General features: G+C 68.7%; 41 protein-coding genes and 1 pseudogene (1 of these 42 only partly in view). 23 read left to right on the top strand and 19 right to left on the bottom strand.

Features of this window, described 5'->3' with window-relative positions; translation table 11 throughout:
- Positions 1-829 precede the first annotated feature (829 nt).
- The 5 genes from ACEU5R_RS08080 to ACEU5R_RS08060 are packed head-to-tail and all read right to left on the bottom strand — an operon-like array spanning position 830 to position 5,089.
- Positions 830-1,378 (bottom strand): TIGR00725 family protein, encoded by a 549-nt coding sequence (locus ACEU5R_RS08080; RefSeq protein WP_392409770.1) that lies wholly within the window; start codon positions 1,376-1,378, stop codon positions 830-832.
- A 48-nt stretch (positions 1,379-1,426) separates the two neighbouring features.
- A complete protein-coding gene (locus tag ACEU5R_RS08075; protein WP_392409769.1) occupies positions 1,427-2,227 on the bottom strand; it encodes an ABC transporter permease in 801 nt (266 codons plus the stop codon).
- Positions 2,228-2,234: 7 nt separating this feature from the next.
- A complete protein-coding gene (locus ACEU5R_RS08070) occupies positions 2,235-3,311 on the bottom strand; it encodes an extracellular solute-binding protein (RefSeq protein WP_392409768.1) in 1,077 nt (358 codons plus the stop codon).
- Positions 3,312-3,344: 33 nt separating this feature from the next.
- Positions 3,345-4,373, bottom strand: a complete 1,029-nt coding sequence (locus tag ACEU5R_RS08065; protein ID WP_103275660.1) for an ABC transporter ATP-binding protein — start codon at positions 4,371-4,373, stop codon at positions 3,345-3,347.
- Positions 4,370-5,089, bottom strand: coding sequence for an ABC transporter permease (locus tag ACEU5R_RS08060; protein WP_369869802.1), 720 nt, complete (start codon positions 5,087-5,089; stop codon positions 4,370-4,372). Before ACEU5R_RS08060 ends, ACEU5R_RS08065 begins: the two co-directional genes overlap by 4 nt.
- A gap of 221 nt (positions 5,090-5,310) precedes the next feature.
- Between ACEU5R_RS08060 and ACEU5R_RS08055 the strand changes: the two genes are divergently transcribed.
- The 4 genes from ACEU5R_RS08055 (at position 5,311) to ACEU5R_RS08040 (ending at position 10,654) form a co-directional block, all read left to right on the top strand.
- Complete coding sequence (locus tag ACEU5R_RS08055) at positions 5,311-6,234, top strand: LysR substrate-binding domain-containing protein (RefSeq protein WP_392409767.1); 924 nt, start codon at positions 5,311-5,313, stop codon at positions 6,232-6,234.
- A gap of 150 nt (positions 6,235-6,384) precedes the next feature.
- On the top strand, positions 6,385-6,888 hold the full coding sequence (locus tag ACEU5R_RS08050; protein WP_392409766.1) for an RNA polymerase sigma factor: 504 nt from the start codon (positions 6,385-6,387) through the stop codon (positions 6,886-6,888).
- Between the two features lie 77 nt (positions 6,889-6,965).
- A complete protein-coding gene (locus ACEU5R_RS08045) occupies positions 6,966-7,958 on the top strand; it encodes a FecR family protein (protein WP_392409765.1) in 993 nt (330 codons plus the stop codon).
- Between the two features lie 347 nt (positions 7,959-8,305).
- Positions 8,306-10,654: a TonB-dependent siderophore receptor gene (locus tag ACEU5R_RS08040; RefSeq protein WP_392409771.1), complete on the top strand. Its 2,349-nt coding sequence runs from the start codon at positions 8,306-8,308 to the stop codon at positions 10,652-10,654.
- A gap of 18 nt (positions 10,655-10,672) precedes the next feature.
- On the opposite strand, the gene ACEU5R_RS08035 is transcribed toward ACEU5R_RS08040, so the two are convergent.
- Genes ACEU5R_RS08035 through ACEU5R_RS08020 form a run of 4 tightly spaced genes read right to left on the bottom strand, consistent with a single transcriptional unit; the run spans position 10,673 to position 14,980 of the window.
- A complete protein-coding gene (locus ACEU5R_RS08035; protein WP_392409764.1) occupies positions 10,673-12,274 on the bottom strand; it encodes a GMC family oxidoreductase in 1,602 nt (533 codons plus the stop codon).
- Positions 12,275-12,278: 4 nt separating this feature from the next.
- Positions 12,279-13,076, bottom strand: coding sequence for a shikimate dehydrogenase family protein (locus ACEU5R_RS08030; RefSeq protein ID WP_392409763.1), 798 nt, complete (start codon positions 13,074-13,076; stop codon positions 12,279-12,281).
- A gap of 14 nt (positions 13,077-13,090) precedes the next feature.
- Positions 13,091-14,116, bottom strand: coding sequence for a transketolase family protein (locus ACEU5R_RS08025; protein ID WP_392409761.1), 1,026 nt, complete (start codon positions 14,114-14,116; stop codon positions 13,091-13,093).
- A gap of 6 nt (positions 14,117-14,122) precedes the next feature.
- Entirely contained in the window at positions 14,123-14,980 is an 858-nt protein-coding gene (locus tag ACEU5R_RS08020; protein ID WP_392409759.1) for a transketolase, read from the bottom strand.
- Between the two features lie 122 nt (positions 14,981-15,102).
- Between ACEU5R_RS08020 and ACEU5R_RS08015 the strand changes: the two genes are divergently transcribed.
- A complete protein-coding gene (locus ACEU5R_RS08015; protein WP_103275669.1) occupies positions 15,103-15,807 on the top strand; it encodes a GntR family transcriptional regulator in 705 nt (234 codons plus the stop codon).
- Positions 15,808-15,815: 8 nt separating this feature from the next.
- Entirely contained in the window at positions 15,816-16,883 is a 1,068-nt protein-coding gene (locus ACEU5R_RS08010; protein ID WP_392409758.1) for a glycerol dehydrogenase, read from the top strand.
- 149 nt (positions 16,884-17,032) lie between these two features.
- Here ACEU5R_RS08010 and ACEU5R_RS08005 read toward each other — a convergent pair whose 3' ends face one another.
- Positions 17,033-17,815, bottom strand: coding sequence for an SDR family oxidoreductase (locus tag ACEU5R_RS08005; RefSeq protein ID WP_392409757.1), 783 nt, complete (start codon positions 17,813-17,815; stop codon positions 17,033-17,035).
- Positions 17,816-18,140: 325 nt separating this feature from the next.
- Here ACEU5R_RS08005 and ACEU5R_RS08000 point away from each other — a divergent pair, with 325 nt between their 5' ends.
- From ACEU5R_RS08000 to ACEU5R_RS07975, 6 genes are all read left to right on the top strand, one after another.
- The gene (locus tag ACEU5R_RS08000; RefSeq protein WP_392409756.1) at positions 18,141-19,340 is read left to right on the top strand and encodes an ABC transporter substrate-binding protein; all 1,200 of its coding nucleotides are present in this window, start codon (positions 18,141-18,143) and stop codon (positions 19,338-19,340) included.
- A 117-nt stretch (positions 19,341-19,457) separates the two neighbouring features.
- The gene (locus ACEU5R_RS07995; protein WP_103275673.1) at positions 19,458-20,324 is read left to right on the top strand and encodes a branched-chain amino acid ABC transporter permease; all 867 of its coding nucleotides are present in this window, start codon (positions 19,458-19,460) and stop codon (positions 20,322-20,324) included.
- 23 nt (positions 20,325-20,347) lie between these two features.
- Positions 20,348-22,129 carry an ATP-binding cassette domain-containing protein gene (locus ACEU5R_RS07990; RefSeq protein ID WP_103275674.1) on the top strand — a complete coding sequence of 594 codons (1,782 nt, stop codon included), beginning with the start codon at positions 20,348-20,350 and terminating at the stop codon, positions 22,127-22,129.
- On the top strand, positions 22,122-22,826 hold the full coding sequence (locus ACEU5R_RS07985; RefSeq protein ID WP_103275675.1) for an ABC transporter ATP-binding protein: 705 nt from the start codon (positions 22,122-22,124) through the stop codon (positions 22,824-22,826). Before ACEU5R_RS07990 ends, ACEU5R_RS07985 begins: the two co-directional genes overlap by 8 nt.
- A gap of 26 nt (positions 22,827-22,852) precedes the next feature.
- A complete protein-coding gene (locus tag ACEU5R_RS07980; protein ID WP_392409755.1) occupies positions 22,853-23,848 on the top strand; it encodes an NAD(P)H-quinone oxidoreductase in 996 nt (331 codons plus the stop codon).
- Entirely contained in the window at positions 23,845-24,654 is an 810-nt protein-coding gene (locus ACEU5R_RS07975; protein WP_392409753.1) for an SDR family oxidoreductase, read from the top strand. Before ACEU5R_RS07980 ends, ACEU5R_RS07975 begins: the two co-directional genes overlap by 4 nt.
- Before the next feature lie 95 nt (positions 24,655-24,749).
- Here the strand turns inward: ACEU5R_RS07975 and ACEU5R_RS07970 are convergent, their stop codons facing one another.
- The 5 genes from ACEU5R_RS07970 to ACEU5R_RS07950 all read right to left on the bottom strand — a co-directional run bounded on the left by ACEU5R_RS07970 (position 24,750) and on the right by ACEU5R_RS07950 (position 30,992).
- Positions 24,750-26,189, bottom strand: coding sequence for an amidohydrolase family protein (locus ACEU5R_RS07970; RefSeq protein ID WP_392409752.1), 1,440 nt, complete (start codon positions 26,187-26,189; stop codon positions 24,750-24,752).
- Between the two features lie 148 nt (positions 26,190-26,337).
- Entirely contained in the window at positions 26,338-27,918 is a 1,581-nt protein-coding gene (locus tag ACEU5R_RS07965; protein WP_392409751.1) for an ABC transporter substrate-binding protein, read from the bottom strand.
- Positions 27,919-27,955: 37 nt separating this feature from the next.
- Positions 27,956-29,188, bottom strand: a complete 1,233-nt coding sequence (locus ACEU5R_RS07960) for a D-amino acid dehydrogenase (protein ID WP_392409750.1) — start codon at positions 29,186-29,188, stop codon at positions 27,956-27,958.
- Positions 29,189-29,278: 90 nt separating this feature from the next.
- A complete protein-coding gene (locus ACEU5R_RS07955; RefSeq protein WP_392409748.1) occupies positions 29,279-30,205 on the bottom strand; it encodes a DUF6963 family protein in 927 nt (308 codons plus the stop codon).
- Between the two features lie 124 nt (positions 30,206-30,329).
- Positions 30,330-30,992 carry a thiopurine S-methyltransferase gene (locus tag ACEU5R_RS07950; RefSeq protein WP_392409747.1) on the bottom strand — a complete coding sequence of 221 codons (663 nt, stop codon included), beginning with the start codon at positions 30,990-30,992 and terminating at the stop codon, positions 30,330-30,332.
- 165 nt (positions 30,993-31,157) lie between these two features.
- Here ACEU5R_RS07950 and ACEU5R_RS07945 point away from each other — a divergent pair, with 165 nt between their 5' ends.
- The 4 genes from ACEU5R_RS07945 (at position 31,158) to ACEU5R_RS07930 (ending at position 33,847) form a co-directional block, all read left to right on the top strand.
- On the top strand, positions 31,158-31,703 hold the full coding sequence (locus tag ACEU5R_RS07945; RefSeq protein WP_103275683.1) for an RNA polymerase sigma factor: 546 nt from the start codon (positions 31,158-31,160) through the stop codon (positions 31,701-31,703).
- Positions 31,700-32,401: an anti-sigma factor domain-containing protein gene (locus ACEU5R_RS07940; protein ID WP_103275684.1), complete on the top strand. Its 702-nt coding sequence runs from the start codon at positions 31,700-31,702 to the stop codon at positions 32,399-32,401. The genes ACEU5R_RS07945 and ACEU5R_RS07940 overlap by 4 nt, the downstream gene beginning before the upstream one ends.
- A 104-nt stretch (positions 32,402-32,505) precedes the next feature.
- Complete coding sequence (locus ACEU5R_RS07935; protein ID WP_392409746.1) at positions 32,506-33,054, top strand: fasciclin domain-containing protein; 549 nt, start codon at positions 32,506-32,508, stop codon at positions 33,052-33,054.
- 64 nt (positions 33,055-33,118) lie between these two features.
- The gene (locus ACEU5R_RS07930) at positions 33,119-33,847 is read left to right on the top strand and encodes a tetratricopeptide repeat protein (protein ID WP_392409744.1); all 729 of its coding nucleotides are present in this window, start codon (positions 33,119-33,121) and stop codon (positions 33,845-33,847) included.
- A gap of 60 nt (positions 33,848-33,907) precedes the next feature.
- Here ACEU5R_RS07930 and ACEU5R_RS07925 read toward each other — a convergent pair.
- Positions 33,908-34,657, bottom strand: a pseudogene (locus ACEU5R_RS07925) (YoaK family protein); the annotation flags it as partial.
- A 143-nt stretch (positions 34,658-34,800) separates the two neighbouring features.
- Here ACEU5R_RS07925 and ACEU5R_RS07920 point away from each other — a divergent pair.
- On the top strand, positions 34,801-35,292 hold the full coding sequence (locus ACEU5R_RS07920) for a GNAT family N-acetyltransferase (protein WP_103275688.1): 492 nt from the start codon (positions 34,801-34,803) through the stop codon (positions 35,290-35,292).
- Here ACEU5R_RS07920 and ACEU5R_RS07915 read toward each other — a convergent pair.
- Positions 35,289-36,335, bottom strand: coding sequence for an aldo/keto reductase (locus ACEU5R_RS07915; protein WP_392409742.1), 1,047 nt, complete (start codon positions 36,333-36,335; stop codon positions 35,289-35,291). The two genes, ACEU5R_RS07920 and ACEU5R_RS07915, sit on opposite strands and share 4 nt — an antisense overlap.
- Before the next feature lie 317 nt (positions 36,336-36,652).
- Between ACEU5R_RS07915 and ACEU5R_RS07910 the strand changes: the two genes are divergently transcribed.
- The 3 genes from ACEU5R_RS07910 (at position 36,653) to ACEU5R_RS07900 (ending at position 39,448) form a co-directional block, all read left to right on the top strand.
- Positions 36,653-37,588 (top strand): AraC family transcriptional regulator, encoded by a 936-nt coding sequence (locus ACEU5R_RS07910; RefSeq protein WP_103275690.1) that lies wholly within the window; start codon positions 36,653-36,655, stop codon positions 37,586-37,588.
- A gap of 71 nt (positions 37,589-37,659) precedes the next feature.
- Positions 37,660-38,601: a LysR substrate-binding domain-containing protein gene (locus ACEU5R_RS07905; protein ID WP_392409741.1), complete on the top strand. Its 942-nt coding sequence runs from the start codon at positions 37,660-37,662 to the stop codon at positions 38,599-38,601.
- A 169-nt stretch (positions 38,602-38,770) separates the two neighbouring features.
- The gene (locus tag ACEU5R_RS07900; RefSeq protein WP_392409739.1) at positions 38,771-39,448 is read left to right on the top strand and encodes an isochorismatase family protein; all 678 of its coding nucleotides are present in this window, start codon (positions 38,771-38,773) and stop codon (positions 39,446-39,448) included.
- Between the two features lie 27 nt (positions 39,449-39,475).
- Here ACEU5R_RS07900 and ACEU5R_RS07895 read toward each other — a convergent pair whose 3' ends face one another.
- A complete protein-coding gene (locus ACEU5R_RS07895; RefSeq protein WP_392409738.1) occupies positions 39,476-40,621 on the bottom strand; it encodes a sterol desaturase family protein in 1,146 nt (381 codons plus the stop codon).
- Between the two features lie 273 nt (positions 40,622-40,894).
- On the opposite strand from ACEU5R_RS07895, the gene ACEU5R_RS07890 reads away from it, so the two are divergent.
- From ACEU5R_RS07890 to ACEU5R_RS07880, 3 genes are all read left to right on the top strand, one after another.
- Positions 40,895-41,116: a YdcH family protein gene (locus ACEU5R_RS07890; RefSeq protein ID WP_103275702.1), complete on the top strand. Its 222-nt coding sequence runs from the start codon at positions 40,895-40,897 to the stop codon at positions 41,114-41,116.
- Positions 41,117-41,361: 245 nt separating this feature from the next.
- A complete protein-coding gene (locus tag ACEU5R_RS07885; protein WP_392409737.1) occupies positions 41,362-41,964 on the top strand; it encodes a LysE/ArgO family amino acid transporter in 603 nt (200 codons plus the stop codon).
- Between the two features lie 210 nt (positions 41,965-42,174).
- Positions 42,175-45,519 carry an autotransporter outer membrane beta-barrel domain-containing protein gene (locus ACEU5R_RS07880; RefSeq protein WP_392409736.1) on the top strand — a complete coding sequence of 1,115 codons (3,345 nt, stop codon included), beginning with the start codon at positions 42,175-42,177 and terminating at the stop codon, positions 45,517-45,519.
- Between the two features lie 97 nt (positions 45,520-45,616).
- Here the strand turns inward: ACEU5R_RS07880 and ACEU5R_RS07875 are convergent, their stop codons facing one another.
- Positions 45,617-45,895, bottom strand: partial view of an Lrp/AsnC family transcriptional regulator gene (locus ACEU5R_RS07875; protein WP_103275715.1) — the 3' portion only. It continues 147 nt past the right edge of the window; only the last 279 of its 426 coding nucleotides appear in the window; the start codon falls outside the window, past its right edge — the gene reads right to left on this strand; the stop codon is at positions 45,617-45,619.

Here is a 45,895-nt window from a genome sequence, read left to right as displayed (position 1 = left end):
TCCGTGAAGGTGTTCAGGGATGGATTGGGAAAAGACATGGTTTTGCTGCAAGCGTGGGGCATCGGCGGCGTATCGGCCGGCGGCAAGCTGGCCCGGGGTGCGCCGCCCTGCTTGCCCGCCCAGGTCGAACTGTCGAACAGGCCGGTTACGGATGCCAGGATGCTGTCACGTTTCATTCAGGAATCGACAAGGAATCTTTGTGATTTTGTAAAGTTCTATCCATCTTCCCGATCCCCAAATGGGCGTCGGGCCAATCCAGGCCATCTGCCATTCCTTGCGGGCCTCGCAGGCCCGGCCGCGCAGGACGAAGCCGCGCCTGCCTGACGGCCTCACGGCGTCGGCTTCGCGGCAACTTCGGCCCCCAGGCGTGGATGCGCTTCCCCGGACACAGAATAGTAATAATTCTTATTCTATAGCGAGCCTTCCCCGCCGGCTCTGCTACAGCGGGAAAGGATATCGCGAACACCTTTCAAATTGCATCCTGGACCGACGGAATGTAGGCCGAATACCACGTTCGGTCCGGGAACTTGACGCGCCTCAAACTGAAATAATTTCTCCATACAGAAGCGCTGGCGCCGGCAACAGAGGCGCCAGCGTCTGCGGTTCGCGCGGTCAGCCTGGCCCTGCTACTGGCCCCTTTTTTCAAACTGGAACATGACCTGCTTCCGGAAGGCCGCCCCATCACCGCATTGCAGCGACCCGCAATGGCTGGTCAAGGTAGCCGCCGTGCACAGGATGAAGCCGCCGCGAACGCGCAGCGGATGAATATCCGAAGCCCCCCTGACAGGGGCGTGGGGCATGACAACGGCTGGACGGCACCCGCGCCAGATCACGCCAGCAGATGCGCCGAGATCCGCACCAGCATCTCGTCCACGTCGCGCACCTGCACGGCGCCGGGCAGCGCCACATCGCCATGCATCACGAACACCGGCGTCCCCCACTTCAGGCCCAGCGCCATTTCCGACAAAGTGCCCATATTGCCGCCGATGGCAGCCAGGCACACGGCACTGCGCGCCACCAGGGCGTTGCGCATTTCGCCCATGCCCGTGGCGACGGCGACGCTGAGCCATTCGTTGGCGTTGCGATCGTCATCCTCGGGCAACAGGCCGATGACAATGCCGCCGCCGTCGCGCGCGCCGCGCGAAGCCGCCGCCATGACTCCGCCACGCCCGCCATTGACGATGCTCATTCCGGCCTGCGCGAGCGCGCGGGCCACCCTGTAGGCGGCTTCGCAGACGCGCGGATCGCCATCGCCGGGCCCGATGATGCCCACGGGACGCAGATGGCGCCGCGCGCCGCATTGACGTTCGGCCAACTGCGCCATCGAGGAAGCCCAGGGCGCTATTCGCAACGGCGTGTCCGCTCGGTTCTTTTCCATGTCTTCGAATCCCGCTGGGTAAGGTATGCCCGTGATTGCACAGGCGCTTCAACGGCGCCGCCGGGCAAGCGCGTCGCCCACGCCCATGACGGCGACGCACAGCGCCATCAGCAGCAGCGACAACGCCGCCGCCACGCCGAAATCCGACCCGCCGTCGCCGATCTGGGCATAGAGCATCAACGGCAGGATATTCAGCTGCGTGCCCGCCAGGGCCAGCGCCGTGCCATAGGTCCCCATGGCAATCGCCGCGACCAGGCAGGCATTGGCCAGCACCGACGGGGCCACCTGCGCCAGCACCGTGTCGCGGAAGGCGCGCCAGCGCGTCGCGCCCAGGGTACGCGCCGCCTGCATGGGCCGCAGATCCAGGTTGGCGAAGACTGGGTATAGCGACAAGGCCACGCGCGGCACCAGGTAATAGACATAGCCGAATCCCAGACCGGTCGCGCTGTAGATCCAGGCGCCGACACGGGCGGGGTCGGCGCCCGCGCCGGCCAGCAACTGCGTGACGAAGCCCGCCCGACCATAGCCAAGAATGAAACCGTAGGCGATGACCAGACCCGAAAACGCCAGCGGCATGCCCAGCAGCGTGATCATCCAGCGCCTGCGGCGCTCGGGCTGGCGCGCCAGTTCCACGGCCACCGCCGTCCCCACCAGCGCCGACACGCCCCCCGCGGTGAGACCCAGGGCGAGCGTATTGCGCAAGGCGCCAGGCAGCAGCGGATTGGCGTACAGCCGCGCCCAGGCGCCGCCGCCTTCGGCGAACGCCTCCAGCGCCAGCGCGGCCAAGGGCAGCGCGAAGAACAGGCCCATGAAGGCCCAGGCGGGCCAGGCGCCGAAACGACCGATCATGGCGCGCCTACCTGGCCTGGATGGCCTGGGCCCACAACTGGTCCAACTCGGCCTTGCGGGCCGCGGCCTTGACCACGTCCAAGGGGCGGATCTGCGGCGCGGCGGGCATGCGCGCGGCGGCCTCGGCCGGCAGGGAGACATCGCGCCGCGACGGCCGCACGAAGCCTTGCGCGAACAGGCGCTGGCCGACATCGCTCATGATGAAGTTGAGCCACAGCCTGCCCGCGTTCGGATTGGGGCCGTCCTTGACCAGGCTGATCGCATAGGGCGCCGCCACGCTGGCTTCCCTGGGGATCACGATTTCGCAGGCGTCTCCCATCCCGTCCGCGTGCCGGGCTTTCAGGCCATCGTTTTCGTAGCCGATCCAGACCGGGATCTCGCCCTTCAGGAACTTGGCGTAAGGCGTGGTGCCCTCCACCCGCTGCACATTGCCCGCCGCATGCAGGCGGCCGAGATAGTCGGTGCCCGCCTTGACATTGTCCTCGTCGCCGCCGTTGCCGTAGGCCGCCGCGAAAGTCAGCACCTGGCCCACGCCGGTGCTGCGCGGATCGAGATAGGTCACCGCGTTCCGGTATTCGGGCTTGAGCAGGTCGGCCCACCCCTCGGGAGCACGGGCGACGAGCTTGCGGTTGACCAGGAAAGCGATGTTCAGCGTGTGCACCGTGAACCAGCGGCCTTCGGCCTCGCGGAACACCTCGGGCAGCTGCTCGAAGCCCACGGGGCGGAAAGGCGCCACCAGGTCCTTGCGCGCCGCGTCGACCGCCGAGGCCGCGAAGTAATAGGCGGTGTCGGCCTGCGGGCGTCGCCGCATCTTTTCAAGCGCCACCACCGTGGCGGCGGACCCCAGGTCGTTGTAGGTCAGCTCGATGTCCGGATAGCGTTGCTTGAATTCGCGGAACAGCGCCTTCCAGTTGGCCCATTCCGGTCCGGTATCGAAAGAGACGCACATCCCTTCCTTGCGCGCCGCTTCGTACAGCGCCTTCTCGCCGGCATATAGCTCGGGACCGCCCACGGCGGCCGCGCGCCGCGCCAGCGCCGCCAGCGGCAAGGCGCCGGCGGCCTGGATGAATTGTCTGCGTTGCATCGTGAAGCTCCTTGAGCGGCAAGTGAAATGGGATCAATCGTCCAGCAGGCAAATACGCGCGGGATCGATGGCGATGGCGCCGGCGACCGGCAGGCTGCCTTGCGCGAGAAAGGGCGCGGACGCCCCGGGCACCTCGAAGTCGTAGCGCGTGACGGCGCCCAGATAACGCACGGCGCCGACCCTGCCCTCCAGGCGATTGGGCGCGCCAGGCGGCGGATCGGCCTCGACATGCTCGGGACGCACCAGCACATGCACCGCCCGGCCCGGCGCGCGCGCGCCCGTCGCCGTGGCCAGTCGGGCAAAGCCCACGTCGACGCGATCCGGCGCGGCGACCCGGCCGGGCAGCAACGTGGACAGCCCCACGAACTCGGCCACGGCCCGGCATGCCGGCCGCTCATACAACACGTGCGGCGCGGCGATCTGCAGCAGACGACCGTCCTTGAGCACCGCCACCCGGTCGGCCATGGCCAGCGCCTCTTCCTGGTCGTGGGTGACCAGCAGCGTGGTGGCGCCGAAACGCCGCTGCAAGGCGCGAATCTGGTCGCGCAGATAGGCGCGCACATTGGCGTCCAGGGCCGAGAGCGGCTCGTCCAGCAACAAGGCGCGGGGATCGATGGCCAGCGCGCGCGCCAGCGCGACACGCTGCTGCTGGCCCCCGGACAGCTGGGTGACGGCGCGTGCGGCATGCTCGGCCAGGCCGACCAGCTCCAGCAGCTCGCGGGCGCGGCGCTGGCGCTGCGCGGCATCGACCTTGCGCAGCGCCATGCCGTAGGCCACGTTGTCCGCCACCGACAGATGCGGAAACAAGGCATAGCTCTGGAACACCATGCCGATGCCGCGCCGGTGCACCGGCGTGCCCGCCAGATCCTGTCCATTCAGCAGGATGCTGCCCGCATGCCCGGTCTCCAGGCCGGCCACCAGCTTGAGCAGGGTGGATTTGCCCGAGCCGCTGGGGCCGATCACGGCCAGCAGCTCACCCGTGTCGACCTGCATCGAAATGCCATGCACGCCCTGCCGGGCGCCTGGATAAAGATAATCGACGGAGTCAAAGACCAAGCTCATTGGGATCCGCGCAAAAGAAAGGACGACAGCAAGGCGGCGACGCTGGCGAGGATAAGCAGCACCACGGTGGCGGCGCAGGCGAATCCCGTGGCGCCATAGAACGCCTGCAACAGCAGCACCGGATAGGTGCGATTGTGAAAACCCGCCAACAGGTTGGAGAGATTGAATTCACCGATGGACAGGGCCGCGACCATGACCAGGCCGGACAGCAGGCTTTGGCGCAGGCTCGGCAGGACGATGCCGGTGAAGCGCTGGTACTCGGTGGCTCCCAGCGTGGCGGCCGCCTGCTCCAGACGATCGAGGCCCAGATGACGCAGGTCGGTCAGCAGCGCGTTGGTGAGATAAGGCAGGGTCGCGATGGCATGGGCCGCGATCAGCAGCGGCGTGCTGCCCAGCCAGGGCATGGCGTCGGTGTTGAATACGATCAGGTAGCCGAAGCCCAACGTGATCGGCGGCACCGCCACTGGCATGGCGGCGACGACGCGGCCGGCGAACGCGCGGCCGGCGCGCTCGCCACGATGCAATGCGTAGGCCAGGGGCGTGGCCAGCACGGCATTGATCGCGCACGCGGCCAACGCGACCATCAGGCTGGTGGAGAAGGCGCGCCGGAACGCGGCATCGTGCCACAGCTCGGCATACCACTGGCCGGTCGCGCCATTCGGCAGCAGCGTGTTGGTCCAGTTCTGGCCAAAGCTGCCTATCACCAAAAGCACGATCGGCAGCAACAGATACGCGCCATACGCCAGGGAAACGCCACGGACCACAGCGACCTCCGCATCCAAGAAAACCTGCCGTAATACTTTCCAATATGGACCATATGCAGCCATGCCACGCGGTGCATTCTAGGTAAAAAAATAGCCTTTTCACATGTGATTTTTATGAATACATTTGAATTTTTGGAAAGTATCTCGATCAACCTGTTCAAGAGTGCATACCCGTGAAACATCAATGCCCTTCCCTGAAGGAATTGCTGGCCTTCGACGCGGTGGCGCGGCAAGGCAGCCTGACCCAGGCCGCCAACGTGCTGTGCCTGTCCGTCAGCGCCGTGAGCAAGCAGATCGCGGCGCTGGAGTCCTTTCTCGGCGTGGCCCTGCTGTGCAAGGACGGGCGCGGCATTCAACTCACCACGCAAGGCCGGGTCTACTGGCAGAAGATCGCCGGCAGCCTGCGCGCCATAGAAACGGCCACCTACGAAACCCGCGCCAGCCACGGCGACGCCGGCATGATCACGCTGGCCAGCGTGCCCACCTTCCTCACTCGCTGGCTGATTCCGCGCCTGCCCGAGTTCCGGCGCCGGCATCCCCAGGTGACGCTGAGCTTCAGCCGTCATCTGGCCCCCGCCGAGGATATGCCCGCCCAAGTGGACGCAGCCATCCGGTATGGATCGGGCAACTGGCAAGGCGTGGTGACCGAATACATCGCGGGACGCGAGTTCGTGCTCATCGCGTCGGACGGTCTGGCCGGCGGCCGCAAGGGGCTGCGCCGGCCCGAGGCGCTGCCCGATCGCACCCTGCTGCATCACGAGGAAGCCGCCAACGCCTGGCCGCAATGGGCCGCGCGGCATGGCGTGGCGCAGGCGCGCGTGGCGGCCGGTCCGCGCTTCGCGCAGTATTCGGCGATCATCCAGGCCGCGCGCAGCGGGCTGGGCATCGGCCTGGTGCCGCGCATCCTGGTGGAGGACGAACTGGCTGGCGGTGACCTGTACAGCCCCTGCGGCGCGCCGGTAGTGGTGGACCAGGGACACTATCTGTGCGTGCGGCCCGACCGGCTGGACCTGCCCGCGTTCGGCGTCTTTCGGGAATGGCTGCTGGAACAGGGCGCGCTGTCGCGGGAAGCCACGGGATCGTCGGCGCGAGCCTGATCACCACGCCCGGCGGAGCGGTCCCGGTCCTGCCGGGAAACAGGCTGGCGATTGACCGGCAGATCCGGCACTTTGCTTAAATAATAATGATTTGCAATAATCGTCGGCTTCTCGCCATCCCCACCGCTGGCCTCACGCCCCTCCCCCACCATGCGCCGGACCCGTCCCACCGAACACGGTTGGCTCGCCTACTATCGCGAGCTGCTGGGAACATGGCGGCGCAAGGCGCAAGGCCCGGGCGATGTCGAGGACTCGGCGCACGACGCCATCGCCAACATGCTGGAGGGCGACGTGTCCGCCATCCGCAATCCCCGCGCCTACCTGCACCGCAGCGTCCATCACGGGCTGATCAACCGTCACCACCGGCAGCAGCGCGAAGCCGCCGTGCCGCTGCACGATCTGGCCGAGGACGAGCATCCCGCCCACGAGGATCCCGAGGCCAACGTGCGCACCGCCCAGCTGTCGCGCGCGCTGATGGAAGCGTTGGCCGAGCTGCCGCAGCCCTGCGCGGCCGTGTTCGCCTGGCACCGCCTGGAAGGCCGCACGGTCGCGGAAATCGCGGCCCAGCTCGGCCTGTCGAACAGCAGTGTGGAAAAATACCTGACGCGCACCATGCGGCACCTGCATGCGCGGCTGCGCCCGTTCTCCCAATGACATGAAGGACCAAGCCGACCCGCCGTCCCGCCCGCGCGGAACCGCCGCGAATTCGCCCATGCTCCCGGATACGCACCATGGACCCCTCTGACGCCCGTCGCCCGCCGGCCGATCCGCTGGACGCGGCGGCCTACTGGTTCGCCCGCGACAGCGGCGGGCTGATGTCGGCCGCCGAGCGGAGCGAGTTCGACGCCTGGCGCCGCGCCGATCCCGCGCATGAACGCGCCTACCGCGAAATGCTGGACACCTGGGCGCTGACGCGGGCCGTGCCCGACCACAAGCTGCGCCCGCTGCTGCGGCCGGCGGCGCCTGAGCGCCGTTTCTCGCCGGGCCGCCGCCGGCTGGCCTGGGGCGTGGGCGCGACAGCCTGCGCGGCCGCCGCCGTGGGCCTGGCCTCGCCCGGCTGGTGGCCCGCGTCGACGCTGCCCGCGCAGCGCTACGCCACGGCGCGGGGCGAGCGGCGCCGCGTCGATCTGGAGGACGGCTCCGTCCTCACCTTGAATACCGGCACGCAGACCGAGGTGCGCTACACGCGCTCCGAACGGCGGGTCACGTTGCACCCAGGCGGCGAGATCATGCTGGACGTATCGCCCGACGCGTCCCATCCCTTCATCGTCGACACGGAGATCGGCCGCGTGCGCGTGACGGGCACGCGTTTCAACGTCCGCCACGACGGCGGCCAGATGGCGGTCGCGGTGGAATCCGGCTCGGTCGAGGTCATCGCCGGCCCGTGGTGGAACGGACAGCGCGTCAAGCTGCCGGCCGGCTACGGCGTGCGCATGGCCGGCGGCGGCGAGACGGTGCGCATCCAGCCGGTGGATGTGGCCACGCTGACCGCCTGGCGCCAGGGCAAGACGGTGTTCAACGACACGCCGCTGGCCGAGGTGGTCCGGGAAATCAACCGCTACCGCGCGCAGCCCATCCAGGTCGCGCCCGCGCTGGCCCGCGTGCGCATCTCCGGCGTGTTCGACGTGGACGACACCGGCGCCTTCCTCAAGGCCCTGCCGGCCCTGGTGCCGCTGAGGGTCCAGCCCCGCGCCGACGGCGGCGCCGACCTGCTGGCGCGCTGAGCGGCCGCGCCGCGCCGCCTGGCGCCGGCATCGTGGACGGAGGAACGACGGGCGTCTGTCATCCATACGGGCAGGCAGGCAGGCAGGCAGGCAGGCAGGCAGGCAGGCAGGCAAAGATACATCCTGTTTCTAATTTGGCATGAGAATTATTCCGGGTTTTTCGGTCCACCCGCTCATACCTAATAACGGCGGCAGTCGCCGCCGCAAGCCCCCGCCCTGACGGCCAGCCGGCCCGCATGGCCCCAGAACGAATACACATCGTGACCAGACCCGACGCCCGCCTTTCCGCCCGCGCCCCGCGCCGTGGCGCTCCCCTTCCCGCCGCGCTCAACGCGCTCGCCTTGTCCATGGCGCTGGCATTCGCCGCCGCGCCGCACGCCGTCCTGGCGCAGAGCGCCGCGCCCGTCAAGATCAGCATCGCCGCCCAGCCGCTGGACAAGGCGCTGCTGCAATTCGGCCAGCAGACCCGGCTGCAGGTCTATTTCCTGCCCGAAGCGGTGCGCGACCTGAAGGCGCCCGCCGTCTCGGGCTCGCTGACCGCGCAGCAGGCGCTGGACCGCCTGCTGGCCGGCTCCGGCCTGGCGGCCCGCATCGAAGGCAACACCGCCGTCATCGCGCCCGCGCCCGCCGAAACCGCGACGCTGTCCGCCGTGCCGGTGTACGGCGACGGCCGCGGCGAAGCCGTCGAGGGCCTGGTCGCGCGCCGCAGCCGCACCGGCACCAAGACCGACACGCCGCTCAACGAGATTCCTCAGACCATCAACGTGGTCACCGCGCAGCAGCTGGAGATGACCGGCGCGACCGACATCAACCAGGCGCTGCGCTACATCCCGGGCTTCTCCAGCTATGGCTCGGAAAACCGCTCGGACTGGTATTCGGTGCTGCGCGGTTTCACCCCCACGGCCTATGTGGACGGGCTGCAGGTGCCCAAGACCCTGAACCTGGCCAGCTGGCGCGTCGAGCCCTACACCATCGACAGCATCACGGTGCTGCGCGGGCCGACCTCGGTGCTGTACGGCCAGGGCGATCCCGGCGCCATCGTCGACGTGCAAAGCAAGCTGGCCAACGGCGACCGCATCCGCGAGATCGAGGTCCAGGTCGGCAACTACGCGCGCAAGCAGCTGGCGTTCGACATCGGCGACACCGCCAACAGCGACGGCACGCTGTCCTACCGCCTGATCGGCGTAGGCCGCGACGGCAATTCACAGACCGGCCCCAACAAGGACGGCCGCATCGCCTTCGCCCCGTCGCTGCGCTGGCAGCCCAGCGCGGCGACGTCGCTGACGCTGTCGGCCACCTACCTGGACGACCGCAGCGACATCGCCAGCAACTTCCTGCCGGCCCAGGGCATGGTGCTGCACAATCCCAACGGCCGCATCTCGCGCGATGTGTACACCGGCGAGCCGGACTTCAACTACTACCGCAAGAAGCAGTGGTCGCTGGGCTATGCCTTCGAGCACAAGCCCGACTCGACCTGGACGCTGCGCCAGAACGTGCGCCTGATGCACTCGCAGCTGAACAACCGTTCGGTCTGGGGCGGCGGGCTGGACGCCAGCGATCCCACCATGGCCTCGATCAGCCGCTATGCCGGCATCTTCCAGTTCAACTACAGCCGCTTCGACATCGACAATCAGGCCGAGGCCAAATTCCGCACAGGCGGGCTGCAGCATACGCTGCTGGCCGGCCTGGAATACAACCGCCAGTCCACCACCGACAGCGAAATGCTGGCGCAGGCGCCGTCTCTGAACCTGTACAACCCCGCCTACAGCGGAATCGACCATTCGCTGTTCTATGGTCCCAACGCGTTCCCCCGCACCGACACCTACACCACCATGAACATGGTCGGCCTGTACCTGCAGGACCAGATCAAGTTCGAGCGCTGGGTGCTCACGCTGGGCGGCCGCAAGGATTGGGCCCGCACCAGGCAGACCGACCGCGAGGCCGATACCCGCTCGTCGCAGCTGGACCAGGCCTTCAGCGGCCGCGTCGGCCTGACCTATCTGGGCGATTACGGCCTGTCGCCCTACATCAGCTACTCGGCCTCGTTCAATCCGGTGGGCAACACGCGCCTGGCCAGCGGCGACTGGGCCGCGCCCACCAAGGGCAAGCAGATCGAGGCCGGCCTGCGCTGGCAGCCCGACGGCGAGAACCTGACGCTGAACGCGGCGGTCTACCAGATCAAGCAGACCAATGTGTTGACGCCCAATCTGGACGACCCCACCGGCAGCACCTCGGTGCAGGCCGGCGAGGTGCGTTCGCAGGGTGTCGAGCTGAGCGCCGTGGGCAAGCTGACGCCCGAGCTGTCCATCGTCGGCGCCTATGTATTCCAGAACGTCAAGAACACCAAGGCCAACGACGAGACCCAGGGCAAGTGGCCGGTGGACATTCCGCGTCCGCGCCAGATGGCCTCGCTATGGGCCGACTGGACCTGGCGCACGGGCGCGCTGGAAGGCTTCGGCCTGGGCGCGGGCGTGCGCTACCAGAGCTCGGCGGCGGGCGCGTCGGACAACTCGCTGAAGGTGCCCAGCTACACCGTCTATGACGCCGGCCTGCACTACGAGATGCCGAACTGGCGCTTCGCGCTGAACGCCAGCAACCTGTTCGACCGCAAGTACGTGAGCGGCTGCCAGTCCTATTCCGTCTGCATGTACGGCAACGGACGCACTGTCATGGCCACGGCCAAGTACTACTGGTAAGCCGCCGGCGCGGGCGGTTCAGCCCGCCCGCGCCGCATCCTCCAGGATCAGCTCGGCGCCGCGCTCGGCCACCATCATCACGGCGGCCTGGGTGTTGCCGGACACCATCCTCGGCATGACCGAGGCGTCCACCACCCGCAGGCCGTCCAGCCCGTTCACGCGCAGCCGGGAATCCGTCACGGCATCCGCGTCCGCGCCCATGCGGCAGGTGCCGATCGGGTGATAGATGGTCTGACCGTTCTGGCGCGCGAAGTCCAGCCATTCGTCGTCGCTCTGCACGTCCTTGCCCGGACTCAGCTCGGCCGCCACGAAGGGCTGCAGGGCCGGCCGCGAGACGATGCGGCGCGCCGCCCGCATGCCGCCGACCAGGCTGTCGCGGTCGATCCGCGCCGCCAGGAAGTTGGGGCGGATGGCGGGCGCGGCCAGCGGATCGGCCGACACCGCATGAATCGAGCCCGTCGATTCGGGGCGCAACTGGGCCACGCCGATGGTCATGCCCGGAAAGCGGTCCAGGATGCGCTCGGCCGCGTTGGCATAGCTGGCGTGCACGAAGAAGAATTGCACGTCGGGCTGCGCAAGCTGCGGCGCGCTCTTGACGAAACCGTGCGCCAGCCCCGTGCCCAGCGTCAGGATGCCCTGGCGCGACAGCGCGTAGCGCGCCACCTGCCGCGCCAGCCGCCAGCCGCGCGACATCTCGTTCAGCGTCACCGTGTTCTTCACGCGCCAGTTCATGCGCGTGGCGTAGTGGTCGATGTAGTTCTCGCCCACCTGCGGCAGCGCGTGCGCCAGCGGAATGCCCAGCCGGGCCAGCAACGCGGGATCGCCCACGCCCGACAGCTCCAGCAGCTGCGGCGATTGCACCGCGCCCAGGCACAGCAGCGTCTCGCGGCGCGCGCGCACCATGTGCTCGCCGTCCCTGCCGCGATAGGCCAGGCCGACGCAGCGCCTGCCCTCGAACAGCAGCCGCGTGATGCGCGCGCCGCACTCGACCGTCAGGTTGGGCCGGCCCGAGGCCGGTTTCAGGTAGCCGTCCACCACGCTCCAGCGTCGCCCCCGGTGCTGCAGCACCTGGTAGTAGCCCACGCCTTCCTGACTGCCGGCGTTGTAATCGGGATTGAGCGGCTGGCCGTCCTGCTGCGCGGCCTTCAGGAAGGCCTCGGCCACCGGATAGCGTTCCGAGACTTCATGCAGGCGCATGGGGCCGTCGTGGCCGCGCCCCGCGCCGCCTTTTTCATAGGCTTCGATCTTGCGGAACAGGCGCTCGGCCTGGACCCAGTTCCAGCCCGCCGCGCCGGCCGCTTCCCAGCCGTCGTAATCTGCCGGCTGGCCGCGCACGTAGATCATGCCGTTGATCAGGGTGGAGCCGCCCACGCCCTTGCCGCGCGGCACGGCGATGCGGCGGCCATGCACGTTGTCCTCGGGCTCGGTGGAGAAGCGCCAGTTGTAGTCGGGATCGACCAGCAGCTTGGAAAATCCCGCGGGAATGCCGATCCAGGGACTGCGGGCCTCGTGGCCGGCCTCCAGCATCAGCACGCGGTACTTGCCGTCGGCGCTCAGGCGGTTGGCCAGGATGCAGCCGGCGGTGCCGCCGCCGGCGATGATGAAATCGTAATCGCTCATCGGCTCAGGCCCGCACGCCCATCATCTCGGCCATCAGCGCGATCTGGCAGGCCAGCATGGGCGCGCCATGGTGGATGCGGCAGCCGCGCGCCACCGCCGCTTGCAGCAGCGCCGTGTCGCGCGGCTGCATGATGACCTCGCACACCATTTGGTCCGGCGTCAGGCGGCCGGCGTCCAGCGGCAGCGGATCCGTGTCGCGCATGCCCAGCGAGGTGCCGTTGACGACCAGATCGTGGCCGGACGGATCCGCCGTGCCGATGTCGATGCGCGCATCGGGAAGCAGCGACAGGATGCGCGCCTTCAGGTCCTCGGCCTTGGCCGTCGTGCGGTTGGCGATGGTCAGCCGCGCCACGCCGGCCTGCGCCAGCGCGAAGCCGATGGCGTTGGCCGCGCCGCCGGCGCCGGCCAGGTAGGCGCTCTTGCCCTTCGGGTCCACGCCGGCCTCGATCAGGCCGCCGACGAAGCCCTCGCCGTCCAGCATGTGCGCCGTCAGCCTGCCGTCGGCGTCGCGTCGCACCACATTGGCCGCGCCGATCTTGCGCGCCACCGGCGTGGCCTCGTCGACCAGGTCCAGGATGGCTGTCTTGTGCGGCATGGTGACGATGAAGCCGCCCAGGTTCCGCAACTGCCGCAGCCCCTGCACCACCTGCGCCAGCTCCGCCGGGCGCGCGTGAAACGGCACGCACACGCCGTCGAAGCCCAGGCGCGCGAAGTGCTCGTTCATGCGCTGCGGCGTCTTCACGTGGTGGATGGGGTCGGCCAGGATGCCGAACAGCCGGGTATGGCCGCTGATTTCCTTCATGGTGTGCTCCGAGGCTATTTCTGTTCCAGCAGCTCGCGCGCCACGGCGGCGATGCCGTCGGCGTCCAGCCGGTAATGGGCGTACAACGCGGTGGGCGGCGCGATCAGGCTGTATTCGTCATGAATGCCGTGGCGGCGCAGGCGCACGCCCAGGCCGCCGTCGGCCAGCACCTCGGCCACGGCCGAGCCCAGCCCGCCCATCACATTGTGCTCTTCCACCGTCAGCATCCGGCCGGCGGCGCGGGCCGCGGCCAGCACCGCGTCGCGGTCCAGCGGCTTGATGGTGGGCATGTCGATCACGCCGACCGACAGGCCGGCCTCGCGCAACCGTTCGGCGGCCTGCAGCGCCGCGTGCACGGCGATGCCGCAGGCGATGATGTTCAGGTCGCCGCCCAGCGCGTGCGTGATGGCGCGGCCGAACTGGAACGGCGCGCCATCGGCGTAGACCTGCGGATCGCGGCCTCGGCCAATGCGGAAGTAGATGGGCTCGGGCCAGTCGACGCTGGCCTTGATGGCCGAGGCCAGTTGCGGGCCGTCGGCCGGCGACACCACGGTCAGCCCGGCGATGGCGCGCGTGGTGGAGATGTCTTCGGTGGCATGGTGCGAGGTGCCGTAGAAGCCCAGGCTGATGCCGGTGTGATGACCGATCAGGCGCACCGGCAGCCGGGTATAGGCCACGTCCATGCGGATCTGCTCGCAGCACAGCAGGCCCAGGAAGGACGCGAAGGTGGCGACGAAGGGCATCAGCCCCGTGGTGGCCATGCCGGCGGCGGCCGAGACCATGTTCTGTTCCGAGATGCCGAACTGCACATAGCGTTCGGGAAAGGCGGACGCGTAGCGGTTCAGGCCGTTCGAGTATTGCAGGTCGGCCGAGCCGGCCACGACGGGATGGCCGGCGCGCGTCAGATCGATGAGCGCGTCGGACAGATAGGACAGGCCGGGCGTGACCGCATTGAGCGCGCGGTACTGCCAGGATTCGGGGGAGCGCGGCGCGGATGGCGATCCGGAGTGCGGCCGGGTGTGCTGCTGGGATTGCGGCATGGCGGTTCAGATCTCGCGGGACAGGATTTCGGCGACGGCGGCATCGGCGTCGGACGGGGCCAGGTAGCCCAGGTGCCAGCCGGGTTCGGTTTCCATATAGGACACGCCCTTGCCCTTGACGGTGCGGGCGATCACGCAGGCCGGCCGTTCGCGCGTGCCGTCCGCGCGCAGCCGGCGCAACAGCGCGGTCAGCGCGGACAGGTCGTGGCCGTCGACCTCGTGCACGTCCCAGCCGAAGGCGCGCCACTTGTCGGCCAGCGATTCCACGCCGATCACGTCGTCGACCCGGCCGTCGAGCTGATAGCCGTTGCGATCGACGATGGCGATCAGGTTGGACAGCCGGTGATGCGCGGCGAACAGCGCCGCTTCCCAGACCTGCCCTTCCTGCATCTCGCCGTCGCCCAGCATGACGAAGACGCGGAAATCGCGCTGGCCCAGGCGCGCGCCGACCGCCATGCCGGCGCCGTTGGACAGCGCGTGGCCGATGGAGCCGGAGCTGAAGTCCACGCCGGGCACCTTGCTCATGTCGGGATGGTCGCCCAGCGGGCTGCCCAGGCGGGTGTAGTCATCCAGCCATGCGCGCGGAAAGAAATCCTGGTCGGCCAGCACCGGGAACAGGCCGACGGCGGCATGCCCCTTGCCCATGAGGAAGCGGTCGCGGTCCGGCCAGGCGGGCTCGCCCGGCCGCAGCCGCATCACGCCGTAGTACAGCGCGGCGAAGATCTCGGCGCAGGAAAAGACCGAGCTGTAGTGGCCGACCTTGGCGATCTCGATCAGGCGGATGGTTTCGAGCCGGATGTGGCGGGCCTTGTCCCGCAGCGTCCGAAGCTCGTCCTGGGTGGGGATTTCCAGGTCCGTGGGCATGGCGTCTCCTGCCGTTTTAGATATATCATATATAATATACCCATCGCGCTCGAATTGGCTATGCCGGGCTAGAATTCGTTCCGGATTCACCCGTTCCTTCCCATACGCACGCCGCAACCGCCATGCCCAGCCTTAAACCGGTCAAGAAAGAGAACCTGTCCGTCAGGGTCTACAACGAAATCCGCAATGCCCTGATCAACGGGCAGTACGAGCCTGGCGAACGCCTGATCATCGGCGAGCTGGCCCAGGAAATGGGCGTGTCCATCACGCCCGTGCGCGAGGCCATCTTCCGGCTCATCAGCGAGCAGGGCCTGGAGATGCAGGCCGCCACCGCGGTCTACGTGCCCTATGTGAACTCCGAGAAGCTGCGCGAGATCCAGCAGATCCGCTTCCACCTTGAAGGCATGGGCGCGGCGGAGGCCGCCAAGCACATCACCCGCAAGCAGCTCGACAACCTGATCGCGCTGCAACAGGAATTCCTGTCCTACACGGCCAGCGATCCCAAGCGGGCCAGCTACCTGAACCGCAAGTTCCATTTCGGCATCCTCGAGGCCAGCAACAAGCCCATCCTGCGCAATACGGTGGAATCGTTCTGGGTCATCACCGGCCCCATCCTGAAGGTCTTCCACGTCAAGACGGCCGGCATCGACTACACGCAGGATGAGCACCGCCACGGGGCCGTGCTGGCCGCGCTGGAGGCGCGCGACTCCGAGGCCGCCGCCCGCGCCATCCAGGCCGACCTGGTCTGGGGCGGCAAGATCATGATCGACTGGCTGGTCGAGCGCGAGAAGGAAATGGACTACCGCCCGCCCGCCCCACGCAAATAGGAAACCGCATGCTGACGATCTTCGGCGCTCCCGGCCGCTATATACAGGGCCCCGACGCACTGGACACCCTGGGCCGGCAGGCCGCCCTCTTCGGCCGCCGCGCCGCGCTGGTGATCGACGGCCCCATGCATGCCATCCTGGGCGCGCGCGTCGAGGCGCTGTGCGCCGCCAGCCAGGTGCGGGCAATGCCGCTGATCGTCGAAGGCGACCTGACGCCCGAGACCATCGAAGCGCTGCGCGCGCAGGCCGGCAGGCTCGACGCCGACATGGTCGTCGCGGTGGGCGGCGGCAAGGCGCTGGACGCCGGCAAGGCGGTGGCGCGCTCGCTGCATTGCCACCTGATCACCGTGCCGACCGCGGCATCGAACGACGCCCCCACCAGCAAGAACTACGTGCTGTACGACGCCGACCACAACCTGCTGGCGGTCGAGCACATGCTGTTCAACCCCACCATCGTGCTGGTGGACACCACCGTCATCGCCAGCGCGCCGGCCGCCTTCTTCCGCGCCGGGCTGGGCGACGCCGTGTCCAAGAAGTTCGAGGCCGAGCAGTGCCGCCGCCACGGCGGATCCAATATGTATGGCGGCAAGCCGCCCCTGGCCGCGCAGTTGCTGGCCGAGGGCTGCCTGCGCATCCTGCTGGAAGACGGCGCCCAGGCGCTGGCAGCGGCCGGCACCGGCCGGCCCACGCCCGCCTTCGAGCGCGCGGTCGAGGCCATGATCCTGCTGAGCGGGCTGGGCTTTGAAAGCGGCGGCCTTTCCATCGCCCATGCGCTCACGCGCGGCCTGCCCCGCATCGCCGGCCTGGCCACCTCGGCCCACGGCTTGCAGGTGGCGCTGGGGCTGCTGGTGCAACTGGATCTGGAAGCGCGCGACGACGGCATGCTGGCCGAGCTGACGCGCTGGTACGCGCAAGTGGGCCTGCCCGTCAGCCTGCGTGAGCTGGGCGCCACGGCGCCGACAGACGCGGAACTGGAAACCGCCGCCGCCCTGACCTTGAACGCGCGCCACGCGGCCAACTTCGACCGGACGCTGTCGGTGGCCGAACTGGCCGCCGCGCTGCGCCGGCGCGCCTGAGCCCGGCCGCCTGAGACGCGCGCCGCGCCCGGGCGCGATGGCCGCGAGCGCGCGCCACGCAGTCTTGCGCGCCGCGCATTCCTGCCTTTGCCTGTCGCGTGATCATCAAACCGGCGCCGCGATCTTCGGCGCCGGCGGGCCTCATCCCATCAATAGAGTTTCTGCGTGAAGCCGTCCACCACGATGGCCTGGCCGCTGACGCTGCGCGCCGCCTCGCTGGCGTTGAACAGCACCATGTTGGCGATGTCGCGCGCCGTGACCATGCGGCCCATCGCGGCCTGGTTCTCGTAGAGCGCGGCGATCTCCTCCACCGGCTTGCCCAGCGTCTCGGCCTTGGCGGCGATGACGGCGCGGATGCGCGGCCCTTCCACCGCGCCCGGCAGGATCGCGTTGACGCGGACGCCATGCGGGCCCAGCTCGATGGCCAACGATTTGGTGAAGCCAATCACCGCCCATTTCGACGCCGAATAGACCGAACGGCCGGCGAAGCCCAGGTGGCCGGCGGCCGAGGACAGGTTGATCATCACGCCGGCCTTGGACGCCTTGAGCAGCGGAATGGCCTGGCGCGCGCACAGGAACTGGCCGGTGATGTTGACGGCCAGCGTGCGGTCCCAGTCGGCCTTGGACAGGGTCTCGACGAAGCCGGTGGGACCCGCCACGCCGGCGTTGTTCACCAGCACGTCCAGCCCGCCCAGCTCGCGCGCCACGGCCTGGAACAGCGCCGCCACGCTGTCCTCGTCCGACACATCGGCGCGCAGCGCGTGCACGCCAGGCAGCTCGGCGGGCAGCGCGGCCAGCCGGGACTCGTTCACGTCGCAGACGAACACCCGGGCGCCGGCGCGGTGGAACACGCGGGCCATCTCCAGGCCCAGCCCGTCGGCGCCCGCGGTGATCAAGACCTTCTTTCCAGCGAAATCGACTTCTTCGAACATGCTAGCTGCCTCCTGGTTCTCACATGGCCTACGCCACTCAGTGATATACGATATATTTTTTCACTACGCGAAAAAGGATTCCGAAATCCAATGGGGACGGACTTATCCTCAGGCTGAAACAGCCCCCAATCTTGCGCATCGTTGCGCCAGAATCGGCCGCAAAGGCTTTATTCATGCGGCTTGAGGGAAATCCCCGATTCGTCCTCCTGGCACCGCCACTAGAATCCATGGCGAGGTTTCACGACCCGATATCACATATATCATATATTCAAAAGACGGACGCAGCACCGGCCAGTCCGCATCCCATACCGACAAAGGAGCGCAGATGTACAAGTTCAAGAAACTCGTCCTGGCCTTGGGGCTGTGCGGCGCGGTGGCGACCGGAACCGCGGCGGCGGACATGAAGGTGGGGGCCCTCTTCCCATTCAGCGGCGCGCTGGCGCTGCTGGGGCAGGAGAGCTATCGCGGCCTGGAGCTGGCCGTCAACGAGATCAATGCCGCGGGCGGCATCAACGGCGAGAAGATCCAGATCGTCAAGGCCGACGCGGTCGACCCGACCCAGGCCGTGTCCGAAACCAAGCGCCTGATCTCGTCCAACGTGATCGGCGTGTTCGGCAGCTACGCGTCCGGCATTTCCTACGCCGCCTCGCCGGTCACCGAGCTGGCGGGCGTGCCCTACTTCGAGCTGGGCGCCACCGCCCACAAGATCACCACGCGCGGCTACAAGTACCTGTTCCGCAGCAATCCCAACACGGCGCTGTACGGCGTGTCGGTGGTCAACGCCCTGCACGAGACCATCGCGCCGGGCATGGGGCTGAATCCCAAGGACATCAAGATCGGCATCATCCACGAGGACGGCCCCTACGGCACCGACGTGGCCGCCACCGAGAAGAAGCGCGCGCAGGAGCTGGGCTACACGGTCGCCGAGGTGCTGCCCTATTCCGCCAAGACGGTGGACCTGTCCTCGCTCATCCTGCGCCTGAAGGGCGCCAAGGTGGACGTGGTGCTGCAAACGGCCTACCAGAACGACGCCATCCTGTTCTTCAGCCAGGCGCGCGCCGCGGGCTTCAAGCCCAAGGTCGTGATCGGCGCGGGCGGCGGCTATTCGCTGGCCGACACCGCCAAGGCGGTGGGCGCCGACATGAACGGCGTGTTCGACCTGGACTTCCCGCAGTCCTCGATCAATCCGGCCGGCGCGCCGGGTCTGGACAAGTTCCTGGAAGCCTACAAGTCCACCTACAAGAGCGATCCGCAGTCGGGCCACAGCCTGACCAACTACGTGGGCGCCAAGGCCTTCTTCGACGCCATCGCCAAGGCCAAGTCCACCGACAAGGACAAGATCCGCGCCGCGGTGCTGGCCTACAAGGTGCCGGCCGGCCAGACCGCAAACGGCTGGGCCTTCGACTTCGGCGAGGATGGCCAGAACAACGCATCGACCTTCTACGTGATGCAGTGGCAGGACGGCAAGCTGGTCACGATCGCGCCCAGCAACCTCGCCCTCGGCAAGCCGGTATTCAACAAGTAAACGCCGAGTCGGCATCCGGCGCCAGGACCGCCCGCGGGGGCTCCTCGCGCCGGCCGCCGGACACACGCGGCCCCGCCGTCGCCCGGCCGGGGCCGTGCATCGACTAGAGGTTGCATCATGGATATCTTCATACAACTGGTCATCAACGGCCTGTTGCTGGGCGGCGCGTACACCATCATCAGCCTGGGGCTGACGCTGATCTTCGGCGTGGTGCGCGTGGTCAACTTCGCGCACGGCGAGTTCCTAATGGTGGGCATGTACCTGGTCTACCTGATCGCCGCGCAGTTCGGCGTCCATCCCTACCTGGGCCTGGCGCCGGTCGCCGTCATCCTGTTCGCGCTGGGCGCGCTGACGCAGAAGGGCATCATCCAGCCGCTGCTCAACGCCGACCAGCACATCCAGATCTTCGCCACGGTGGGCGTGTCCACCATCCTGCTGAACCTGGCCCTGGTGCTGTTCGGCGCCAACGTGCTGCGCGCGCCGGTGCAGCTGGGCACCAGCGCCATCGACGTGGGCAGCTACTCGATGGTGAGCGGCCAGATCATCACCTTCGTGGTCGGCATCAGCCTGGCGGTGCTGCTGCACCTGTTCATGCACCGCACCTACCTGGGCCGGGCGCTGCGCGCCGTGGCCCAGCACCGCTACGCCGCCACGCTGATGGGCGTGAACGTGAACAACGTCTACGCCATCGCGTTCGGCCTGGGCACGGCCTTCGTCGGCATCGCCGCCGGCCTGCTGGCGCCGCAGTACCCGGTGTTCCCGACCGTGGGCACGTACTTCGTGCTGACGGCCTTCGTCATCGTGGTGCTGGGCGGGCTGGGCAGCCTGTACGGCGCCGTGGCCGGCTCGATGATCATCGGCATCGTCGACACGCTGGCCGGCTACTACGTCGCGCCCGACCTCAAGGAGGTCGTGTATTTCGGGATCTTCCTGCTGATCCTCGTCCTGCGTCCGACCGGCCTGTTCGGCGTCGGCACGGAATGAACGGAACGACAAGGAGAAAAAACATGTTCCCCGATCTACGCAGTCCCAAGGGCTATGTCGGCCTGATCCTGATGCTGGCCATGCTGGCCGCGCCGCTGGCGCTGGGCACGCCGTTCTGGACCAACCTGTTCGTGCTGCTGTTCGTGTTCTCGGCCCTGTCGGTGGCCTGGAACATCGTGGGCGGCTACGCCGGCCAGCTGTCGCTGGGCCACGCCGTGTTCTACGGCATCGGCGGGTACACCGCCACGCTGCTGACGCAGAACTTCGGCATCTCGCCCTGGTTCGGCATGCTCGCCGGCGCCGTGATCTCGGCGGCCGTGGCCGTCGTGATCAGCTATCCCACGCTGCGCCTGCGCGGCCCCTTCTTCGCGCTGGCGACCATCGCCATCCTGGAGGTGGTGCGCCTGCTGGTGATCCACGAGGAAAGCTGGACCGGCGGCTCCAGCGGCATCAGCCTGCCGCTGAACATCGGCTGGACCTGGATCGTGTTCCGCGAGAAGGCCAACTACGTGCTGATCGCCTTCGCGCTGTTCGCGCTGGTGACCTGGGTGTCCTGGTACATGCGCAAATCGCGCATCGGCCACTACCTGATCGCCATCCGCGAACGCGAGGACGCGGCGCTGGCCGTGGGCATCCACACCGTGCGCATGAAGATCATCGCCGCCGTGGTGTCGGCCATGCTGACCAGCATCGTCGGCGCCTTCCACATCACCTACCTGACCTTCGTCGACCCCAGCTCGGCCTTCTCGCTGGAGCTGTCGGTGCAGGTGGCCATGTTCGCGCTGATCGGCGGGCTGGGCACGGTGGCCGGCCCCATCGCCGGCACCTTCCTGGTGCTGCCCATCGCCGAACTGGCGCGCGGCTGGCTCAGCAGCGTGGGCAACGGCATGCACGGGCTGATCTACGGCCTGATCCTGGTGGCCGTGGTGCTGACCATCCCGCGCGGGCTGGCCGGCGCGTTCGGCCCGATGATCGAACGCTGGCTGGCGCGCCTGCCCTACCTGGGCGCGCCGCGCCGCCCCGCCACGCCGCCGCAGCAGGCGCGGCCGGCGGGACCGGCGGCCGCCGGCCAGCCGGTGCTCAAGGCCGACAGGCTGTTCAAGAGCTTCGGCGGCCTGCGCGCCACCAACGATGTATCGCTGACGCTGAACCAGAACGAGATCCTGGGCATGATCGGCCCCAACGGCGCGGGCAAGACCACGGTGTTCAACCTGCTGTCCGGCTTCCTGTCGCCGGACCAGGGTTCGGTGTCCATGCTGAACGCGCGCGGCGAGTGGGTCAGCTGCAAGACGCCGGATGCCTTCGCCCACCAGGGCCTGGGCCGCACCTTCCAGATCGCCAAGCCCTTCACCGGCCTGACAGTGCTGGAGAACATCATGCTGGGCGCGTTCATCCGCACGTCCAGCCGCGACGAGGCCGAGCAGATCGCGCTCCGGGTGGCCGAGCAGACCGACCTGACCCGGCACCTGGACACCGAGGCGCGCAACCTGACCGTGGGCGGCATGAAACGCCTGGAAGTGGCGCGCGCGCTGGCGATCCAGCCGCGCATCCTGCTGCTGGACGAGGTGATGGCGGGCCTGAATCCCACCGACATCGAGAAGTCCATCCAGATGATCCGCCGCATCCGCGACTCGGGCGTGTCGGTGCTGCTGATCGAGCACATGATGCAGGCCACCATGGCGCTGTCCGACCGCATCGTGGTGCTGAACGAAGGCGCGGTGCTGGTCAGCGGCGCGCCCAGGGACGTGGTCGAGAACCCCGCCGTCATCGAGGCCTATCTGGGCAAGGAGTATCAGGATGCTTAAGGTTTCGAAACTGTGCTCGGGCTATGGCAAGAGCCAGGTGCTCAACGGCCTGGATTTCGAGGTGCGCGCCGGCGAGATCGTCACGCTGATCGGCGCCAACGGCGCCGGCAAGACCACCACGCTCAAGACGCTGTGCGGCGTGGTCGCGGCCACCGGCGGCAAGGTCGAGTTCGAGGGCCGCGACCTGACCAACCGTCCGCCCTACGACATCGTCGACGCCGGCATCACCATGATTCCGGAGGGCCGCCAGCTGTTCCCGCACTTCACCGTCAAGGACAATCTGCTGATGGGCTCGTACAAGCGCGCCGCGCGTCCCATCGTGCAGCGCAAGCTCGAAGAGGTGTTGCAGATCTTCCCGCGCGTGCGCGAGCGGCTGGCCCAGTACGCCGGCTCGCTGTCCGGCGGAGAGCAGCAGATGGTGGCGATCGCGCGCGGCATGATGGCCGACCCCAAGCTGCTGGTGTTCGACGAGCCCTCGCTGGGCCTGTCGCCACTGCTGGTGCAGCAGATGTTCGACATCATCCGCGACGTCACCGCGCACGGCGTGACCGTGCTGCTGGTGGAGCAGAACGTGTTCCGCACGCTGCGCCTGGCCGATCGTGGCTACGTGCTGGAGAACGGCGCCATCGTGCGCGCCGGCACCGGCGCCGAGCTGCTCGGCGACCCCCATGTCAAGAAGGCCTATCTGGGCCACTGAATATCACGCAAAAGGAAACACGCGCCATGTCATTGCGCTGCGCTTACATCGACCACGGCAAGGGCGGCCCGCCCGACATCTTGCGCCTGGCCGAAAGAGAAATGGAAGCCCCCGCCGGGCGGCAGGTGCTGATCGAAGTGGCCTATGCCGGCGTCAACCGTCCGGATGTGCTGCAGCGGTCCGGCTCCTATCCGCCGCCGCCCGGCGCGTCCCCTCACCTGGGACTGGAAGTGTCCGGCACGGTCATCGCCACCGGCCCGCAGGCCAGCCGCTGGCGGGTCGGCGACCAGGTCTGCGCGTTGACGCCCGGCGGCGGCTACGCGCAATACTGCCTGGCCGACGAACGCCATTGCCTGCCGGTGCCACGCGGCATGGACCTGCTGACCGCCGCCGCCATTCCCGAGAATTACTACACGGTCTGGACCAATGTGTTCGAGCGCGCGCGGCTGGCGGCGGGCGAGCGCTTCCTGGTGCACGGCGGCTCCAGCGGCATCGGCCTGACCGCCATCCAGCTGGCGCGCGCCTTCGGCGCCGAAGTCTGGACCACGGTGGGCAGCGCCGAGAAGGCGGCGGCCTGCATCGAGGCCGGCGCGCGGCACGCGCTGATCTACCGCGACACCGACTACGAGGACGCCATCCGCCAGGCCACCGGCGGCCAGGGCGTGGATGTGATCCTGGACATGGTGGGCGGCGCCTACCTCAACAAGAACATCCGCCTGCTGGCGCTGAACGGCCGGCTGGTGCAGATCGCTTTCCTGGAAGGCAGCAAGGCCGAGATCGACGCGCTGCCCATCATGACCAAGCGCCTGACCGTCACCGGCTCGACGCTGCGGCCGCGCTCGGACGAGGACAAGGGCGAAATCGCCCGCGCGCTGGCCGAACGCGTGCTGCCGCTGATGGAGCAAGGTCAATGCCTGCCGCGCATCCACCAGGTCTTTCCACTGGCCGAGGCCGCCGGCGCGCACGCGCTGATGGAAAGCAGCCGCCACATCGGCAAGATCATGCTGCAGGTGCGGCCATGAGCGCGGGCACGCATGCGGCCCCGGCATCCGCCACGTCCGGCGCAGCGCGCTTCGCCGGCCAGACCGCCATCGTCACCGGCGCCGTCGGCGGCATCGGCTCGGCCATCGTCGAGGGCCTGCTGGCCGAGGGCGCGCGGGTCGGCCTGATCGACTTCAACGGCCAGGCCGGCGAGGCCTGGGCCGGCCAGCTGCGCGGCCAGGGCCGCGCGGTCTGCTTCGCCCAGGCCGACGTGTCGCGCTACGAGGAATGCGAAGCCGCCTACGCCCGCATCAGCGACGAGCTCGGCCCGGCCACGATCCTCATCAACAACGTCGGCATCTCGCCCAAGACCGAGGGGCGCGCGCTCAAGGTCTGGGAAATGCCGCCCGCCGAGTGGGACCGCGTGGTGTCGGTGAACCTGAACAGCGCGTTCTACATGACGCGCCTGGCCACGCCGCACATGGTGGCGCGGCGCAAGGGTCGCGTCATCAACATGTCCTCGGTGGCGGGCAAGGCCTATTGCGATATCGTGGCGGCGCACTACGCCGCCACCAAGGCCGCGCTGATCGGCCTGACGCGGCACTGGGCCGCCGAGCTGGGCGAGTACGACGTGACCGTCAACGGCCTGGCGCCGGGACGCATCAGCACGCCGCTGCTCAAGAGCGTGCCGCAGGAGATCAACGACGCCGTGGCCGGCGTGACGGCGCTGCGGCGGCTGGGCACGCCCGAGGAAGTGGCCGACGCCTGCCTGTTCTTCGCCTCCGACCAGGCCCGCTTCGTGACGGGCCAGGTGCTGGACGTGGCGGGCGGCTGGTTGATGACCTGAAAGGTCGAGATCTGAAAAAGTTGGCTGCCTGAAAGTCGATGGCCTGAAGCGCGCGGACGCCGGTCGGAACACCGACCGCGCGTCCCTGCCCAGCATCAGGCCTCGCGACGCAGCACCTGCCCCGGCCGCTCGCCGGTGGTCTTGCCGTCCCGCCATACCGGCCGGCCATTGGTCCACACCGACACGATGCCCGCCGACGGCGCGATCGGCTGCGCGAAGGTGGCGCGATCGGCCACCTGCCCCGCGTCCAGCAGCACCAGATCGGCATGCGCGCCCTCGCGCAGCACGCCCCGGTCCGCCAGTCCGAAGCGCGCGGCGGTCAGGCCGGTCATCTTGTGGATGGCCTTTTCCAGCGGGAACAGGCCCAGGCCGCGCGCGTAGTGTCCCAGCACGCGCGGGAAGCTGCCCCACAGGCGCGGGTGCGGCGTCTCGTCATGAGGCAGTCCGTCGGAACCGACCATGGTTTCATCGAACTGCAGGATGCGCGCCACGTCGTCCTCGTGCATGCGGAAGTAGATGGCGCCGGCCGGCTGCAGGCGGCGCACGGCCTCCTCGACGGGACAGCCCAGCTCGCGCGCGACCTCGTCCAGGTCGCGGCCCGAGAACTGCGGATGGGCCTTGGACCAGGTGACGATGACGCGGGCGGCGCCATCGACCAGCGCCTGCTCCAGGATGGTGGACGAGGCGTTGTACGGATAGCAGTCCAGGCAGACCGGTTGCGTTTTCATCTGCTCGGCGATGCGCGCCAACGTCTGGACCGAGCGTCCATGATTGGCCTGCCCCACAACCTTGTGGTGCGAGATCACCACCGGCACGCCCAGCTCGCGGCCGATGTGGAAGGTCTCCTCCAGGCAGTCCATCACCGTGTCGCCCTCGTCGCGCAGGTGCGTGGTGAAGATGCCGCCGTGCGCGCGCAGCGGCCGGCAGACCTCGATCACTTCCTGCGTGCTGGCGGCGCGCGACGGCGCATAGGCCAGCCCGGTGGACACGCCGATGGCGCCGGCCTCCAGCGCCTCTTCCACCCGCGCGCGCATGACGGCGATCTCGGCCGGGGCGGCCTCGCGTTCCAGGTCAGGCACGGCGGCCACGCGCAGCGTGATGTGGCCCAGCAGCATGGCGCAGTTGGTGGCCGCCGGCTGCTCGCGCAGGGCCTGCAGATAATCGCCGTAGCGTTCGTAGCGGAACCAGCCGCCGTCGCCGTCCAGCAGGTCCAGCGGCGGCACCACGCGCGGCGGGCGCGGCGCCAGCGAGATGCCGCAGTTGCCGCCGATCACGGTGGTGACGCCCTGGCTGACCTTGGGCGCCATGGCGCCGTCGGACAGCATGGCGCGGTCGTCATGGGTATGGGCGTCGATGAAGCCCGGCGCCAGCACCAGGCCGCGCGCGTCGACCTCGGCGCGCCCGCGCGCGCCGGCCAGGTCGCCGACGCGGACGATGCGGTCGCCATCGACGGCCACGTCGCCCTCGAAACGCGGCGCGCCCGTGCCGTCGACGATCTCGGCGCCCCGGATCAACAGGTCATGGATGGCGGACATGCGGTTTCCTTGATAGTCATCATTCGAGGCAGTTCCTTGATCGTCGCCATTCGAGGCAGAGTCGCCCCGCTCGGGGCCGCGCGGATCCGGCTCCGCCGGTCCGCTGCGGCGCCCCCTGGGGGAAGCGCGCAGCGCTTCGGGGGGGACCTCACTTCCCGATATTCCAGAACAAAGTGACCGGCGCGTCCAGCACGCCCGACAGCTTCTTGCTGTAGGCCGCCGGAATCTGGAACTGCCCCAGCGGCGCCACCACGCCCTCGTCGATGGCCAGCTTCTGGATCTGCGCGGCGATCTGCTTGCGCTCGGCGATGTCGGCGGCCTTGGCGTATTTCAGGCGCAGGGCCTCGATCTCGGGCACGTCCGGCCAGCCCGCCCAGGCCTTGCGGCCGTTGGCCGCCAGCGTGGTGTTGCCGAACGGATCGCCGCTGGTGGCCAGGATGCTGTAGGTGGAAAAGATGTTCCAGCCGCCGTCGGCCGGCGATTTCTGATTGCCCTGCTGCGACACCACGCTCTGCCAGTCCATGGCCTTCATCACCACCTTGAAGCCGGCCTTGCGCAGCGCCGCGCCCACCACCACCGGCTGCGGCGAGACCATGGCGATGTCGGACGGCTGCAGGATGACCACGGGCGTGCCGTCATAGCCGGCCTCCTTGAGCAGCGCCTGGGCGCGGTCGATGCGCGCCGGCACCACCCAATCCTCGCCGTAGTTGTCGCCCATGGGATTGCCGCAGCCCATCACGGCCGCGCAGGTCCGGTAGTACTTGGGGTTGCCCACCAGCGCCTTGAGCACGTCCTCCTGGCTGACAGCGGCGATGGCCGCCTGTCGCAGCAGCTTGTTGTCGAAGGGCGGGTACAGATGGTTCATGCGGAAGTAGGTCCAGGCCCCCAGCTTGTCCAGCACGCGGACCTGCAGGTTGTCCTGGCCCTCGACCATGGGCAGCAGGTCGAACGGCACCTGCTGCATGAAATCGACCTCGCCGTTCTGCAACGCGCTGACCGCCGTCATCTGGTCGGGCATGGCCACCCATTCGACCCGCTCCACCTTGACCACCTTGCCGCCCGCCGTCCAGCTGGGCGGCTCGGCGCGCGGCACGTAGTCCTTGTTCTTCTCGTACACCACCTTCAGGCCGGGCTTGAATTCCGAGGCCACGAACTTGAACGGGCCCGAGCCGATGAATTCGGTGATGGGCTGGGCGCTGGGCGTGTCGGCGACGCGCTTGGGCATCATGAAGAGCGGACGCGAGCTGAGCTTGGCCAGGCCCTCCAGCAGCAGCGAGGTGGGCTGCTTGAGCACCACGCGAAACTGCTTCGCGTCGACCGCCTCGATGCGGTCGATCAGCGTCATCAGCACCTGCCCGGTGGCGTCGGCGTCGGCCCAGCGCTTGATCGAGGCGATGCAATCGTCCGACGTGACCGGCGCGCCGTCATGCCACTTCAGGCCGTCGCGCAGCGTGAAGACGTAGGTCTTCCTGTCCTCCGACTCGGTCCAGCTGGCCATCTGCGGCTGCACCTTGAAATGCTCGTCGGTGCCCAGCAGCGTGTCGTAGATCATGTAGCCGTGGTCGCGCGTCATGAACGCGGTGGTCATCACCGGGTCCAGCACCCGCAGCCCGGACTGCATCACGGCCGTGACCGTCTGCGCCTGACCTTGCGCGGCCGGCGCCAGCGCCGCCGCCAGGGCCAGCAACAGTGCACCGGCCCCTTGCCGCAAGCGTCGTGTTTGTTTCATGTCGTTCCCCTTGTGTCGTTGGTTGTGCTGCTCGCGGCTACCACTGGAAAAGCGTATCGGATATGGGCGACGGCCGTCCGGCGATGCGGTCGGCCAGCACGCCGGCGCTGCCCGCGGCCAGCGTGAAGCCCAGCGCGCCGTGGCCGGCGTTGATCCACAGCCCGCGCACGGGCGTGCGGCCGATCAGCGGCTTGCCATCGGGCCGCGCCGGCCGCAGGCCGGCCCATGCCTCGGGTTCGCCGGCCGGCGCCAGGCGCGGCAGATAGCGCCGCACCTGCTCCTTGAGCTGATGGATCCGGCCGCCGTCGATGCCCGCGTCACGATCGCCGATGTCGACCATGCCGGCCACGCGCAGCCGGTCGCCCAGGCGCGCGTAGACCACCTTGTTGTGCACGTCGCTCAGGCTGGTGCGCGGCGCGCGGCTGTCCGGTCCCAGCGCATAGGTCAGGCTGTAGCCCTTGAGCGGGTAGATCAGCGGCTGCAGGCCGGCCTGGCGGCACAGCGCCTGCGCGCCCACGCCATTGGCCACGACATAGGCGTCGGCCTGCATCTCGCCCGCGCTGGTTTCCAGCGCCTGGACCGCGCCGCCGCGCAGGCGCAGCCGCCGCACGCGCGTGCCCAGCCGCAGCCGCGCGCCCAGCCCGCGCGCCAGGGACGCGCACAGCGCCTGGCAATCGGCCGCGTCCTCGCTGGGCGTGTAGACGCCGCCGACCACGCGCTGGCCGATATCGGCCAGCGCGGGCTCCAGCGCCAGGCATTCGTCGCGTCCCAGCGCGTGCTGCTCGCAGCCCAGGCTGGCCTGGTAATGCATTTGCGCGCGCGCGCCGGCAAAGGCGGCCGCGTCCTGATAGACCAGCAGCTTGCCGCTGGCGCTGAAGTCGCAGGACAACGCGCCGTCTTGCACCAGCGCGCGCGTCAGTCGCCGGCTGTGCAGGCCCAGCTGCAACAGCTCGGCGGTCGTGCGCGCGGCGGTGTCGCGGCGGCAGGCCGCCAGGAAACTCAGGGCCCAGCGCCATTGCGCCGGATCGGCCCGCAGGCGCAGGCGCAGCGGCGCGTCGCGCCGCGTCAACCAGCCCGGCAGTTTGCCCAGCACCGAAGAATCGGCCAGCGGCGCGACGAAGCTGTAGCTCAGCTGCGCGCCATTGGCCTTGCTGGTGCCGACGCCGGCCTGCGCGGCCTCGTCCAGCACGGTGACGTCATGGCCGTCGGCCAGCAGCGCGCGCGCCGTGGTCAGGCCGATGATGCCGGCGCCGATGACGATGATGTTCATCGGACCGCCACCGTCGAGAGGGCGGCGGCGAGCGCCCGCGCATCGAGGGCGGCAAGGGCGGCGGCAACGCGAGGCCGCGAGCCGAGCGGTTCAGCCATTGCCATCCCGCCCCCGCATCAGCATGAAGTCCTGCGCCGCCCCGCCGCCCGGCCAGGCCTGACCGTCGCGGATCTCGACGTACAGTTCAGTGCGCGCATGGCCGATTAAGCGACCATCGCGCCAGATTTCCGCGCCCAGGCAGACCGCCGTGGCGCGCCGGTTCAATCCGGCCAGGCGCGGGTCGGCCGTTTCCAGGCCGATGATCCGCCCCGCCGCGTCCACGGTCACGCGGTCGCAGGTGGCGGCGCGCAAGGACAGCGCCTGCTCCAGCCGCAACCATTGCAGGACGCCGGCCTGCCCGGCCAGCCTGGCCCAGGCCAGTCCGCCCAGCTCATCGGCCAGCACGCCGCGCGCGTAGATGGAGTTGTGCAGCAGCGCCACGCGGCCCTGCTGTCCCTGGCGCTGGAACGCGCCCAGGTCGTCGCGCCGCGCCGCGCGCGCGCTGTTGCCCAGGCCCAGCCCGTCTTGCGCGTGCAGCGCGATCAGGCCCGCGTCCCATTCGGGATGCGCGGCCAGCACGGCGTCGACCGCCTGTTGCGGCGGCGCGCCCTCGGCCATCAGGTCCAGCGCCATCCGGTTCAGCGGGCGACCATCGGCGCCCGGCTGATTCGGCAGGCGGTGGCCGGTGACCAGGCCCAGGCCGTCGGCGCCGGCCAGGAATTGCGTCAGGGGTTCGGGGCGGTCGGGACCGCTGGAAATGACCGCCGCCACGCGCGCATCGCGCCAGGACGCCGGCAGGTCCAGCGCCGTCACGCCGCCGCGCTGGGTGGTCCGATACTGCAGCCGGCCCTGCTCGTCCAGCACGGCGAACACGACAAAGCCGCCGATGGCGCCGCGTCCCAGCAGTTCGGCGCCCAGCACCGCGTCGAACACCGCCGCGCCGGCCTGCGCGCCCGCCGCCGCCACTCCTATCGTCATATCGCTCCCCGGATAATGTGACCATAAGGTCACAAAATCATGCTAGTGCGGCCGGGAACAAGACGGAAGCTCGGGAAAACCCGTTGCCCGCGCGGTGCCGGGCAAGGCGCGGATGCGGCAGGAATCAGGCGCGTTGCTGACCCAGCCGGTACACCACGGTGTCGAGCCGGCTCACGCCCGCGGCCTGGAACTTGGGTTCCTTGTCCAGGATGTCGCGGCGGTCGATGATGGCGGCCGGCGCCACGCCCTGGAACAGGACCTGGGCCTCGCTGTCGGCGATGGAAAATGGCGGACCGGCCATTTCTTCCTGCGGGTAGTCCAGCGTGATCAGCAGCCCGCGCCAGGACGGCGACAGCTGGCCGTAGACGTGGCGCACATATGACGCCCGCATGGATTCCGGCAGCGCCACCAGCGCGGCGCGGTCGTAAGCGCCGACGCAATGCGACAGGATCCGGGCGTCCAGGTTGTAGATGTCGCCGCAGATGATCTCGATATTGCCCGCCACGTAGTGGCGGCCATAGGACGACTCATGGATCACGGGCCTGAGTTCGTTCTCGGCGAAGAACTGCTCCACCGCGAGCGGCGCCAGCTCCACGCCCAGCACTTCGTGGCCCTGCGCCGCCAGCCACACCATGTCCAGCGACTTGCCGCAGAGCGGCACCAGCACCTTGCCGCCAGCCGGCACGTCCAGCCCCGGCCAGTATTTCTGCAGCAGCGGAGTCACCCGCGTCTGGTGAAAGTGGGTACGCCCTTCGCGCCAGCGCTCCAGCCAGAATTCCGCGTCCATGACTGCCTGCCTCCTCCGGGGTTGGGATTCAAACGGGCCTCGCGGCGATGCGCGGGCCAGACATGGCGGCCATTGTAGTGCGCGGGAAAAAGGGTGACGCGCAGGGTGACGGGCGCGCGCCGCGCCGGTATGCTGTAGCCCGCCTCATCCTGTTCCAGGGATACGATGACCGACGCCCAACCGCTGCAGGCCTTGCTCGCGCAGTGCGCCCTCCAGCGCGAATCCGCGCTGGAAGAACTGTACCGCCTTGCGTCCCCGCATCTATATGCGCTCGCCAGACGTATGTTGAGAGACCCGGCCGCGGCCGAGGACGTGCTGCAGGAGTGTTTTCTCTCGATCTGGCGACAGGCCGGACAGTACCGGCCTGACCAAAGCCAGCCCATGACCTGGATGACCCGCATCGTGCGCAACCGCTGCATCGACCGCCTGCGTCGCCCGGGTCTGGAGCTGCCCGACCCGGACGACGCGCTGACGCTGGCCTTCGCCGACGACTCCCCTGGCCCGCTGGCCCGCCTGGCGGCCAGCCGGGAAGGCAACCGCCTGGCCGGCTGCATGGGCGAGCTGGACGGCCCGCAGCGCGTCGCCATCGCGATGGCGTTCTTCGACGACCTGGCGCATCCCGACATCGCGGCGCGCCTGGACGCGCCGCTGGGAACGGTAAAGAGCTGGATACGCCGCGGCCTGCAGCGGCTCAAGAGGTGCATGGAATGAACTACAGCGACCCCGATCTGCAAGACCGCCTGGCCGCGGATTACGTGGCCGGCGTACTGCGCGCGGGCGCGCGACGCCGGTTCGCAGGCCTGCTGCGCGAGGACGCCGCGCTGCGCCAGCGGGTGCGCGACTGGGAAGAACGGCTGCTGCCGCTGGCCCTGGCCCTGCCGCCGCAAGCCCCGCCCGAGCATGTCTGGACCGCCATCGCGGCCCGCATCCGATCACGGCCGGAATCCGTGCCGCCCGCCCCCGCCGCGCGCCCCCGCCCGCGCGAATGGCGCGGCTGGTCCTGGTGGCGCACGCTGGGCGCCGGCCTGGCCGCGGCCATGGTGGTCCTGGCCTTCCTGGTGTTGACGCCGTCCACCCAGCGTGAAGGGCTGCGCACGCTGGCGGTGCTGTCCGGCGACCAGGCGCAGGCCGCGCTGGTGCTGAACCGCCTGCCCGACAAGTCACTGTCCGTCCAGCCCATGCGCGACCTGACGCTGCTGGCTGGCGGTCGCGCGCTGGAACTCTGGGCGATCACGCCGGGCCTGCCGCCGCGCTCGTTGGGCCTGGTCCTGCCCGGCCAGACCAGCCGGCTCAACCCGCGCCTGCCGCCCTTGCCGGGCGACACCGTGGCCGTCACGCTGGAACCGCCCGGGGGTTCGCCCACCGGCGCCCCCACCGGTCCGGTGGTGCTCAGCGGCCCCGTCATCTGACCGCACTCGCCGGCATCAGGGTTTGTCCCAGGTCCGGCGAGCGCATCCAAGCGCCCGACTCCCGCGTATCTCCTTGCGACGGCCAACCAAAAAAGGAGATCGTCATGAAACGGATCGTTTGCATTGCCCTCGCCTGCTCCGCGCTTGCCCTGTCGTCCGCTCACGCGGCCGACGTCGTGGTGGGCGGCCAACCCATGCTGCCCGGCAAGACCATCGTGGCCAACGCGCTGAACTCCGCCGACCACACCACCCTGGTGGCGGCGGTGAAGGCCGCCGGCCTGGTCGACACCTTGCAGGGCAAGGGCCCGTTCACCGTGTTCGCACCCACCAACGCCGCGTTCGGCAAATTGCCGGCAGGCACCGTGGACACGCTGGTCAAGCCCGAGAACAAGGCCACGCTCACCAAGATCCTCACGTATCACGTGGTGCCGGGCAAGCTGGATTTCGACGCCCTGGCCGCGCAGATCAAGAAGGCCGGCGGCTCGGCCGAACTCACCACCGCCAGCGGCGGCAAGCTGTGGGTGATGATGAACGGCAAGCACAACATCATGCTGAAGGACGAAAAGGGCGGCGTCGCCAATATCGGCCCCTATGATGTCTACCAGTCCAACGGCGTGATCCACGTCATCGACACTGTGCTCATGCCGAAGTGACCCGGTCGGCGCGGCGGCGTGATAGCGGATATCGTAGAGTCCCCTGTCACGCCTATGCCGCGCCATGTCCCGACTGCCCCGCGCCCTCGCCCGCTTGATCCTGTCCGCCCTGCTGGCATGCCTGCCCGCCAGCTTCGCGGCCCGCGCCCAGGGCGCCGACGAATTCGATCAGGCCTATCAGGCCGAGCTGCGCACCGAAAGCGACGCGCTGCGCGCGCGCGTCGCACGCCTGTCGCCCGCCGTGCAGACGCTGAACAAACAGGTGGCGCAGGCGATCCTCACGGGCGACTGGCCCGTCGCCGAACGACTGGGCGCGGACATGGCCCGATTGGATCCGGCCAATGCCGACATCCGCCACTTCCAGGGCAGGCTGCTGGCGTTGCAGAAGCGCTATGCGCCGGCCATCGAGAAATTCGACGAGGCCATCGCGCTGGACGCCGGCAACCGCTGGTTCCTGGTCAGCAAGGCCGGCGCGCAGGCGGATGCCGGCGATCTGGCGGGCGCCCTGCGCAGCGCGCAGACCCTGTGCGAACGCTTTCCCGACTGGAGCATCGGCCACAACCTGCGGGCCGCTCTGCTGGACGGCCTGGACCGCGCGCCCGAAGCGCTGGCCGCGTATGAGCGCGCCATCGCCGCGAACCCCGCCAGCGCGCAGATACGGGTCAACCAGGGCATGCTGTTGCGCCGGCTGGACCGCCTGGCCGACGCACGCGACGCGTTCGACGCCGCGCTGCGGCTGCAACCGGACTATGCGCGGGCGCAAGCCGAGCTGGACAGCCTGCCCGCGCGCTAGCGTCGTCGGGTCGGCGCCAGGCAAACAGCCAACTGCGCCCGGCCGCCGCGCCCCTCACAGGCGCAGCATGAAACCCCGGATATCGTCGGCGATGGGCACCATGGCCAGCAGCATCAGCACGATCGCCAGCGGCAGGGTCGAACCGAAGCCCACATGGAAGAACGCATAGGCGCCGGCCACGCCGCCGACGAAGAACAGGCTCACCATGCAGGACAGCACCCGCAGCTTGGCGCGGTCCGCGCGCACGGGAACGCGCTCGTCGCTCTGGCCGGCCGCATTCCAGTAGAACAGCTTACCCAGTTCGATGCCGATGTCCGTCACCATGCCGGTCACGTGCGTGGTGCGGATCTCGGACTTCGACACCTTGGTGATCATCGCGTTCTGCAAGCCCATGATGTAGCAGAGCAGCATCACGGTCGCCGGCAGGTAGAACCAGCGCAGCTGCTCGATATTCGCGCCCAGCAGGCCGAAGGCCAGCAACAGCACCGCCTCCAGCAGCAGCGGCAGGGCGTACTCGCTGGCCAGCCGCGAGCGGCGGCCGAAATTGATCATGAATGCGGAAGACGCCGCGCCGGCCAGGAAGGACAGCAGCGCCGCCAGGCCCTGCAACACCACCAGCAAACCGCCCACCGCCAGGTGGTCGGCCATCATCGAGACGATGCCGGACATGTGCGAGGTGTACTGCTGCACGGCCAGGAAGCCGCCCGCGTTGACCGCGCCGGCGACGAAGGTCAGCACATAGGCCAGGTGGCGGTTGGCCTCCGGGCTGCGCTGCGCGGCGGTCAGCTTGCGTAGATAGGGAATGGGCACGGGCGCGCCTCGGGGTGACGGACAGTCGGGAAGAACATGGCTACCATTCTAGGCTCACGGGCGCCGCCATGGCGCGCCCTGCCCGGAATCCCGGCGGCCCGTCCCGAACGCGCCGCAACGCCAGACCCAGCATCCGTCCCGACATGCCCATACATCCCGCCACGCTTTCCGACCTGCCGCAACTGGCCGCGCTGGCCCTGGCCTCCAAGGCCGTGTGGGGCTACCCGCCCGAGCTGCTGGCGCAATGGCGCGACGACCTGACGCTTACGCCCGCGGACCTGGGCCGCTGGCGCGTGCGCCTCATGCGTGACGAGCAGGGCATCGCAGGCTTCTATGCGCTGGCGCCGGATGCGGCGGACTGGCGGCTGGAGCATCTGTGGATCGCGCCGCGCGCCTTGCGACAGGGGCTGGGCCGGCGCCTGCTGGCGCATGCCGCCCGCGTGGCGCGGCTTGCGGGCGCGCGGGAGATCGCGATCGAGGCCGATCCGCAGGCCGAGCCTTTCTATCTGGCGCAAGGCGCGGTGCGCGTCGGCGCGCGCGCCGCGCCCATTCCCGGCGAACCCGGACGCGCGCTGCCGCTGCTGCACCTGCCGCTGAACGGCGGCGCGCGCGCGTCCTTCGGCCAAGCGCGCTAGGCCAGGCCGGCCTCGCGCAACTGCTGGCGCCGGTACTCGCCCTGGCGCACGTGCATCCAGCCCGGATACTCCGGCGGCAGGGCGCTGGCCTTGTCCAGCTCGGCCAGCTCGTCCGCCGTCAGCGCCAGCCCGACGGCGGCCAGGTTGTCGTCCAGCTGGTCGACCCGCTTGGCGCCGATGATGACCGAACTGACCACCGGCTGCGCCAGCAGCCAGGCCAGCGCCATCTGGGCCGGCGACACGCCGCGCGCCTCGGCCAGGCGGCGCAGCACGTCGACGCAGTCGTAGGCGCGGTCACGGTCGACCGGCGGGAAGTCGAATTCCAGGCGCCGGCTGCCGGCGTCACCGCCGCCATCGCGCCCGTACTTGCCGCTGAGCAGGCCGCCGGCCAGCGGGCTCCAGACCATCAGCCCGACGTTCTCGCTCTGGAGCATCGGCGCCAGTTCCCGTTCCAGGTCGCGGCCCGCGACGGTGTAGTAAGCCTGCAGCGACTCGAAGCGCGCCAGGCCTCGGCGCTCGGCAATGCCCAGCGCCTTCATGATCTGCCAGGCCGACCAGTTCGACACGCCGACGTAGCGCACATGGCCCTGGCGCACCAGGTCGTCCAGCGCGCGCACGGTTTCCTCGATCGGCGTGGCCGGATCGAAGCCATGGATCTGGTACAGGTCGATATGGTCGGTGCCCAGCCGCGCCAGGCTGCGCTTGACGCCTTCCATGATGTGATAGCGCGAGTTGCCGCGCGCATTGGGGCCGGCGCCGGTCTGGCCGAACACCTTGGTGGCGATCACCACCTCGTCACGCGCCACCTTCAGGTCGCGCAGGGCCTGGCCGGTGATGGTTTCCGAACGGCCTTCTGAATACACGTCCGCCGTGTCGATGAAGTTGACGCCGGCCTCCAGGGCGCGCCCCACCAGGCGGTTGGCCTCTTCCTGCTGCAACTGGCCGATCTTGCTCCACAGTTCGCCCTGACCGCCGAAGGTCATGGTGCCCAGGCACAGTTCCGAAACGAACAGGCCGGTGTTGCCGAATTTCTTGTAGCGCATGCGAATACTCCAGGTAGGGTCCGGCGGATGCGCCGCCCCGAAATGGCGCGGCGCATCCGCGAAAACCGGATCAGTATGCGGCGGCGGTCGGACCGGCGCGATGCCGGATCCTGCCCTTTTTTTGCCCGATCCTGCCTCGTCCCGGCGGCTCGTCCGCCTTGCGCCCATTCCTCCGCGCCTTCTGCCTATTTCTCCGGATTCAATCTCCCAGATTGGAAAGAGGCCCCCGGCCAGGAATACACTGACCGCACCCGATCCTGCCGCCAGCGTTCCTGTCGCTGGCGCGCGCCCGCCGCGATCCGCCTTTCCCCGCCGACATGATCCCTGCCCAATCCTCCACCCTCGCCACCGCCTCCGCCCGCGCCGAAGTGCTGCGCCTGCTGGACCGCATGACGGGCACGCTGGAAGGCTCGATGGAAACATCCATCGACGGCCTGCACCTGCACCGCCTGTCCCAGCCGGTCGGCCCCAAGCCCGCTTTCCAGGCCGCCGCGCTGTCGGTCATCGCCCAGGGCACCAAGCTGCTGCTGGTCGGCGACGAAGCCTACGAGTACGACCCCTTCCATTACCTGATCTCGTCGGTGGACCTGCCGGTGGTCGCCAAGGTGTCGGTGGCCAGCCCGAGCCGGCCCTACCTGGGACTGCGGCTGGACCTGCATCCCGAGGCCATCACCGCGCTTATCAGCGACGAGAACCTGCCGCCCGCGCCGCCGTCCGACACCTCGCGCGCGCTGAGCGTGAATCCGCTGGACGACACGCTGCTGGACGCGCTGCTGCGGCTGCTGCGCCTGCTGGACACCCCGCGCGACATTCCCTTCCTGGCGCCGATGATCAAGCGCGAACTGCTCTACCGCCTGATGATGGACGGCCAGGGCGCGGCGCTGCGCCAGACGGTGCTGCAGGACAGCCAGCTCAATCGCGTGGCCAAGGCCATCCGCATCCTGCGCGACAACTACGCCCAGCCCCTGCGCGTGGAGGACATCGCCCGCGATGTGCACATGAGCGTGTCCTCGCTGCACCATCATTTCAAGCAGGCCACGGCCATGAGCCCGCTGCAATACCAGAAACACCTGCGCCTGCAGGAGGCGCGACGCATCATGCTGGCCGACGACGCCGGCGTGGCGCTGGCCGCGCACGCGGTCGGCTATGAAAGCTCATCGCAGTTCAGCCGCGAATACAGCCGCCTGTTCGGCGCGCCGCCGCTGCGCGACAAGCAGCGCTGGCGGGACGAGGCGACGCAGGCGCCGGCCTGAACGCGGCCGCGCCGCGCGGCCGGTATATGCTTGCCCTGGCATCGTCCCATTTCCAGAACGGCAGGCACATCATGCACGACTTGAACGACCTCTATTACTTCGTGCAGGTCGTCCGGAACGGCGGCTTCGCGCCCGCCGGCCGGGCGCTGGGCATACCCAAGTCGCGCCTGAGCCGGCGCATCGCGCTGCTGGAGGAAAGGCTGGGCGTGCGCCTGATCCAGCGCTCGACCCGCAGCTTCGCGGTCACGGAACTCGGCCAGGAATACTACGAGCAGTGCCTGTCCATGCTGGCCGGCGCCGAGGCCGCCCAGGAAGTCATCGACCGCACCCACGCCGAGCCGCAAGGCACCATCCGCCTGAGCGCGCCGCCGGCGCTGATCCACTATTTCCTGGGCGAGCTGATCGCGCGCTTCATGGTCAAGTGCCCGAAGGTGCAGGTCTACCTGAAGAGCTTCAGCCGTCCGGTGGACGTGCTGCGCGAGGGCTACGACCTGGCCGTGCGGGTACGCTTCGGACCCATCGAAAGCAGCGACCTGGTCATGAAGCCGCTGGGCATCAGCGGCCAGCGCCTGGTCGCCGCGCCTGCGCTGGCGCGCGCCGTGGCGCAGCCCGCCGACCCGAGCGCGCTCGGCCAGCTGCCGACGCTGGCGCTGGGCATCGACGGACGCGAAAGCCACTGGAAGCTGGACGGGCCGGACGGCGCCCGCCTGAGCGTGCCCTTCTCCCCCCGCCTGGTGACCGACGACATGATGGCGTTGAAACAGGCCGCCGTGCAGGGCGTGGGCGTGGTGGCGCTGCCCCTGCTGATGATCCGCGAGGAACTGGCGGACGGCCGGCTGATCGACGTGGGCCGGCCCTGGGCGCCCGAGCCGGGCAGCGTGCATGCCGTGTTTCCGTCACGCCGGGGTCTCTTGCCCGGCGTGCGCGAGCTGCTGGATTTCATGGGCGCCGAATACCAGAAGCTGGCTCGGCGCGAACGCGAGGAATGCCGGGAGCTGGGCGAACGCCCCTAGCCCGGCAGTGGGCTTGCCTGCCTGTCGCGGACTGCCGGGTCTGTCCAGATCCGGGCCTCGGGCCCGGACAGCGTCCTGCGGATAGGACGCTGCGGCCGGTTTTCGACGGCTACCGCGGCGGCGGGCCGGATTCTAGGATGAAGCCTCATTCTTCTTTTCGGAGTCCGCCATGACCACCCCCGCCAACTTCAACGGCCAGCGCCCCGTGATCGATCCCGACGACGCCGCCATGCTGCTCATCGACCACCAGAGCGGCCTGTTCCAGACCGTGGGCGACATGCCCATGCCCGAGCTGCGCGCCCGCGCCGCCGCCCTGGCCAGCATGGCCACGCTGAGCAAGATGCCCGTCATCACCACGGCCTCGGTGCCGCAAGGCCCGAACGGCCCATTGATTCCTGAGATCCACGACAACGCGCCCCACGCGAAATACGTCGCGCGCCGGGGCGAGATCAATGCCTGGGACAACCCGGAATTCGTCGCGGCGGTCAAGGCCACGGGCCGCAAGACCCTGATCATCGCCGGCACCATCACCAGCGTCTGCATGGCCTTTCCGTCGATCAGCGCGGTCGCCGATGGCTACCGCGTGTTCGCCGTGGTGGACGCCTCGGGCACCTACAGCAAGATGGCGCAGGAGATCACGCTGGCGCGCATCGTCCAGGCCGGCGTGGTGCCGATGGACACGGCCGCCGTGGCCTCGGAACTGCAACGCACCTGGAATCGCGAGGACGCGGCCCAGTGGGCGCAGGTCTATACCCGGATCTTCCCCGCCTACCAGCTGCTGATCGAAAGCCACGCCAAGGCGCAGGACGTGGCGCGCAACAACGAGGCGCTGGATTCCCAGCGCTGAGCCCGCATCCCGGCGGCGCGGCCGGGCCTATTTCTTGCGGAAGGGATAGGCCTGCTGCGCCAGGAACGTGCCCGGCATGTCGTTGTCCAGGATGCCGTAGTTCTCCGGCAGGCGCCGGCTCACGCCGCGCACGGCGGTGCCGAACAGGTAGTCGATGAAGGACAGGTGCGCCGCGTAGTTGCGGTCGATGGCCTCGGTGTCCGACGAGTGATGCCAGTGGTGGAAGTCCGGCGTCACGATGATGTAGCGCAGCCAGCCCCAGGGCAGCTTGACGTTGGAGTGGATCAGCACCGCCTGGAAACCGACGATGATGATGTAGGCATCCAGCACCGGCTTGGAAAAGCCCAGCGCGAACAGCACGCCCAGCACCGCCACGCGCGTGATCAGCAGCTCGACGATGTGCAGCCGCGATCCGGCCAGCCAGTCCAGTGTGCGGGTGCTGTGGTGCACCGCATGGATGCGCCACAGGAACGGCACCTCGTGATAGGCCCGGTGCGCCGCGTACTGCACCAGGTCCGCCACCAGCACCGCCAGGAACAGCTCCAGCGCGTAGGGCAGGCCGGCGATGGCCTGCTGCAGCGGCTCATACGCGGCCCAGGAGAACAGCCGGTGCACGAAGAAGTTGATGCACAGCAGCACCGCGCCGACCGACAGGTGGTTGAACAGGAAGTGCTTCATGTCCACCTGCCATTCCGTGCGGAACACGGGCTGGCCGTCATACAGCGGGAACAGCTTCTCGAAGATGATGAAGACGGTGCTGGAGGCCAGCAGGTCCAGGATGAACCAGTCCAGGCCCAGGTAGGGATGGTGGCCGGTGTTGGAGGTGGTCACCATGACCTGGCTGCCGCCGGCGGCCACGGCGCCGCATACCAGGGCGAAGGCGGCGATGTTGAGCCAGCGCTGGCGGCCGAGAACGATATTGGCCAGCGCGATGGTGCCCGAGACCAGCAGCGCGCCGAACAGCAGCGCGCGCATCGCGTCCACGGAATAGAAAGCGCGCAGCTCGGGCGTGGTGAGATAGGCCGGGAAATGAAACGCCAGCACGCCAAGCACCGCCAGGATCGCCAGGAACAGCGCGATCACGCCGCTGATCATGCCGGTGCCGGGACGGATGTGCCCGTCCTGCCTGAACAATTCCCAGATCTGGCGATAGATGGGCGCGCGCTGTTTCATTTCATTCCGATGACGACTCCACGGGGCTGCGAGTGTATCGCCGGGACCGCCAGTCAATGTAAGCAAACGTGAGAATACGCGTGCATATCTGCCCCCCAGCCCGATCAAGCGCCGGCTTGCGGCGGGTCAAGTCCGATAAAACTGGCGGATACCCGCAAGATTGACAAGGATTGCCGGTTGCGCTGTCATGGAACGGACACTTCCAAAGCTCTCGCGCGCCCTCCTGGGGGCTCGCGTTTTTCCCTGACCCGGACCCAGCAGAGAGGCCGTCATATGTTCCCTGAATACCGTCAACTCATTACCCAGCTGAAATCCGAGAACGCCCATTTCTCGGCGCTGTTCCAGCGGCACAATGCGCTGGACCAGCAGATCCAGAACATGGAGGCCGGCATCGTCCCGGCGTCCGGCAACGACGTGGAAGTGCTCAAGAAGGAAAAGCTGCAACTGAAGGACAAGCTCTACGGCATGCTCCGGGCCGCCGACGGACACGCCTGAGCGGCTTCACGCCCCGCGCCGGGCACGATCCATGCCCGGCCCTCCTTTCCTCTCCTGATTCGCTCGCCCCGACCTGCGCGACGCCGCGCAAGCGCGGGGCGTTTCACTTGGGCCGCAAGCCGTGCCCGCGCCGCCACGCGTCCCATCGCTCCGACAAGTAAGCCACGCTAATCATGGATTAGGATATTTAGATTTTCTAATCCATCTCGCATCGATAGTCTGTCGCCCTTTCCCACAGGTGCGATATGACCCACGCTTTTCTTCCCGGCTTCCTGCTTGGCCTGAGCCTGATCCTGGCCATCGGCGCGCAGAACGCCTTCGTGCTGCGCCAGGGACTGCGCCAGCAGTACGTGTTCGCCGTGAGCCTGACCTGCGCCTTGTCCGACGCGATCCTGATCGCCGCCGGCGTCGCGGGCTTCGGCGCGGCGGTCGCGGCCCTGCCGTGGCTGGAAACCGCGATGCGTTACGGCGGCGCCGCGTTCCTGTTCCTGTATGCCGCCCGCAGCCTGCGCGCCGCGCTGCGCAGCCATCACGACAGCCTGACGCCGTCCGAGAATCAGGCGGCGGGCCTCTGGACCACGCTCGCCACCTGCCTGGCCTTCACCTGGCTCAATCCGCACGTCTATCTGGATACCGTGGTGCTGCTGGGTTCGATTTCCAGCCAATACGAAGAGCAGAAAACCGCCTTCGCCCTGGGCGCCATCTCGGCCTCGTTCCTGTTCTTCTTCACACTGGGCTATGGCGCGCGCCTGCTGCGGCCGCTCTTCGCGCAACCGAAGGCCTGGCGGGTGCTGGACCTGCTGGTGGCCGTGGCGATGTTCTGTATCGGCCTGGGACTGCTTATCTGAATTTAGATAGAACCCACACTGATCACTATGAAGCAATAGTACTAGTTCTTTGAGAATCGTCTCATATATCTCCCCCCTTGCCCCGTCCATCATGAATCGCTCCACCACATGCGCTTCCCATTCCTGAAGGAATTCAAGGTCATATCGGCATAGGCAATCGCGTCCCTGCTGCGCTGGCGTTCCTTCCCCAATGGGACAAGGAATCCCTACATGCCGTTTCGTATCAATCCGATCATGGCGGGGCTGCTCGTCACCCTGCCCAGCGTGGTCCTGGCTGTCGAACACGGACAGATCACCGTCAACGACCCCGCGGGCGCCACCACCATCGTCCTGAATCCGGGCGATACCGTCACCCATGCCGGCGCCGGCGCGGCCATCGACATTTCCATCGCGGGCAACAGCCTGAACGCGGACCGGGCCGTCATCACCGCGGGCGACCCCAACACCACGAACAAGTCCAGCGTCGGCCTGCGCGTCAGCGCGGGCGGCGCGGCCACGTTGACCGACAGCAGCGTCTCGAGCGTGGGAGCGGGCCAGAACTCCCATGCGCTGTCGGTCACGGGCGCGGGCAGTTCCATCAGCGCCTTCGACACCACGTTGAGCACTATCGGGGACCATTCGCACGGCCTTAAGGCCGAATCCGGCGCGCAGGTCACGCTGCAAGGCGGCAGCATCGAAACAGCGGGCATTGGCGCGAATGGCATCGACGCGTCCGGCGCGGGCACGCTCGTCAAAGTAGATGGCACGACGATCTCGTCCGCGGACACCTCCTGGATCTCCACCGGAGTCCAGGTCTACCAGGGCGCGCGCGTCGAGCTGACCGACAGCAAGATCTCGAGCCTGGGCGGCGGCACGGGCATCGAAATCTTCAATGCCGACAGCGTCGTCACGCTCGACAACACCGACGTAAGCACGAAGCAGGCGGTGGGCATCACCGTCAGCGGCGGCACGCTGACCATGACCGGCGGCTCGGTATCGTCCCAGGGTGGCGCGGTCTACCTGGGTTCGAACGGCAACGCCAACGCCACCATCCGCGACGCATCGCTGCGCACCGAAACCGGCATAGGCATCAACATCAACGCCGAGAACACGTCCGCCACCCTGGACAACGTCATCCTCAAGTCCGTGGGCGCGTACAGCACCGGCATCTGGATGCCCGCGCTCGGCAACCAGCTGACCGCCAACCGGCTCACGCTGGAATCCGGACTCATCGGCATCGACAGCCGCGCCGGCAACGTCGTCCTGACGGACAGCGCCATCACCACGCAGGGCAAGAACGGCCACGCACTGTACATGTCGATAGACGAAGGCAGCGGCGGCACCATCGAGGCGAGCAACACCACGATCCGGACCCACGGCGACCTTGCCGTAGGCGCCCTGGCCCGCCTGCGCGGCGCGAACATCGTGCTGCGCGACTCGACCATCGACACTTCCGGCACGACCGCGCATGGCCTGTTCGCCAGCGGCGGCGGCAGCGGCATCCGGACATGGGGCACCGCCATCACGACACAAGGCAACAGCGCCCACGGCCTGGCCATGAGCAACAACACGGCCGTCTCGCTGGACAGCACCCGCATCGATACCGCCGGCGCCGACGCACGCGGCATCTGGACCTATGGAACCGCCGCCAGCGTCAACAACACGCTGAGCCTGGGCAATGGCTCGCGCATCGACACGCAAGACGCGGTGGGCCTGCTGGTGAGCGGCGGCAGCCACCGGATCACGCTGGACCGCGCCGACATCACGGCGCGCAGGGACGGCAGCACTGACGATGGCATGCTGCTATACGCGCGCTCCATCGATGTGACGTCCGGCGGCGTCACCACCACGGTCGAAACCGGCCAGATCCGCCTCGACGCCAGCGCCTCGGCGCTGACCGGCGATGTGTTGATCGAAAGCGGCGCGCTGGACATGGATCTCACGAACGGCTCCACGCTCACCGGCGCTGTCTGGCAGCGCGGAAACGGACGCGTCAACAGCCTCGCGCTGGACGGCAGCAGCGTCTGGAACGTGCGCGGCGACTCCACCTTGGGCACGCTCAAGAACGCCGGCACCGTGGCCTTCGCGTCGCCAAGCTCCGGCGCGTTCAAGACCCTGACGGTCGAGAACTACGAAGGCGGCGGCACGCTGGCGATCAACACCCGGCTCGGCGACGACAACTCGCCCACCGACCGGCTCGTGATCGATGGCGGCGCGGCCACCGGCAACACGGGATTGCGCGTCATCAACGCCGGTGGCGTCGGCGGCCAGACCACGCTGGGCATCCGCGTGGTGGAAACCATCAACGGCGGCGTCACCGCCAGCGACGCCTTCCACCTGGACGCCGGTTCCACCGGCTACCGCGCCAGCATCGGCACCGTCGCCCTCAACGGCTATGACTACAGCCTGGTGCGCGGCGGCAACGGTGGCGTGGCCGACGACTGGTACCTGACCTCGGAATACACCGACCCCACCACGCCGCCGGGGCCGACCGATCCCCTCGACCCCATAGACCCGACTGATCCGACCGGCCCCACCGATCCGACCGGCCCCGTCACGCCCACCGACCCGGTCGCGCCGCCGGAAGTCGATCCGTCCGGTTTCAGGAACGTGTCGCCGGAAACCGGCGCCTACGCCGGTAACCAGCGCGCCGCCATGAACCTGTTCTCGCACGGCCTGCGCGACCGCGTCGCCGTCCCCGACGCTGGCGGCGACGGCGGCCGCCTCTGGACCCGCGCCCTGGGCCGCCACGACGGCGGCCTGCGCATGGCCGAGGGCAAGGTCGAGGTCGACACCGACAGCACCCTGCTCCAGATCGGCGGCGACGTATTGCGCACCCGCCTGGGCAGCGCCGGCACGCTGCAAGCCGGCCTGATGGCCGGCTACGGCGATGCCCGCACGCGCTCGGACGCCACGCTGCGCCTGCCCGGCTCCGGCCAGACCGTTCAGACCCGCGCACGCGGCAAGGTCTCCGGCTACTCGGTCGGCCTGTACGCCACCGCCTACGCCAACGACGCCACCCGCCTGGGCGCCTACGCCGACGCCTGGCTGCAATACGGCCGCTACGACAACCGCATCAGCAGCGACCTGGGCGCCGTGCGCTACGACGCCGACGTCTGGTCCGCCTCGCTGGAAACCGGCTACGCCTTGCGGCCCTTCGTCGCCGGGTCGGCGCTGGCCGATCTCGTGGTGGAGCCCAAGGCCCAACTGCTCTACAGCCACTACAAGGCCCAGGACGCCACGCTGCAGGGCACGCGCATGCAAAGCGGCAAGCGCAACGCCGTCACCACCCGCGCCGGCGTGCGCATCTATCCCAAGGCCGCGCCCGATGCGCCGCAACCGAAGATCCGGCCGTTCCTGGAAGCCAACTGGGTCCACTCGCCCGGCACCCCGTCCGTGCGCATGGGCGCCAACACGCTGGACACGGCCCCGTCTCGCAACGCGCTCGAACTCAAGCTCGGCGCGCAAGGGCAGATCGGACGCAATGTGCAGGTCTCGGCCCAGGCCTTCGGCCAGCTCGGCAGCGGCGGCCAGCGTGGCTATGGCGGCATGTTGAACCTCAGCTATCGCTGGTGATCGGTGGCATGCGGCCGGACGATCACCAGACGGACCCCGGCCAGGAAGACAGCGCGACAAGCCCGGGGTCAGCCGAAAGCTGCCGGGCGGCCCGCGCTCAGTCGAGCTTGTAGCTCTTGAGGTGGATGCTGGTCTCGGTGGCGGAGATCGCCTTGATGAGCCGGACGCGGTCCAGCGCCTGGGACATTTCCTCGATATTGGCCACGCTCAGCTCGGCCAGCAGGTCCCAGCGGCCATTGGTGTCATGCAGGCCCACCACGGCGGGGTCGCCCAGCAGCAGGCTGACGACGCGGCGGGTTTCGTTGCCGTCCACGGCGATGCTCATCCAGGCGCCGATGCGGTTGGGCTCGGATTCCGGCCGCAGCCGCACCGTATA

The organism is Achromobacter sp. 413638 (genome assembly GCF_043119405.1).
Taxonomy (GTDB): domain Bacteria; phylum Pseudomonadota; class Gammaproteobacteria; order Burkholderiales; family Burkholderiaceae_B; genus Achromobacter.
This window is presented reverse-complemented; position numbering and strand designations above follow the sequence as displayed.

Excerpts from the sequence above, each read along its gene's own strand:
- ACEU5R_RS07945 (WP_103275683.1), top strand. The coding sequence starts at position 31,158 with ATGACCGACGCCCAACCGCTGCAGGCCTTGCTCGCGCAGTGCGCCCTC.
- ACEU5R_RS08075 (WP_392409769.1), bottom strand. The coding sequence starts at position 2,227 with ATGATCGGTCGTTTCGGCGCCTGGCCCGCCTGGGCCTTCATGGGCCTG.
- ACEU5R_RS08040 (WP_392409771.1), top strand. The coding sequence starts at position 8,306 with ATGGCGCTGGCATTCGCCGCCGCGCCGCACGCCGTCCTGGCGCAGAGC.
- ACEU5R_RS08035 (WP_392409764.1), bottom strand. The coding sequence starts at position 12,274 with ATGAGCGATTACGATTTCATCATCGCCGGCGGCGGCACCGCCGGCTGC.
- ACEU5R_RS08050 (WP_392409766.1), top strand. The coding sequence starts at position 6,385 with ATGCGCCGGACCCGTCCCACCGAACACGGTTGGCTCGCCTACTATCGC.
- ACEU5R_RS07895 (WP_392409738.1), bottom strand. The coding sequence starts at position 40,621 with ATGAAACAGCGCGCGCCCATCTATCGCCAGATCTGGGAATTGTTCAGG.
- ACEU5R_RS08010 (WP_392409758.1), top strand. The coding sequence starts at position 15,816 with ATGCTGACGATCTTCGGCGCTCCCGGCCGCTATATACAGGGCCCCGAC.
- ACEU5R_RS08065 (WP_103275660.1), bottom strand. The coding sequence starts at position 4,373 with ATGAGCTTGGTCTTTGACTCCGTCGATTATCTTTATCCAGGCGCCCGG.
- ACEU5R_RS08025 (WP_392409761.1), bottom strand. The coding sequence starts at position 14,116 with ATGCCGCAATCCCAGCAGCACACCCGGCCGCACTCCGGATCGCCATCC.
- ACEU5R_RS07885 (WP_392409737.1), top strand. The coding sequence starts at position 41,362 with ATGACCCACGCTTTTCTTCCCGGCTTCCTGCTTGGCCTGAGCCTGATC.
- ACEU5R_RS07965 (WP_392409751.1), bottom strand. The coding sequence starts at position 27,918 with ATGAAACAAACACGACGCTTGCGGCAAGGGGCCGGTGCACTGTTGCTG.
- ACEU5R_RS07950 (WP_392409747.1), bottom strand. The coding sequence starts at position 30,992 with ATGGACGCGGAATTCTGGCTGGAGCGCTGGCGCGAAGGGCGTACCCAC.
- ACEU5R_RS07960 (WP_392409750.1), bottom strand. The coding sequence starts at position 29,188 with ATGAACATCATCGTCATCGGCGCCGGCATCATCGGCCTGACCACGGCG.
- ACEU5R_RS07905 (WP_392409741.1), top strand. The coding sequence starts at position 37,660 with ATGCACGACTTGAACGACCTCTATTACTTCGTGCAGGTCGTCCGGAAC.
- ACEU5R_RS07930 (WP_392409744.1), top strand. The coding sequence starts at position 33,119 with ATGTCCCGACTGCCCCGCGCCCTCGCCCGCTTGATCCTGTCCGCCCTG.
- ACEU5R_RS07970 (WP_392409752.1), bottom strand. The coding sequence starts at position 26,189 with ATGTCCGCCATCCATGACCTGTTGATCCGGGGCGCCGAGATCGTCGAC.
- ACEU5R_RS07910 (WP_103275690.1), top strand. The coding sequence starts at position 36,653 with ATGATCCCTGCCCAATCCTCCACCCTCGCCACCGCCTCCGCCCGCGCC.
- ACEU5R_RS07995 (WP_103275673.1), top strand. The coding sequence starts at position 19,458 with ATGGATATCTTCATACAACTGGTCATCAACGGCCTGTTGCTGGGCGGC.
- ACEU5R_RS08000 (WP_392409756.1), top strand. The coding sequence starts at position 18,141 with ATGTACAAGTTCAAGAAACTCGTCCTGGCCTTGGGGCTGTGCGGCGCG.
- ACEU5R_RS07980 (WP_392409755.1), top strand. The coding sequence starts at position 22,853 with ATGTCATTGCGCTGCGCTTACATCGACCACGGCAAGGGCGGCCCGCCC.
- ACEU5R_RS07990 (WP_103275674.1), top strand. The coding sequence starts at position 20,348 with ATGTTCCCCGATCTACGCAGTCCCAAGGGCTATGTCGGCCTGATCCTG.
- ACEU5R_RS08070 (WP_392409768.1), bottom strand. The coding sequence starts at position 3,311 with ATGCAACGCAGACAATTCATCCAGGCCGCCGGCGCCTTGCCGCTGGCG.
- ACEU5R_RS07920 (WP_103275688.1), top strand. The coding sequence starts at position 34,801 with ATGCCCATACATCCCGCCACGCTTTCCGACCTGCCGCAACTGGCCGCG.
- ACEU5R_RS08005 (WP_392409757.1), bottom strand. The coding sequence starts at position 17,815 with ATGTTCGAAGAAGTCGATTTCGCTGGAAAGAAGGTCTTGATCACCGCG.
- ACEU5R_RS07985 (WP_103275675.1), top strand. The coding sequence starts at position 22,122 with ATGCTTAAGGTTTCGAAACTGTGCTCGGGCTATGGCAAGAGCCAGGTG.
- ACEU5R_RS07940 (WP_103275684.1), top strand. The coding sequence starts at position 31,700 with ATGAACTACAGCGACCCCGATCTGCAAGACCGCCTGGCCGCGGATTAC.
- ACEU5R_RS07880 (WP_392409736.1), top strand. The coding sequence starts at position 42,175 with ATGCCGTTTCGTATCAATCCGATCATGGCGGGGCTGCTCGTCACCCTG.
- ACEU5R_RS08030 (WP_392409763.1), bottom strand. The coding sequence starts at position 13,076 with ATGAAGGAAATCAGCGGCCATACCCGGCTGTTCGGCATCCTGGCCGAC.
- ACEU5R_RS07890 (WP_103275702.1), top strand. The coding sequence starts at position 40,895 with ATGTTCCCTGAATACCGTCAACTCATTACCCAGCTGAAATCCGAGAAC.
- ACEU5R_RS08020 (WP_392409759.1), bottom strand. The coding sequence starts at position 14,980 with ATGCCCACGGACCTGGAAATCCCCACCCAGGACGAGCTTCGGACGCTG.
- ACEU5R_RS07915 (WP_392409742.1), bottom strand. The coding sequence starts at position 36,335 with ATGCGCTACAAGAAATTCGGCAACACCGGCCTGTTCGTTTCGGAACTG.
- ACEU5R_RS07955 (WP_392409748.1), bottom strand. The coding sequence starts at position 30,205 with ATGACGATAGGAGTGGCGGCGGCGGGCGCGCAGGCCGGCGCGGCGGTG.
- ACEU5R_RS08080 (WP_392409770.1), bottom strand. The coding sequence starts at position 1,378 with ATGGAAAAGAACCGAGCGGACACGCCGTTGCGAATAGCGCCCTGGGCT.
- ACEU5R_RS07975 (WP_392409753.1), top strand. The coding sequence starts at position 23,845 with ATGAGCGCGGGCACGCATGCGGCCCCGGCATCCGCCACGTCCGGCGCA.
- ACEU5R_RS08045 (WP_392409765.1), top strand. The coding sequence starts at position 6,966 with ATGGACCCCTCTGACGCCCGTCGCCCGCCGGCCGATCCGCTGGACGCG.
- ACEU5R_RS08015 (WP_103275669.1), top strand. The coding sequence starts at position 15,103 with ATGCCCAGCCTTAAACCGGTCAAGAAAGAGAACCTGTCCGTCAGGGTC.
- ACEU5R_RS07935 (WP_392409746.1), top strand. The coding sequence starts at position 32,506 with ATGAAACGGATCGTTTGCATTGCCCTCGCCTGCTCCGCGCTTGCCCTG.
- ACEU5R_RS07900 (WP_392409739.1), top strand. The coding sequence starts at position 38,771 with ATGACCACCCCCGCCAACTTCAACGGCCAGCGCCCCGTGATCGATCCC.